This window comes from Stenotrophomonas sp. 96582_Sma, from assembly GCF_056480905.1.
On record NZ_CM151122.1, the window covers coordinates 335,001 to 391,916 of the forward strand.

General features: G+C 65.8%; 49 protein-coding genes, 3 rRNA genes and 1 pseudogene (2 of these 53 running past the window's edge). 33 read left to right on the plus strand and 20 right to left on the minus strand.

The genetic code is table 11. The features are described from left to right. From ACZK2R_RS01500 to rrf (ACZK2R_RS01510), 3 genes are all read left to right on the plus strand, one after another. A 23S ribosomal RNA gene (locus ACZK2R_RS01500) occupies window positions 1-939 on the plus strand (it extends 1,945 nt beyond the left edge of the window). A 127-nt stretch (window positions 940-1,066) separates the two neighbouring features. Beyond that, window positions 1,067-1,181: ribosomal RNA gene (gene rrf / locus ACZK2R_RS01505) — 5S ribosomal RNA — on the plus strand. 134 nt (window positions 1,182-1,315) lie between these two features. Next, window positions 1,316-1,430 (plus strand): 5S ribosomal RNA (rrf, locus tag ACZK2R_RS01510). A 502-nt stretch (window positions 1,431-1,932) separates the two neighbouring features. Here rrf (ACZK2R_RS01510) and ACZK2R_RS01515 read toward each other — a convergent pair. Then, a complete protein-coding gene (locus ACZK2R_RS01515) occupies window positions 1,933-3,648 on the minus strand; it encodes a M28 family metallopeptidase (RefSeq protein WP_049421206.1) in 1,716 nt (571 codons plus the stop codon). Between the two features lie 86 nt (window positions 3,649-3,734). After that, a complete protein-coding gene (locus tag ACZK2R_RS01520) occupies window positions 3,735-4,397 on the minus strand; it encodes a DUF4097 family beta strand repeat-containing protein (RefSeq protein WP_032129713.1) in 663 nt (220 codons plus the stop codon). Window positions 4,398-4,492: 95 nt separating this feature from the next. Between ACZK2R_RS01520 and ACZK2R_RS01525 the strand changes: the two genes are divergently transcribed. Further along, on the plus strand, window positions 4,493-5,791 hold the full coding sequence (locus tag ACZK2R_RS01525; protein ID WP_010484243.1) for a murein hydrolase activator EnvC family protein: 1,299 nt from the start codon (window positions 4,493-4,495) through the stop codon (window positions 5,789-5,791). A gap of 108 nt (window positions 5,792-5,899) precedes the next feature. Next, window positions 5,900-7,360, plus strand: coding sequence for a S41 family peptidase (locus tag ACZK2R_RS01530; RefSeq protein WP_180838774.1), 1,461 nt, complete (start codon window positions 5,900-5,902; stop codon window positions 7,358-7,360). Window positions 7,361-7,390: 30 nt separating this feature from the next. Here the strand turns inward: ACZK2R_RS01530 and ACZK2R_RS01535 are convergent, their stop codons facing one another. Further along, window positions 7,391-8,353 (minus strand): IS110 family transposase, encoded by a 963-nt coding sequence (locus ACZK2R_RS01535; RefSeq protein WP_132809226.1) that lies wholly within the window; start codon window positions 8,351-8,353, stop codon window positions 7,391-7,393. Between the two features lie 294 nt (window positions 8,354-8,647). Further along, a complete protein-coding gene (locus tag ACZK2R_RS01540) occupies window positions 8,648-9,340 on the minus strand; it encodes a rhomboid family intramembrane serine protease (protein WP_019662230.1) in 693 nt (230 codons plus the stop codon). Window positions 9,341-9,566: 226 nt separating this feature from the next. Here ACZK2R_RS01540 and ACZK2R_RS01545 point away from each other — a divergent pair, with 226 nt between their 5' ends. Both ACZK2R_RS01545 and pnuC read left to right on the plus strand, forming a co-directional pair. Continuing rightward, window positions 9,567-10,916, plus strand: a complete 1,350-nt coding sequence (locus tag ACZK2R_RS01545) for an outer membrane protein transport protein (RefSeq protein WP_180838556.1) — start codon at window positions 9,567-9,569, stop codon at window positions 10,914-10,916. A 141-nt stretch (window positions 10,917-11,057) separates the two neighbouring features. Continuing rightward, window positions 11,058-11,630, plus strand: a complete 573-nt coding sequence (gene pnuC, locus ACZK2R_RS01550) for a nicotinamide riboside transporter PnuC (RefSeq protein ID WP_032129718.1) — start codon at window positions 11,058-11,060, stop codon at window positions 11,628-11,630. A 117-nt stretch (window positions 11,631-11,747) separates the two neighbouring features. Here pnuC and putA read toward each other — a convergent pair whose 3' ends face one another. Beyond that, complete coding sequence (gene putA / locus ACZK2R_RS01555; protein ID WP_478487722.1) at window positions 11,748-14,966, minus strand: bifunctional proline dehydrogenase/L-glutamate gamma-semialdehyde dehydrogenase PutA; 3,219 nt, start codon at window positions 14,964-14,966, stop codon at window positions 11,748-11,750. Between the two features lie 274 nt (window positions 14,967-15,240). On the opposite strand from putA, the gene ACZK2R_RS01560 reads away from it, so the two are divergent. From ACZK2R_RS01560 to ACZK2R_RS01585, 6 genes are read left to right on the plus strand one after another with little or no spacing between them, the layout of a single operon-like run. Further along, complete coding sequence (locus ACZK2R_RS01560) at window positions 15,241-15,717, plus strand: DUF2244 domain-containing protein (RefSeq protein ID WP_004153894.1); 477 nt, start codon at window positions 15,241-15,243, stop codon at window positions 15,715-15,717. Between the two features lie 11 nt (window positions 15,718-15,728). Then, window positions 15,729-16,691: a cytochrome c oxidase subunit II gene (gene coxB, locus ACZK2R_RS01565; RefSeq protein WP_125895785.1), complete on the plus strand. Its 963-nt coding sequence runs from the start codon at window positions 15,729-15,731 to the stop codon at window positions 16,689-16,691. Between the two features lie 59 nt (window positions 16,692-16,750). Next, window positions 16,751-18,358 carry a cytochrome c oxidase subunit I gene (gene ctaD / locus ACZK2R_RS01570; protein WP_004153896.1) on the plus strand — a complete coding sequence of 536 codons (1,608 nt, stop codon included), beginning with the start codon at window positions 16,751-16,753 and terminating at the stop codon, window positions 18,356-18,358. An 8-nt stretch (window positions 18,359-18,366) separates the two neighbouring features. Beyond that, a complete protein-coding gene (locus tag ACZK2R_RS01575; RefSeq protein WP_032129721.1) occupies window positions 18,367-18,603 on the plus strand; it encodes a hypothetical protein in 237 nt (78 codons plus the stop codon). Next, window positions 18,600-19,190, plus strand: a complete 591-nt coding sequence (locus tag ACZK2R_RS01580; protein WP_107432934.1) for a cytochrome c oxidase assembly protein — start codon at window positions 18,600-18,602, stop codon at window positions 19,188-19,190. Before ACZK2R_RS01575 ends, ACZK2R_RS01580 begins: the two co-directional genes overlap by 4 nt. Before the next feature lie 14 nt (window positions 19,191-19,204). Next, window positions 19,205-20,080, plus strand: coding sequence for a cytochrome c oxidase subunit 3 (locus tag ACZK2R_RS01585; protein WP_005412024.1), 876 nt, complete (start codon window positions 19,205-19,207; stop codon window positions 20,078-20,080). A gap of 20 nt (window positions 20,081-20,100) precedes the next feature. On the opposite strand, the gene ACZK2R_RS01590 is transcribed toward ACZK2R_RS01585, so the two are convergent. Next, a complete protein-coding gene (locus ACZK2R_RS01590) occupies window positions 20,101-20,319 on the minus strand; it encodes a twin transmembrane helix small protein (RefSeq protein ID WP_005412025.1) in 219 nt (72 codons plus the stop codon). A 57-nt stretch (window positions 20,320-20,376) separates the two neighbouring features. Here ACZK2R_RS01590 and ACZK2R_RS01595 point away from each other — a divergent pair, with 57 nt between their 5' ends. The 6 genes from ACZK2R_RS01595 (at window position 20,377) to ACZK2R_RS01620 (ending at window position 26,217) form a co-directional block, all read left to right on the plus strand. Further along, window positions 20,377-21,093 (plus strand): SURF1 family protein, encoded by a 717-nt coding sequence (locus ACZK2R_RS01595; protein ID WP_180838557.1) that lies wholly within the window; start codon window positions 20,377-20,379, stop codon window positions 21,091-21,093. Window positions 21,094-21,202: 109 nt separating this feature from the next. Beyond that, on the plus strand, window positions 21,203-21,772 hold the full coding sequence (locus ACZK2R_RS01600) for a hypothetical protein (RefSeq protein ID WP_180838558.1): 570 nt from the start codon (window positions 21,203-21,205) through the stop codon (window positions 21,770-21,772). 10 nt (window positions 21,773-21,782) lie between these two features. After that, window positions 21,783-22,946, plus strand: a complete 1,164-nt coding sequence (locus tag ACZK2R_RS01605) for a COX15/CtaA family protein (protein WP_099551635.1) — start codon at window positions 21,783-21,785, stop codon at window positions 22,944-22,946. 4 nt (window positions 22,947-22,950) lie between these two features. Then, window positions 22,951-23,844, plus strand: coding sequence for a heme o synthase (gene cyoE / locus ACZK2R_RS01610; protein WP_010484229.1), 894 nt, complete (start codon window positions 22,951-22,953; stop codon window positions 23,842-23,844). Between the two features lie 152 nt (window positions 23,845-23,996). After that, entirely contained in the window at window positions 23,997-24,803 is an 807-nt protein-coding gene (locus ACZK2R_RS01615; protein WP_180838559.1) for a calcium-binding protein, read from the plus strand. Window positions 24,804-25,584: 781 nt separating this feature from the next. Continuing rightward, the gene (locus tag ACZK2R_RS01620; protein ID WP_253144975.1) at window positions 25,585-26,217 is read left to right on the plus strand and encodes a hypothetical protein; all 633 of its coding nucleotides are present in this window, start codon (window positions 25,585-25,587) and stop codon (window positions 26,215-26,217) included. Window positions 26,218-26,281: 64 nt separating this feature from the next. Here ACZK2R_RS01620 and ACZK2R_RS01625 read toward each other — a convergent pair whose 3' ends face one another. The 6 genes from ACZK2R_RS01625 to rpsU all read right to left on the minus strand — a co-directional run bounded on the left by ACZK2R_RS01625 (window position 26,282) and on the right by rpsU (window position 31,453). Further along, window positions 26,282-27,253 carry a bile acid:sodium symporter family protein gene (locus ACZK2R_RS01625; RefSeq protein ID WP_049421191.1) on the minus strand — a complete coding sequence of 324 codons (972 nt, stop codon included), beginning with the start codon at window positions 27,251-27,253 and terminating at the stop codon, window positions 26,282-26,284. A gap of 31 nt (window positions 27,254-27,284) precedes the next feature. Continuing rightward, on the minus strand, window positions 27,285-27,785 hold the full coding sequence (locus tag ACZK2R_RS01630) for a protein tyrosine phosphatase family protein (protein ID WP_180838561.1): 501 nt from the start codon (window positions 27,783-27,785) through the stop codon (window positions 27,285-27,287). 28 nt (window positions 27,786-27,813) lie between these two features. Beyond that, complete coding sequence (gene dnaG, locus ACZK2R_RS01635; RefSeq protein ID WP_180838562.1) at window positions 27,814-29,553, minus strand: DNA primase; 1,740 nt, start codon at window positions 29,551-29,553, stop codon at window positions 27,814-27,816. A 59-nt stretch (window positions 29,554-29,612) separates the two neighbouring features. After that, a complete protein-coding gene (locus tag ACZK2R_RS01640; RefSeq protein WP_180838563.1) occupies window positions 29,613-30,557 on the minus strand; it encodes a YihY/virulence factor BrkB family protein in 945 nt (314 codons plus the stop codon). 103 nt (window positions 30,558-30,660) lie between these two features. Then, a complete protein-coding gene (locus ACZK2R_RS01645; RefSeq protein ID WP_004153909.1) occupies window positions 30,661-31,104 on the minus strand; it encodes a GatB/YqeY domain-containing protein in 444 nt (147 codons plus the stop codon). Between the two features lie 133 nt (window positions 31,105-31,237). Then, window positions 31,238-31,453, minus strand: a complete 216-nt coding sequence (rpsU, locus tag ACZK2R_RS01650) for a 30S ribosomal protein S21 (RefSeq protein WP_002808376.1) — start codon at window positions 31,451-31,453, stop codon at window positions 31,238-31,240. A 166-nt stretch (window positions 31,454-31,619) separates the two neighbouring features. Between rpsU and tsaD the strand changes: the two genes are divergently transcribed. Continuing rightward, window positions 31,620-32,645, plus strand: coding sequence for a tRNA (adenosine(37)-N6)-threonylcarbamoyltransferase complex transferase subunit TsaD (tsaD, locus tag ACZK2R_RS01655; protein ID WP_180838564.1), 1,026 nt, complete (start codon window positions 31,620-31,622; stop codon window positions 32,643-32,645). Window positions 32,646-32,686: 41 nt separating this feature from the next. Here tsaD and ACZK2R_RS01660 read toward each other — a convergent pair whose 3' ends face one another. Next, entirely contained in the window at window positions 32,687-33,340 is a 654-nt protein-coding gene (locus ACZK2R_RS01660) for a hypothetical protein (RefSeq protein ID WP_032130383.1), read from the minus strand. Between the two features lie 514 nt (window positions 33,341-33,854). Between ACZK2R_RS01660 and folB the strand changes: the two genes are divergently transcribed. From folB to ACZK2R_RS01680, 4 genes are all read left to right on the plus strand, one after another. Then, complete coding sequence (folB, locus tag ACZK2R_RS01665) at window positions 33,855-34,208, plus strand: dihydroneopterin aldolase (RefSeq protein WP_180838565.1); 354 nt, start codon at window positions 33,855-33,857, stop codon at window positions 34,206-34,208. Window positions 34,209-34,270: 62 nt separating this feature from the next. Then, a complete protein-coding gene (locus tag ACZK2R_RS01670; protein WP_180838566.1) occupies window positions 34,271-35,542 on the plus strand; it encodes a mechanosensitive ion channel family protein in 1,272 nt (423 codons plus the stop codon). A gap of 128 nt (window positions 35,543-35,670) precedes the next feature. Then, window positions 35,671-37,845 (plus strand): glycoside hydrolase family 3 N-terminal domain-containing protein, encoded by a 2,175-nt coding sequence (locus ACZK2R_RS01675; protein ID WP_180838567.1) that lies wholly within the window; start codon window positions 35,671-35,673, stop codon window positions 37,843-37,845. Between the two features lie 129 nt (window positions 37,846-37,974). Next, window positions 37,975-38,520 carry a hypothetical protein gene (locus ACZK2R_RS01680; RefSeq protein WP_180838568.1) on the plus strand — a complete coding sequence of 182 codons (546 nt, stop codon included), beginning with the start codon at window positions 37,975-37,977 and terminating at the stop codon, window positions 38,518-38,520. Between the two features lie 70 nt (window positions 38,521-38,590). Here the strand turns inward: ACZK2R_RS01680 and ACZK2R_RS01685 are convergent, their stop codons facing one another. Further along, window positions 38,591-39,757, minus strand: coding sequence for a PQQ-dependent sugar dehydrogenase (locus tag ACZK2R_RS01685; RefSeq protein ID WP_478487725.1), 1,167 nt, complete (start codon window positions 39,755-39,757; stop codon window positions 38,591-38,593). A 168-nt stretch (window positions 39,758-39,925) separates the two neighbouring features. Between ACZK2R_RS01685 and yiaA the strand changes: the two genes are divergently transcribed. Next, the gene (yiaA, locus tag ACZK2R_RS01690; RefSeq protein ID WP_180838570.1) at window positions 39,926-40,378 is read left to right on the plus strand and encodes an inner membrane protein YiaA; all 453 of its coding nucleotides are present in this window, start codon (window positions 39,926-39,928) and stop codon (window positions 40,376-40,378) included. A 52-nt stretch (window positions 40,379-40,430) separates the two neighbouring features. Here the strand turns inward: yiaA and ACZK2R_RS01695 are convergent, their stop codons facing one another. Next, entirely contained in the window at window positions 40,431-40,760 is a 330-nt protein-coding gene (locus ACZK2R_RS01695; RefSeq protein WP_032130379.1) for a hypothetical protein, read from the minus strand. Window positions 40,761-41,120: 360 nt separating this feature from the next. Here ACZK2R_RS01695 and ACZK2R_RS01700 point away from each other — a divergent pair, with 360 nt between their 5' ends. Continuing rightward, the gene (locus ACZK2R_RS01700) at window positions 41,121-42,083 is read left to right on the plus strand and encodes an IS110 family transposase (RefSeq protein ID WP_132809226.1); all 963 of its coding nucleotides are present in this window, start codon (window positions 41,121-41,123) and stop codon (window positions 42,081-42,083) included. Window positions 42,084-42,105: 22 nt separating this feature from the next. Here the strand turns inward: ACZK2R_RS01700 and ACZK2R_RS01705 are convergent, their stop codons facing one another. From ACZK2R_RS01705 to ACZK2R_RS01725, 5 genes are all read right to left on the minus strand, one after another. After that, the gene (locus ACZK2R_RS01705; RefSeq protein WP_032130380.1) at window positions 42,106-43,401 is read right to left on the minus strand and encodes an APC family permease; all 1,296 of its coding nucleotides are present in this window, start codon (window positions 43,399-43,401) and stop codon (window positions 42,106-42,108) included. Continuing rightward, window positions 43,398-44,159, minus strand: a complete 762-nt coding sequence (locus ACZK2R_RS01710) for a L,D-transpeptidase family protein (RefSeq protein WP_180838748.1) — start codon at window positions 44,157-44,159, stop codon at window positions 43,398-43,400. The genes ACZK2R_RS01705 and ACZK2R_RS01710 overlap by 4 nt, the downstream gene beginning before the upstream one ends. Before the next feature lie 15 nt (window positions 44,160-44,174). Next, window positions 44,175-45,023: a MurR/RpiR family transcriptional regulator gene (locus ACZK2R_RS01715; protein ID WP_180838749.1), complete on the minus strand. Its 849-nt coding sequence runs from the start codon at window positions 45,021-45,023 to the stop codon at window positions 44,175-44,177. Window positions 45,024-45,417: 394 nt separating this feature from the next. After that, on the minus strand, window positions 45,418-46,512 hold the full coding sequence (locus ACZK2R_RS01720; RefSeq protein WP_180838750.1) for a dipeptide epimerase: 1,095 nt from the start codon (window positions 46,510-46,512) through the stop codon (window positions 45,418-45,420). Continuing rightward, complete coding sequence (locus ACZK2R_RS01725) at window positions 46,513-47,949, minus strand: C40 family peptidase (protein ID WP_180838751.1); 1,437 nt, start codon at window positions 47,947-47,949, stop codon at window positions 46,513-46,515. It lies immediately after the preceding gene. Window positions 47,950-48,081: 132 nt separating this feature from the next. Between ACZK2R_RS01725 and ACZK2R_RS01730 the strand changes: the two genes are divergently transcribed. The 7 genes and pseudogenes from ACZK2R_RS01730 to ACZK2R_RS01760 form a co-directional block, all read left to right on the plus strand. Continuing rightward, window positions 48,082-49,572, plus strand: coding sequence for a transglutaminase-like domain-containing protein (locus ACZK2R_RS01730; RefSeq protein WP_180838752.1), 1,491 nt, complete (start codon window positions 48,082-48,084; stop codon window positions 49,570-49,572). Window positions 49,573-49,623: 51 nt separating this feature from the next. Then, window positions 49,624-52,625 (plus strand): annotated as a pseudogene (locus ACZK2R_RS01735) (TonB-dependent receptor). Between the two features lie 65 nt (window positions 52,626-52,690). Further along, window positions 52,691-54,244, plus strand: coding sequence for a serine hydrolase domain-containing protein (locus ACZK2R_RS01740; RefSeq protein ID WP_180838754.1), 1,554 nt, complete (start codon window positions 52,691-52,693; stop codon window positions 54,242-54,244). Next, entirely contained in the window at window positions 54,177-54,890 is a 714-nt protein-coding gene (locus ACZK2R_RS01745; RefSeq protein WP_180838755.1) for a M15 family metallopeptidase, read from the plus strand. Before ACZK2R_RS01740 ends, ACZK2R_RS01745 begins: the two co-directional genes overlap by 68 nt. A gap of 232 nt (window positions 54,891-55,122) precedes the next feature. After that, window positions 55,123-55,494: a hypothetical protein gene (locus ACZK2R_RS01750; RefSeq protein ID WP_032968343.1), complete on the plus strand. Its 372-nt coding sequence runs from the start codon at window positions 55,123-55,125 to the stop codon at window positions 55,492-55,494. Window positions 55,495-55,726: 232 nt separating this feature from the next. Next, window positions 55,727-56,137 carry an EF-hand domain-containing protein gene (locus ACZK2R_RS01755; RefSeq protein WP_004139214.1) on the plus strand — a complete coding sequence of 137 codons (411 nt, stop codon included), beginning with the start codon at window positions 55,727-55,729 and terminating at the stop codon, window positions 56,135-56,137. A 95-nt stretch (window positions 56,138-56,232) separates the two neighbouring features. Then, on the plus strand, window positions 56,233-56,916 hold the 5' portion of the coding sequence (locus ACZK2R_RS01760; RefSeq protein ID WP_032130030.1) for an HAD family hydrolase. 69 nt of this gene lie beyond the right edge of the window; the window shows 684 of its 753 coding nt (coding positions 1-684); the start codon lies at window positions 56,233-56,235; its stop codon lies off the right edge, out of view.

Below are 56,916 nucleotides of genomic sequence, written 5' to 3' on the forward strand. Positions count from 1 at the left end.
CGAATGGCGTAACGACAGCGGCGCTGTCTCCACCCGAGACTCAGTGAAATTGAAATCGCTGTGAAGATGCAGCGTTCCCGTGGCAAGACGGAAAGACCCCGTGAACCTTTACTATAGCTTTACACTGAACGTTGAGTTCGTCTGTGTAGGATAGGTGGGAGGCTATGAAACTGTGGCGCTAGCTGCAGCGGAGCCATCCTTGAAATACCACCCTGTCGTGCTTGACGTTCTAACCTGGGCCCATTATCTGGGTCGGGGACCGTGTATGGTGGGTAGTTTGACTGGGGCGGTCTCCTCCTAAAGAGTAACGGAGGAGCTCGAAGGTACGCTCAGCGCGGTCGGACATCGCGCACTGTGTGCAAAGGCATAAGCGTGCTTGACTGCAAGATCGACGGATCAAGCAGGTAGGAAACTAGGACTTAGTGATCCGGTGGTTCTGTATGGAAGGGCCATCGCTCAACGGATAAAAGGTACTCCGGGGATAACAGGCTGATACCGCCCAAGAGTTCATATCGACGGCGGTGTTTGGCACCTCGATGTCGGCTCATCACATCCTGGGGCTGTAGTCGGTCCCAAGGGTATGGCTGTTCGCCATTTAAAGTGGTACGCGAGCTGGGTTCAGAACGTCGTGAGACAGTTCGGTCCCTATCTGCCATGGGCGTTGGAGATTTGAGAGGGGCTGCTCCTAGTACGAGAGGACCGGAGTGGACGAACCTCTGGTGTTCCGGTTGTCACGCCAGTGGCATTGCCGGGTAGCTATGTTCGGAAGCGATAACCGCTGAAAGCATCTAAGCGGGAAGCGCGCCTCAAGATGAGATCTCCCGGGGCACAAGCCCCCGAATGAAGGAACCATGTAGACTACGTGGTTGATAGGTCAGGTGTGTAAGTACAGCAATGTATTGAGCTAACTGATACTAATGATCCGAGAGGCTTGACCATATAACCTCAAGTTGCCTTGGCTTTACGACAGCGTCGTAAGAGCATCCAAGTGCACGCTACGTCACAAGAACTACGAGAGGCAGGCGCCTTATCCGGCTGTATCGGATGGCGACGCTCCAACCGCCTCCCTGGTGAAATTAGCGCTGTGGAACCACCCGATCCCATCCCGAACTCGGAAGTGAAACGCAGCTGCGCCGATGGTAGTGTGGCTCAAGCCATGCGAGAGTAGGTCATCGCCAGGGTTTATACCCAAAAACCCCGCTGCTCACGCAGCGGGGTTTTTCTTATTAAGTGAAGGCACTGCATTTTCCGGGTACCTTCCGCCCCAAGGGCAAGATCGCGAAGCTGGCGCTGCAAGCGCTGCTGCAACCGTCTCCCTGGTGAAATTAGCGCTGTGGAACCACCCGATCCCATCCCGAACTCGGAAGTGAAACGCAGCTGCGCCGATGGTAGTGTGGCTCAAGCCATGCGAGAGTAGGTCATCGCCAGGGTTTACACCTCAAAACCCCGCTGCTTACGCAGCGGGGTTTTTCTTTGTGCGCGCGAAATGCGGGTAGTGCCGGCCGCTGGCCGGCAACCCGACGGCGTTACATCGCCCCATAGATCCACGCCATGCGTGGAGGCCCTCCGTGAGGAACCACGGCGCCAACCAAGGTTGGCAGCTACCAACAGCTGGCCCACACAGCGATCGTTTGCCGGCCAGCGGCCGGCACTACAAGTAGATCCACGCCATGCGTGGATGCTCTCTGCATGGAACCACGGCGCCAACCAAGGTTGGCAGCTACCAACAGCAGGCCCACACAGCGATCGTTTGCCGGCCAGCGGCCGGCACTACAAGTAGATCCACGCCATGCGTGGATGCTCTCTGCATGGAACCACGGCGCCAACCAAGGTTGGCATCTACAACTGCAGGGCGCGATCACACACAAAAAAGCGGCGCCCTTGCGGGCGCCGCCTTGGCTTGCTTCAGTACTCAGTCGAGCAAGCTCGACGCTACTTCGCCGCAGCCGGGGCCTTGTCCTTCATCATCGCGTCGCGGGCTGCCTTGAACGGGTTGCCTTCGTACCAGTTCGGCCAACGATCGCCACCGGCCAGTTCCTTGCCGACGCCGTACATCAGCTGCAGGTCTTCGACGGTGCCGTCCAGCTTCCAGGTGGCCGCATCGAACTCATCCTTCGGGCCGTGGTAGCGGTTGGCGCCGTAGTCGGCTGCAGCCTTGCGGCCCGCGTCCACGCCACCCTCGCGCAGGTCTTCGCCGCCATCGGCGTATAGGGCCGGCACACCGGCCTTGGCGAAGTTGAAGTGATCGGAACGGAAGTAGAAGCCGCTCTGCACCGAGGTCTCACCGTGCAGGGTACGGTCCTGGGCCGCGGCCAGCGGCTTGAGGATGTCTTCCAGCTCCGAGCTGCCGAAGCCGGTGACGGTCACGTCCTTGGCACGGCCAGCCACCGACATCGCATCGATGTTGATCACGCCGGCGATCTTGTCCAGCGGGAAGGTCGGATGGGCAACGTAGTACTTCGAACCCAGCAGGCCGGATTCTTCCAGGGTCACCGCCAGGAACACCACCGAGCGCTCCGGCTTCGGCTCCTGGTGGGCCATGGCTTCAGCCACCTCGAGGATGCCGGCCACGCCGGTCGCGTTGTCGACCGCGCCGTTGTAGATGTTGTCGCCGGTCTCGCCCTCGTGCTTGCCTAGGTGATCCCAGTGCGCCATGTACAGCACGGCCTCGTCGGCACGCTTGCTGCCCGGCAGTACGCCCACCACGTTGCGAGATTGCTTCTGCGCGATCTGGCTCTTCAGATCGACCGCAGCGGTGGCCTTCAGCGGCACCGGCTTGAAGCCGCGCTTGCTGGCGTCCTTGTAGGCCTGCGCCAGGTCCAGGCCGGCACCGGCGAACAGCGCCTTGGCAGCGTCGGCACTCAGCCAGCCCTGCACCGGAATGCGGGCTTCCGGGTCATCCTTGGCTGGCAGGTCGTACTGCGGGCCTGCCCAGGAGTTCTTCACCACATCCCAGCCGTAGGAAGCGCCGGCGGTGTCGTGCACGATCAGCGCGGCAGCGGCGCCCTTTCGCGCAGCCTCCTCGAACTTGTAGGTCCAGCGCCCGTAATAGGTCATGCGCTTGCCGTCGAACAGCTTCGCGTCATCGACATGGAAGCCCGGGTCGTTGACGAACATGACGACCGTTTTGCCCTTCCAGTCCTGGCCGGCGTAGTCGTTCCACTTCTGCTCCGGCGCATCGACACCATAGCCGACGAACACCAGGTCGCTGGCATCGACCTTCACCTCGGCCTGGCCGGTACGGGTACCCACCACCATGTCAGTGCCGAACTTCAGCTCGGTGGTCTTGCCGCCCTGGGTGATCTTCAGCACGGTCGATTCGTCGGCCGTGGTCTCGGTCATCGGCACATCCTGGAACCAGCTGTCGCCGTTGCCGGGCTGCAGGCCGATGCGCTGCATCTGGTCGCGGATGTAGTTGACCGTCAGTTCCTCGCCCTTGCTGCCCGGGGCGCGGCCTTCGAATTCATCCGAAGCCAGCGTCTTGACCATCTCGGCGAAGTCGCCGGCGTTGATCTCCGGCGAGAACGCATGGGCCGCCGGCTTGGCAGCGGCGGTGTCGGTGGCCGGCGCGGGCGCCGGCGTGTCTTCGCCTTTGCAGGCACTGAGCGCGGCCGCAGCGGCCAGGCACAGGAGGAGTTTGCGGGGCATCGTCGATTCCTGGAAAACAAAGGGCGGCCGCACCACGTGTACGACCGGTAACAGCGAGTATCACCGAACCGATGGGCGCGGTGTGCTCAGTCCGCCGGAGCGGTTTCGGTGTCGAACGGGATCGGCTCGGCGCCGGTGACCGGGCCGATGCGGGCCGTGCGGTGCACGTACAGCACCACCTCGCGTTCGAACTGCAACGGGCCGTCCACCACGGCATTCGGACCGATGATCACGCGTGGCTTGCGGCTGGCGGTCAGCGAGACGCTGAAGTTTGGCTTGCGCACGTGCACACCGCCCTTGACCTGCGAACCGATGCCCACGGTGATGTCACCGTTGACGGTTTCCACGTCGTTGCCGACGCGGCTTTCGACCAGCCCGATGCCACCGTTCACGGTTTCAACACCGCCTTCGATCTGGCTGCCGCGATCGCTGAAGATGCTGCCGTTGACGGTGCTGACGCTGCCGTGGGCGATCACTTCGCGGCCCAGGCGTACGCCGCCGTTGACCGTTTCGATCTTGCCGGTGCGCGCGCGATCGGCGACCTTGACCCCGCCGTTGACGGTGTCGATGCTGCCGGTCTCGACGCCTTCGCCGACGCGGATGCCGCCGTTGACGGTGTCCAGCTTGCCGTAGCGCTGGCCGGGTTCGGCGCTGATGCTGCCGTTGACCTTGCTGATGTTTTCCTGCGCTGCCACTGGCCCGGTGACCAGCAGTACGCCCAACAGCAGCGGAATGGAGAGAGCTTTCATGGGGACCTCGATGGATGTGCGGCTGGCAGGCCGCGTGCGGAGATGTCACCATTCCCCGGTACCCCCTGCAACTGCCTGAAGTCACTGGAAAGCCCTTGCGCAACAACGCCTTCCCATCACGCCGACATCACATCGCCGCTGCTCGCGGCGGGCGCTGCCTGCTGTTGGGGCTGGCCTTGGCACTGGCGTTACCGCTGCCGGGGGCCGCGCAGACCACGCGCGAGACCGAGCGCAAGCTGCAGAAACTGCGCAGTGAACTGAAGGGCGTGGCGCAGGAGCGCCGGCAGATCGAGGGCCAGCGTGGCCAGGCCTCGCAGCAGCTGCGTGAGGCCGACGAGAAGGTGGCCCGCACCGGCCGTGCGCTTGCGCAGACCGAAACCGCGCTGCGCGAGCAGGGAAGGGCCCTGGCCGAGGCCGAACAGCGCCGCAGCACGTTGCAGGCCAACCTCGCCCAGCAGCACCGCGAGCTGGCCGGCCTGCTGCGCGCGGCCTACCAGCTGGGCAACCATGCACCGTTGAAACTGCTGTTGTCGCAGGACACGGTGGCCGATGCCAACCGTGCCCTGGCCTACCACCGCTACCTGCAGCGTGAGCGGGCCCAGCGCATCACCACGCTGACCGCCGACCTGAAGGAACTGGAAGCGCTGCAGGCGCAGATTGCCGAGCGCAAGCAGAAGCTGCAGGGGGCGCAGCAGGACCAGAAGCAGCAGGCAGCGGCGCTGGAAGCCGACCGCCGCGATCGTGCAAAGACCGTGGCCTCGCTGGACGAGCGCTTCAAGGACCAGCGCGAGAAGGAACAGGCGCTGGGCCAGGACGCCAAGGCGCTGGAAACACTGCTGGCCAATCTGCGTGCGGCCGCCGCCCGTGCCGAGGCCGAGCGTCGCGCGGCTGCGCGCCGTGCGGCAGCGGAGAAGGCCGCTGCCGAACGTGCCGCACGCCAGGCCGCGGCACAGGGACGGCCGCCACCGCCCACCAAGGTTCCGCCGGCGGTGGCTTCCGCACCGGCCCCGAAGGTGGGGGGCCTGGGTTGGCCGTTGTCCGGCAACCTGCTGGCCCGCTACGGCGGCAAGCTGCCTGACGGGCGTACCAGCAGCGGCGTGCTGATCGGCGCACCGGCCGGCAGCACCGTCACCGCTGTGGCCGACGGTACCGTGGTGTTCTCCGACTGGATGACCGGCTACGGCATGATCCTGATCGTCGACCACGGCAATGGCTACATGAGCCTGTACGCCCACAACGACACCCTGCTCAAGGACGCCGGTGCACGGGTCAGCCGTGGCGATGCGGTGGCCAAGGTCGGCAACTCGGGGGGCCAAGGGGTCACCGCGCTGTACTTCGAGCTGCGTCGTGGCGGGCAACCGGTGAATCCGGACAGCTGGCTGCAGCGGCGCTGAATCCCCGCTCGCCAGGTGCGGGCTGGATTCAACGGGAATTTAGCTGTGCTTCGCGCATAATCGGTGCATGTGCCTTGGGCACCATGCCACCGTCGACAGGAGTGATCCATGCGCGCAGCCCGTACCGCCACCCTCTTGCTGGCCCTGTTGCCAGCGCTGTCCTGGGCGCAGCAGACCGCGCCCGCCCCGAGCCAGGAAACCGGCGGGCAGGCAGCGAGCAGCGAGGAGGCGGTGACCTCGAAGGTGCCGCTGGAGGACATCCGCCGCTTCGTGGCCGTCTACAACGCAGTGCGGGCCGCCTACGTCGATCCGGTCGATGACAAGAAGCTGATGCAGGCAGCGGTGCGTGGCCTGCTGCTCGACCTCGACCCGCACAGCACCTACTTCAACAAGGAAGACGCGCAGGCCTTCGACGAACAGGCCAGCGGCGCCTACGAAGGCATCGGCGTTGAGCTGCAGCAGCAGCCAGACAACGCCAGCATGAAGGTGATCTCGCCGATCGACGACACGCCGGCGGCCAAGGCCGGCATCCTCGCCGGTGACCTGATCATCGCCATCGACGGCAAGCCGATCAGCGCGATCGATGCCAGCGAACCGCTGCGCGGCCCGGCCGGCAGCAAGGTGGTGCTGACCATCGTGCGCGAAGGCAAGCCCAAGCCGTTCGATGTCAGCCTCACCCGCCAGACCATCCGCGTGACCAGCGTGCGCAGCCGCCTGCTGGAACCGGGCTATGGCTACATCCGCCTGAGCACCTTCCAGGCCGACACCGGTTCGGACTTCCAGAAGCACGTGCAGCAGCTGCAGAAGCAGTCCGGTGGCCAGCTCAAGGGCCTGGTGCTGGACCTGCGCAGCAACCCGGGTGGCCTGCTGACCGCTGCCGTGCAGGTGGCCGACGACCTGCTCGACAAGGGCAACATCGTCAGTACCCGCGGCCGCATCAGCATCAGCGATGCACGTTTCGATGCAACGCCGGGCGACCTGCTGAAGGGCGCACCGGTGGTGGTGCTGGTCGACGCCGGTTCGGCCAGTGCCTCGGAAGTGCTGGCCGGCGCACTGCGCGACAACAAGCGCGCCCGCGTGGTTGGCAGCCGCACCTTCGGCAAGGGCTCGGTGCAGACCGTGCTGCCGCTGGACAACGGTGACTCGGTGAAGCTGACCACCGCGCGTTATTACACGCCCAGCGGCAAGTCGATCCAGGCCACGGGCATCGTGCCGGAGGTCGAACTGAAGCCGGCCGCTACGCCGGCCGAGGATGCACTGCCGGCCAGCCTGAGCGATTACAGCGAAGCGACCCTGCCGGGCCATCTGCGCGGTGACGACGAGGGCACTGAGGGCTATCACGCCGGTGCGGTACTGCCGGGCGATGGCCCGATCAACGACGCGCTGGCCGAGCTGAAGAACCCGGGTTCGGTGGCTGCACGCTTGAAGGCCGAAGCGGCGAAAGTGGATGCGGCCAAGGCTGCGAAGGCCGCTGCGGCGAAGCCGGAAGCGAAGGTAGAACCGAAGCCAGAAGCGAAGCCAGAAGCGAAGCCGGAAGCGAAGCCCGCACCCGTCCCGGCCAAGCCCTGATTCTGTAGAGTCGAGATCCTATGTTCGTGGTCAAGCCTGCTGGAAGCAGGCTTGACCCACCTTCAGCATGGCCGGATCGAAGTCCCGGCCGCTTTTGAAGACACCCCAGGCGATCCTGGCCAGCTTTCTGGCCAGGATGTTGAAGACGGCGGTGCTGGGGTGACCGCGTTTTGACAGCTCGTCGTAGAGCGGTTGCCCCTGGCGACACCGCTTGAGCCCCATTGCGGCCATGTAGAGCATCTGGCGCAGCACTGGCGCGCCCTGTTTGGACAGCCGACGCCGTCCCGTTCTGCCGCCAGACTCGTTGGGCCGGGGATCCAGGCCCGTGCAGGCGATCCACGCGTTGGCGTTGGCCAACGGCCAGCGCGTCATGTAGTAAATCAGGTGAGCGGCGACGGCGGGGCCGATACCAGGGATGGTCAACAGGCGCTTGTAGAGCGTGCCATGCTCTCCATCGCGACCCAAGCGCTGCAGTTCGCTTTCCAGCTCGGACAGCGTCCCAGCCAGAGCGCAGAACAGATCTGACAGCTCCCCGGGGGCACTTTTGCTTACCCCGAAGGATTGCTCCAGCCGCGCGCGTGTCTTTACCAGCGTCTGCCGCTTGCGCAGCAAATCGTGCATCTGCTGCTGCTCATCGGTACGCGGTACGTATTCACGCAGGCGATCGTTCTCCTTCTTCACGTACCGGGCGATCGCTTCGGCGTCCATGGCGTCCGTCTTGCCACGCGAGCCCGTCGCCCGGCCGTAGTGCTTGATCAGACGTGGATTGATCACATAGACAACGTGGCCTGCCTGGCCAGCCATCCGAGCCAACAACTCGTAGTACCGCCCCGTCGCCTCCATGCCAATCCGGCATCGCTGGGGCAAGGTGTTGAGCCACTGGGCTATGCCGGCCCGGGTGTTGGCGATCCTGTCGCCGGCCTTGCGGTCGGCCACTGCCGGTACGAACTCCTTGGAGTCCACGTCCACGCCAATATCGAGAGAATCAGACATTTGTACGGCTCCCAGCTATCTTTAAGGGGCTGGGGTGGTACCGCACCGACGTTAGCTTGCCTACATCGACGATCCCCTTTGGGGGCCGTACGATCCTTTATCGACGTTCGTGTGCGGGATGGGGATCGCTCGACTCGTCTGTCGGCTAGTATCCGCAGATGCATGCTTGACGGTCCCTCCACCCTGGCTCCTACATACCGCGTAGGAGCCGGGAGGAACATACAAGCCGTGCTCGACTGATCCAAGAACGAGCGGGTGCGCGTGGAGCCGGCCAGCGGCCGGCACTACCAGGGGTCAGAAGCCGTGGCGCTTGCGCAGGCGGCGGGCGATGGCCGCCCGCACGTAGACCCCGTACACCACGCCGAACACGAAGCCGCCGATGTGCGCCCACCAGGCCACCATGCCGAAGCTTGGGCCGATATGGGCGAACACCACCTGCAGGGCGGCCCAGACGCCGATCAGCAGGTAGGCCGGGGCGCGCACGAACTCCAGGAACAGGCCGAGCGGAATGACCACGCCCAGCCGTGCACCCGGGAACAGCGCCAGATAGGCGCCGATCAGTGCGGACACCGCGCCGCTGGCGCCGATGATGATCTGGTCCGGGCTGCCCATGGTGTAGATCGCCACCAGATTGGAAACGGCACCGCCGACCAGGAACAGCAGCAGCAGCCGCCACGGGCCCAGCACCCGCTCAGCAGGCAGGCCGAAGATCAGCAGGAATACCAGGTTGCCCAGCAGGTGTGACCAGTCCGCGTGCAGGAACAGGGCCGTGAACAGCCGCAGCACGCTGCCGTCCTGCAGGGTCGCCCACCAGTCCAGCGGGTGGGTCAGGCCGGTGGACAGGGCGCCCCAGTCCAGCCAGAGGCTGCCCCGGGCGTCGTCCGGACGCGAAATCGACCACAGGAACGCCAGCCACAGTGCCGCAAACAGCACGGGCGTGGCCCAGCGCAGGGCCGCCTTCTTGCGCGACGGGAGGGAGACGAACATGGGCAATAGCCTAGCGTGCGGGCGCTTACGGCGGGGATTGTCCTGTTCAGCTTCTGGGACGAAAAAAGCGCCTGCGCTGTTATTGTTTCATTAACAGCTCTGGGTAATACTCGCATACGGCGTCGTATGTCGGGAGGGGAATCCGGCGCGCTCCGAAGGGCCCCAAGGCCTGCCGGGCGCAGGCGCACTTAGAGCACCATCACCGCTTACCGGAGAGAGAACTACGATGCAAACCGCTTCCACCATTGCCCGACTGACCCTGCTGGCCGTCGGCGTTGCCGGTGCGCTGGCCGCCGCCGATGCCAACGCTGCCGCCTTCCAGCTGAAGGAAAACAGCGCCAAGGGCCTCGGCCGCGCGTTCGCCGGTTCCGGCAGCGCCGAAGGCGACGCCTCCATCATCGCCGTCAACCCGGCCGGCATGCGCCAGCTGGAAGGCACGATGGTCCAGGGCGACCTGAGCGCCATCAGCTTCAAGGCCGAGTTCAAGGGCCAGGGCCGCAATGCGGCAGGCCGCCCGCAGACCGGTGGTGACGGCGGCGACGCCGGCATGATCGCTCCGGTCCCGGCTGCGTACTTCCACATGCCGATCGGCGAGCAGGCCCACTTCGGTGTGTCGCTGACCGCACCGTTCGGCTTCAAGACCGAATACGACAACGGTTGGGTGGGTCGTTACAGCGGCCTGAAGACCGATCTGAAGGCCATCGACCTTGGCTTCGCCGCGTCGTATGACGTCAACCCGTACGTGTCGTTCGGCGCGTCGGTGTTCGTCGAGCACCTGACCATCGAGCTGAGCAACGCCGTCGACTACGGCAGCATCCTGGCCGGCGCCGGCGCTCCGGGCTTCGCCCCGGGCAGCGCGGATGGCACCCTGAAGATCGAGGGTGACAACAATGCCGTGGGCTGGACCGTCGGTGGCCTGTTCTCGATCGACGAGAACACCCACATCGGCCTGAGCTACCGTTCGAAGGTCGAGCACAAGATCACCGGTGGTGATGCGACCTTCAGCGGCGCCGACCGCGCACGTTCGCTGCTGACCAACTCGCCGCGTACCCGCGGTTGGTTCATGGACACCAGCGGCAAGGCCACGGTGACCATGCCGGCCTCGGCCACCCTGAGCGTGACCCACAAGGTCAACGACCGCTGGACCGTGATGGGCGACGTGACCCGTACCGCCTGGTCGACCGCCTTTGACAGCGTCACCGTCGACTATGCGTCGCCGCAGGCGGACTCGGTCCTGGAGTTCGGCTACCGTGACACCACCTTCGTGTCGCTGGGCGCCGACTACAAGCTGAGCGACACCGTCACCCTGCGCGGTGGTGTTGCGCTGGACCAGACCCCGACCACCGACGCCCACCGCGACGTGCGCGTGCCGGATACCAGCCGCAAGTGGCTGTCGCTGGGCGTGGGCTGGACCCCGTCGGCAAACACCGAGTACAACTTTGGCTACACCCACCTGTTCACCAGCGATCCGAACGTGAACGTGCGTGCGACCACTGCCAACCAGGGCAACTCGCTGTCGGGCAAGTACAAGGTCCGTGGCGACGTGCTGGCGGCTTCGTTCCAGTACAAGTTCTGATTCGGGCCTCGGCCTGACGCAGCACACGGAAGGCCCCGCGCAAGCGGGGCTTTCTTTTCTGTGGCCCCGGGCCATCCACGCGTGGTGTGGATCTACTGAAGAGCGCAGCCATCCACGGCGTGGATCCACGACAATAGCGCCATGAACCTGTCCGATCCGAACTTCCAGCTGGAGCTGGCTGCCAACATCGCCGTCGCCGGCTCGATCCTGCTGGCCGGCCGCAACAACGTGCACACCTGGTGGCTGGGCATCGTCGGCTGTGCGCTGTTTGCAGCGGTGTTCGAGCGCTCGCATCTTTACGCGGACATGGTGCTGCAGTTCTTCTTCATTGCCATCAGCGTGCTGGGCTGGTGGCAGTGGCTGCGTGGCGATCACGGTGCGCCGCTGCCGATCACCTCATTGCGACCGCGTGCATGGGCCTGGCTGGCGCCGCTGGCGGTGGTGGCCACGTTCGGCTACGGCTGGATGCTGACCCGCCTGACCAACGCCTACGCGCCCTACATCGATTCGGCGGTACTGGTGCTGAGCGTGATCGCGCAGATCCTGATGATGCGGCGCAAGCTGGAATCGTGGTGGGTGTGGCTGCTGGTGAACACCGTTGCGGTGCCGCTGTACTACAGCCGTGGCCTGCACCTGACCTCGATCCTGTACGTGGGCTTCTGGATCAACGCGCTGGTGGCGTTGCGTCATTGGCGCGGCCTGATGCGGGTGTAGCGCCGAGCCCACGCTCGGCTGCACCGTACAAGCCGAGCATGGGCTCGGCGCTACAGGAAAAAAGCACAAAAAACCCCGCTTTCGCGGGGTTTTTCGTTCACTGCAACTACCGGGCGATCAGTCGCCCAGGGTCAGCAGCGAGGCGTTGCCGCCGGCAGCGGTGGTGTTCACCGTCACCGTCTTTTCGGTGGCAAAGCGCAGCAGGTAGTGCGGGCCGCCGGCCTTCGGGCCGGTGCCGGACAGGCCCTGGCCGCCGAACGGCTGCACGCCGACCACCGCACCGATCTGGTTGCGGTTGACGTAGACGTTGCCGACGTGGACGCCGTTGCTGATGCGGTCGACGGTCTCGTCAATGCGCGAATGCACGCCCAGGGTCAGGCCGTAGCCGGTGGCGTTGATCTGGTCGATCACCGCGTCGAGCTGGTCGCCCTTCCAGCGGATCACGTGCAGGACCGGACCGAACACTTCCTTCTGCAGCTGGCCCAGGTCCTTCAGTTCGTACGCACGTGGCGCGAAGAAGGTGCCATTGGCCGCTTCGGCAGACAGCTCGGCGGCAGCAATCAGGCGCGCTTCGCGGTCCATGCGTTCGGCGTGGTCCTGCAGGATCTTCAGCGCGTCGGCGTCGATCACCGGGCCGACGTCGGTGGACAGCAGGCCCGGGTTGCCGACCTTCAGTTCCTTCATCGCACCGGCCAGCATGGTCATCACCTTGTCGGCGATGTCGTCCTGCACGAACAGCACGCGCGCGGCCGAGCAGCGCTGGCCGGCCGAGGTGAAGGCGGAGCCGATCGCATCCTTGACCAGCTGTTCCGGCAGTGCCGAGGAGTCGGCGATGAAGGCATTCTGGCCACCGGTCTCGGCAATCAGCACACCGATGGCGGCGTCACGTGCGGCCATCGCGCGGTTGATCGCACGGGCGGTGTCGGTGGAGCCGGTGAAGGCCACGCCGGCCACGCGCGGGTCGGCGGTCAGTGCGGCACCGACGGTGGCACCGTCGCCCGGCAGGAACTGCACCACCTCGGCCGGCACGCCGGCGTCATGCAGCAGCTTCACCGCGTAGTAGCCGATCAGGTTGGTCTGCTCGGCCGGCTTGGCGATGACGCTGTTGCCGGCGGCCAGGGCGGCAGCGACCTGGCCCAGGAAGATCGCCAGCGGGAAGTTCCACGGGCTGATGCAGACGAACACGCCGCGGCCGTGCAGCTGCAGCTCGTTGGATTCACCGGTCGGGCTGGGCAGCTTCTCGGCGTGGCTGAACTGCTCGCGCGCCTGCTTGGCGTAGTAGCGCAGGAAATCCACGGCTTCGCGCACTTCGGCGATGCTGTCGGGCAGGCTCTTGCCGGCTTCCTTCACGCACAGCGCCATGAACTCCGGCATGCGCGCTTCCAGCTGGTCGGCGGCGTGCTCGAGGATGGCGGCGCGGCTGGCGGCCGGGGTGCGGTTCCAGGCCGGCTGCGCGGCCACGGCGTTGGCCAGGGCTTTCTGCACGGTGGCGGCATCGGCGGCCAGCCACTGGCCGACCACTTCGCGGGTGTCGGCCGGATTGGTCACCGGCAGCGCGGCGCCGGCCGGGTTCGCACCCGGCACCAGCGGGGCGGCCTGCCACGGCTTCACTGCAGCGTTGATCTGCTCGGCGAGGGCGCGCAGTTCGTTGTCGTTGGCGAGGTTGGCGCCCATGGAGTTCTTCCTGTCGTGGTTCTGGCTGCGCAGCAGGTCAACCGGCAGCGGGATCTTGGGATGCGGAATCGATTCGAACGAAGCAACCATCTCGACCGGATCGCGGATCAGGTCGGCGATCGGCACGCGCTCGTCGGTGATGCGGTTGACGAAGCTGGAGTTGGCGCCGTTTTCCAGCAGGCGACGCACCAGGTACGGCAGCAGGTCTTCATGCGAACCGACCGGTGCATACACGCGGCAGGGCAGGTTCAAGCGGTCGGCCGGCACCACTTCCGCGTACAGGTCATCGCCCATGCCGTGCAGCTTCTGGTGCTCGTACACGCCACCGTTGGCGATGCTGCGCACGGCCGCGATGGTGTGTGCGTTGTGCGTGGCGAACATCGGGTAGATCGCGTCGGCATGCGTGAACAGGCGCTTGGCGCAGGCCAGGTAGGAGACATCGGTGTTCTGCTTGCGGGTGAACACCGGGTAGCCCGGGTAGCCTTCGATCTGCGCGCGCTTGATCTCGGCGTCCCAGTAGGCGCCCTTGACCAGGCGCACCTGCAGGCGGCGACCGGCGCGGCGGGCCATGTCGGCCAGGTGGTCGATCGTGTACGGCGTGCGCTTCTGGTAGGCCTGCACGACCACGCCGAAGCCGTCCCAGCCGGCCAGCGAGGCGTCGGAGAAGACCTGCTCGATGATGTCCAGCGACAGTTCCAGGCGGTCGGACTCTTCGGCGTCGACGGTGCAGCCGATGCCGTAGCTCTTGGCCAGTTGTGCCAGTTCCAGCACGCCCGGCACCAGGTCCTTCAGCACGCGCTCGCGCTTGGCGTGCTCGTAGCGCGGGTACAGCGCCGACAGTTTGATCGAGATGCCCGGCGCGTTGTTGACGTCACCGTCCGGACGGCCGCCGCGTGCCTTGTGGTCGCCGCCGATGGCGTGGATCGCACGACGGTAGTCTTCCAGGTAGCGCAGCGCGTCCTTCATGGTCAGCGCGCCTTCGCCCAGCATGTCGAACGAGTAGCGGTAATTCGCGTTGTCGCCCTTGTGCGAGCGCGACAGCGCTTCGCTGATGGTGCGGCCCACGACGAACTGGTGGCCCATGATCTTCATCGCCTGGCGCACGGCCAGGCGCACCACCGGCTCACCGACGCGGCCGACCAGGCGCTTGAACGCGCTGGGCGCATCGGCACGGGTGGCGTCGTTCATCTGCACCAGCTTGCCGGTCAGCATCAGGCCCCAGGTGGAGGCGTTGACCAGCACCGAGTCGCTGCCGCCCAGGTGCTTTTCCCAGTCGGCATCGGCCAGCTTGTCGCGGATCAGCTTGTCGGCGGTGTCCTGGTCCGGAATGCGCAGCAGCGCCTCGGCCACGCACATCAGCAGCACGCCTTCCTCGCTGCCCAGGTCGTACTGGCGCATGAAGGCTTCGATCGCGCCCTGGTCCTTGGCACGCACGCGCACGCGGCCGACCAGGTCGGCGGCCAGCGCCTGCACCTTGGCCTGCTCTTCGGCGGGCAGGCGGGCCTGCGCCAGCAGCTCGCGCACGTGGCTGGCCTCGTCCTTCAACCAGCCATCGGTGATGGCCTGGCGGAACGGGTTGGGGGGCGCCGGCAGTTCCGGCGACAGCAGCGCGCCGGGACGCGGAGCGTCGTGGGCGGCAGGGGAGGAGGAAGGTGCGTTCATGCCGGTCCGGCCAGTGGAAAACTTGGCGATTTTAATCATTTTTGCGGGTTGCGGAAGTGCCCATCAGCCACCTTCGTGAAGCGCTGATAGCCCCTAGCTGCGGTGGATTCAGCGTGTTCAGCAAGCTCGGCAGAATTTGTGCTGAATTCGTCATTCGTGCCGCCGACCTCATGCTGTGTTGCAGCATGGTAAAAAGTGTGAATGCACCCTTGCTACCGGCGAGAGGGCGGGGCTACCATCGAGACGTTTCCCGCGGCAGGAACGCGGTTGCGACATGATCGAGGTGCTTCCAGCTCCGGATGGGTCAGGTACGCAGCTGCGGCTGCGTCCCCCACGGGCGCTCGATGCCCGGCAGTTCGTCCTGTTGTTCACCGTGTTGTCGGGTGCGATGTGGCTGGTGTCCGCCCTCGGGTGGTTGGCCGGCAATGCATTCGCCCCCCTGTTCGCGCTGCTGTACAGCCTGGTGCTGGCGGCGGCACTGCGTGCCTTGTGGCGCAGTGGTGAACGGCAGGAGGAGATCCGGGTAGTGCCGGCGTACGTGGAGGTCATCCCCGTACCCGGTGGATCGCCGGTGTTCCGGGCCCACCCCCACTGGGTGCGCCTGCTCACCGACGACGAGAGGGTCCGGCTGGCATCCAGCGGCCGGCAGGTGGAGGTGGGGAGTTTCCTCGCGCCGGCCGAACGTCAGACGCTCGCAGAGACACTTGAAAGCTTGCTCGCCGCCAGCGATGGCGGCAACCGACGACGCTAAGGGTCTAGGCAATGAAGCAAAGCAGCAGGTGGGGCACGAAGTGCGTTGCAGCGGTCGCCGCCATGGTGGCCGGGGGACTGATGCCGGCGTTGGCCTGGGCCCAGGCGGCCGATCCCAAGCCGTGGCAGCTGAACATGGGCAAGGGGGTGACCCAGACCTCGCGCCTGGCCTGGGAATCGAACAATCTCTCGTTGATCATCTGCACGGTGATCGGCGTCATCGTGTTCGGGGCGATGGCCTACGCCATCTTCAAGTTCCGCAAATCCAAGGGTGCGGTCGCCGCCACCTTCAGCCACAACACCAAGGCCGAGATCATCTGGACGGTGATCCCGGTGATCATCCTGATCGTGATGGCATGGCCGGCCACGGCCAACCTGATCAAGATGTACGACACCCGCGATGCCGAGATGACGGTGAAGGTCACCGGCTACCAGTGGATGTGGAAGTACGAATATCTCGGCGAGAACGTCACCTTCACCAGCCGCCTGGACCGCGAGTCCGACCGCGTGCGGCAAAGTGGCATCGTGCCGACCCGCGAGACTCACCCGCATTACCTGCTGGATGTCGACAACCGCCTGGTGCTGCCGGTCGATACCAAGGTGCGCTTCGTCATCACCTCCGACGACGTGATCCACGCCTGGTGGGTGCCGGCGCTGGGCTGGAAGCAGGACGCCATCCCCGGTTTCATCAATGAGGCCTGGACCAGCATCGAGCAGCCCGGCGTCTACCGCGGCCAGTGCGCCGAGCTGTGCGGCAAGGACCATGGCTTCATGCCGATCGTGGTCGAGGCGGTGTCCAAGGAAGAGTTCAAGCAGTGGCTGGCGCAGCGCAAGCCGGCGCCGCCCGCCGAGCCGGCAACGCCGGCGGCACCTGCCGAACCGGCTGCACCGACTGCACCGGCGAGCGAGGCACCGGCTGCGCCTGCTGCTGCAGAAGCGGGCAGCGCGCCTGCCACCGCGGCCAACGGAGCGTGATGTAAAGCCCGCGGCCGTTCGCGGCCGTGGTGACAACCGATTCTGAGAGGTGTTTTGCAATGGCGCACTCGGCAGTTGGGCACGACGATCACCATCACCAGCAGAGTTTCTTCGAGCGTTGGTTCTTCTCGACCAACCACAAGGACATCGGCACGCTGTACCTGGGTTTCAGCTTCATCATGTTCATCATCGGTGCGGCGATGAGCGTGGTGATCCGCGCTGAGCTGGCGCAGCCGGGCCTGCAGTTCGTCAAGCCCGAGTTCTTCAACCAGATGACCACCGTGCATGCGCTGGTGATGATCTTCGGCGGCGTGATGCCGGCCTTCGTCGGCCTCGCCAACTGGATGATCCCGCTGCAGATCGGCGCGCCGGACATGGCGCTGCCGCGCATGAACAACTGGTCGTTCTGGCTGTTGCCGGTGGCCTTCAGCCTGCTGCTGCTGACCCTGTTCCTGCCCGGTGGTGCGCCGGCCGGCGGCTGGACGCTGTACCCGCCGCTGTCGCTGCAGGGCGGCTACAACGTCGCCTTCAGCGTGTTCGCCATCCACGTGGCCGGCATCAGCTCGATCATGGGCGCGATCAACATCATCGCCACCGTGCTGAACATGCGTGCGCCGGGCATCGACCTGCTGAAGATGCCGATCTTCTGCTGGGCCTGGCTGATCACTGCGTTCCTGCTGATCGCGGTGATGCCGGTGTTGGCCGGTGCGGTGACCATGCTGCTGACCGACAAGTTCTTCGGTACCAGCTTCTTCAACGCCGCCGGTGGCGGTGACCCGGTGATGTACCAGCACATCTTCTGGTTCTTCGGGCACCCCGAGGTCTACATCATGATCCTGCCCGCCTTCGGCGTGGTCAGCGAGATCATCCCGACCTTCAGCCGCAAGCCGCTGTTCGGCTACCAGGCGATGGTGTACGCCACCGCCGCCATCGCGTTCCTGTCGTTCATCGTCTGGGCCCACCACATGTTCACCGTGGGCATGCCGCTGGGTGGCGAGATCTACTTCATGTTCGCCACCATGCTGATCTCGATCCCGACCGGGGTGAAGGTGTTCAACTGGGTCAGCACCATGTGGCGTGGCTCGCTGACGTTCGAGGCACCGATGCTGTGGTCGGTGGCGTTCGTCATCCTGTTCACCATCGGTGGCTTCTCCGGCCTGATGCTGGCGATCGTGGCGGCTGACTTCCAGTACCACGACACCTACTTCGTGGTCGCGCACTTCCACTACGTGCTGGTGACCGGCGCGGTGTTCGCGCTGATCGCGGCGGTGTACTACTGGTGGCCGAAGTGGACCGGGCGGATGTACAGCGAGAAGTGGGCCAAGGTGCACTTCTGGTGGTCGATCGTATTCGTCAACCTGCTGTTCTTCCCGCAGCACTTCCTCGGCCTGGCCGGCATGCCGCGCCGCATTCCCGATTACAGCGTGGCCTTCGCCGACTGGAACCTGATCAGCTCGATCGGCGCGTTCGGCATGTTTGTCACCCCGTTCATGATGGCCGCGATCCTGCTGTCCTCGCTGCGCAATGGCGAGAAGGCCGAGGCCCGTTCCTGGGAAGGTGCGCGTGGCCTGGAGTGGACGCTGCCGTCGCCGGCACCGGCGCATACGTTCACCACGCCGCCGACCATCCGCCCGGGGGATCTGGCGCATGACGACATCACGCATTGAGGTGGGGCATGCATAACGAAAGCCCGCTCCCGATCGGTAGAGTCGAGCCATGCTCGACTGACGAAAAGCAGCCGAGCACGGCTCGGCTCTACAACAGCGAAGCGCAGCCGACCAGCGGTCGGCTCTACCAGGGTGGAAGCATCGAGCAGCAACGCCAGCGCGCCAGGCGCACGGCGATGTGGGTCGGCGCCATCGCCGTGCTGGTCTACGTCGGCTTCATCCTCAGTGGGGTGATCGGCCGATGAGCGACGCACCGGCCAGCACACCGTCACGCAGTGCGGGACTGCCGCGCCTGATCGGTGTGGCGGTGGCGGTGTTCCTGCTCACGTTCTCGCTGGTGCCGCTGTACCGCATCGCCTGCGAAAAGGTGTTCGGCGTGCGCCTGGAGCGCGGTCCCGGCAGCGAGGCCAGTACCGGCGCCGTGACCGGCAAGCGCACCGTGCGCGTGGAATTCGATGGCGGGGTCAACTCACGGCTGCCATGGTCGTTCCATCCCGAGCAGCTGACCATGGACGTGGTGCCCGGCGAACTCAACGAAGCGCTGTACTTCGCCCGCAATGACAGCCAGCAGGCAGTGGTCGGCAGCGCGGTGCCTTCGGTGGCGCCGGCGCGTGCGTCGGGCTTCTTCAGCAAGACCGAGTGCTTCTGTTTCACCGCGCAGACGCTGCAGGCCGGCGAGAAGCGCGACATGCCGGTGCGCTTCATCGTCGATCCGGACCTGCCACCGGAGATCAAGACGATCACGCTGTCCTACACCTTCTACCGCAACGACGCGCTGTCCGATCGGCTGGCTCCGGCCGCCACCTCGGAAGGCGCGCACGCCGCACCCTGACCCCGGATACCGACATGGCCCAGACACCGACCGACGCCAACGTGTACTTCGTCCCGGCCCAGAGCAAATGGCCGTTCGTGGGTTCCATCGCGATGATGGTGACCATGGTCGGTGTGGCCAGCTGGCTCAACGATGCCAGCTGGGGACGCTGGACGTTCTACATCGGCATCGCGATGCTGGTGCTGACCCTGTTCTGGTGGTTCAGCGACGTGGTGCGCGAATCGCAGGCCGGCAACTACAACCATCAGGTCGATGGCTCGTTCCGGATGGGGATGATCTGGTTCATCTTCTCCGAAGTGATGTTCTTCGGTGCGTTCTTCGGCGCGCTGTTCTACACCCGCAACCTGGGCCTGTCGTGGCTCAGCGGCGAAGGCCGCGGGGTGATGACCAACGAGCTGCTCTGGCAGGGCTATTCCGCCGGATGGCCGACCAATGGCCCGGCGGCGATCGGTGGCGCGTTCCAGACCATTCCGGCCTGGGGCCTGCCGCTGATCAATACGCTGATCCTGCTGACCTCCGGCGTGACCCTGACCATCGCCCACCACGCACTGAAGGCGGGCAACCGCCGCCAGCTGCTGATCTGGCTGGGCCTGACCGTGGTGCTCGGCCTCGGCTTCCTGACCCTGCAGGCGGAGGAGTACATCCACGCCTACAAGGAACTGAACCTGACGCTCGGTTCGGGCATCTACGGTTCAACGTTCTTCATGCTGACCGGCTTCCACGGTGCGCACGTGCTGCTGGGCACGATCATGCTGATCGTGATGTGGCTGCGTTCGGCCAAGGGGCACTTCACCCGCGACAACCATTTCGGTTTCGAAGCCGCCGCGTGGTACTGGCACTTCGTCGACGTGGTGTGGCTGATGCTCTTCATGTTCGTCTACGTGCTTTGACCGCGCACGTATCGGTGGCCTCAGCCGCCGATGCCGTGCGGTTTTATCCAGCCCATGTAGATGCTCACGATCACCAGCAGGATCAACGCCACCGACACCGCGATGCGGCGTGTCAGTGCGTTGACCGTGCGCTTGGTCTGGCCGCGGTCGACCAGCAGGTAATACAGGCCGGCGCCCAGATTCCAGACGATGACGATCAGAAACGCGATTACCAGCAGGGTCTTCAGCGAATCACTCATGCGCGGCTCGAGGGCAGGGTGGATGGGCCTATCTGACCGCGTTTGCGCGGACTTGTCATGATGCGCCAGCACACGCGCGTGATCGGCTGGCTGTTGGCGGTGCTGGCGATGGCCGGTTTCAGCGCATTGGGGCTGTGGCAGCTGCAGCGCATGCATGCCAAACAGGCAATGTTGGATGCACAAGGTCCAGCCGTGGCACAGGCGCTGCCACTGGCGCAGGCTCTGGCGGCGCCCGGCGCGTTGCATGGCGTGGCCGACCACGGCCGCTTCCTGCCCGGCGTGGTGCTGCTGGACAACCAGACCCGGCATGGTCGCGCCGGGGTGAAGATCTATCGTCCGTTCCGCAGTGACGGAGGCAGCGTGCTGCTGGTCGACCTCGGCTGGCGCGCGCTGCCGCCGGATCGCACGCTGCCGGATGTGCCGGCGCCGCCTTCGCCGGTGGCGGTGCGTGGGTTATTGGCGCCGCCGCCGTCGGCGGGACTGGCACTGGGCCCGGCGTTCTCCGCTACCGATGAGGCCGGGCGTTGGCTGGCCAGCCGTTTGCCCGCCGAAGGCCTGGCGGCGGCGCTTGGCCTACCGGTATTGCCCGACCGCGTGCTGCGGCTGGATCCGGTGCTGCCATTCGGCGACGAACGCGATCTGGACCTGCTGCCGAACACGCTGCCGCCGCAGCGTCACCTGGGCTACGCCGTGCAGTGGTTCGGCCTGGCCCTGACCGTGCTGGTGGTCGCGCTGGTGCTGGAGTGGCGCAGGAGACGTGCCGTGGCCCGGTAGTGCCGGCCGCTGGCCGGCATCCCCTTGGATTCCTGGATGCCGGCCAGCGGCGAGCACTACCGGGGCACCACACCCGCATCCCTTACCCAACCATGAGAAAATGCCCCGCATGAACACTGCTACGTCCCCGCAGGCGCGCGGCTCCGGCCGCCGGACCCTGGTGCTGCTGTTTGCCGTGTTCTTCGGGGCGATGGCACTGGCCGCCGTGCTGCGCTTCTCCGGCTGGCAACCGACCGGGCACCGCAATGCCGGCCAGCTGCTGAAGCCGCCGGTGGACCTGCGCCAGCAGGCGCCGACCCTGGCCAGCGGCCAGCCCTACGCCTGGAACCCCGAGGCCCGTACCTGGCGCCTGCTGGTGGCGCCGGCCGATGCCTGCGACGCGCAGTGCGTCACTTTGTCGCAGGGACTGGGCAAGGTGTGGCAGCTGTTCGGCCATAACGCCGATAATGTCGAAATCCTGTGGCTGGGAACGCCACCGGCGTCGATCGCCTCGCTGCCCGCGCTGCGGCCGCTGGCTCCGTCGCCAGCACTGCGCGCGGCCCTGCCCGGCGTCGACGATCCGGCTGGCCTGCCGGTCTACGTGATCGATCCGAACGGCTTCGTGATCATGCGTCATGCCCCGGGCACCGACCTGGGTGGCCTGCGCAAGGACATGGCCACGTTGCTGAAACTGAAGTGAGTCCCGTTTGATGAGCCTTTCCGCGCGTCCGGCGCTGCACCGCAATTTCCACCGCCTGGCGTGGTTCGCCATGATCATGACCGCGAGCACGATCATGTTCGGCGCATTCGTGCGCCTGTCCGATGCCGGCCTGAGCTGCCCGGACTGGCCGACCTGCTATGGCCAGGCCACCTGGCCGCAGCACGTGGAAGAGACCATCGGCCACCCGGCGGCGGAGATCCGCCCGCTGGAGACCCACAAGGCCTGGCGTGAGCAGGTGCACCGCTTCCTGGCTGGCGCGCTGGGCATCGAGATCCTGACCCTGGCCCTGTTGGCCACGCGCAAGCGGCGATTCGGAAGCACGGCGGTGGTGACCGCCTGCGTGCTGGTGGCCGCCGGCATACCGCTGTACATGATGGGCTGGCATGGCACGGCCAGCGTGCTGGCGTTGATCGGTGAGGCGATCCTGCTGATCGCCGCGCTGCGCTGGAGCAACATCGACCTGGCGCGCGCTGCATTGCTGACCCTGGCGGTGGTGATCTTCCAGGCCTTGCTGGGCATGTGGACGGTGACCCTGCTGCTCAAACCCATCGTAGTGATGGGCCATCTGCTCGGTGGCATGCTGATGTTCGGCCTGCTGGTGTGGATGGCCTGGCGCGCGACGCACATGCCGATCACCCTGGCCGAGGCGCCGAAGCTGAAGTGGCTGCTGCGCATCGGCGTAGCGGTGCTGGTCACCCAGATCGCGCTGGGGGGCTGGGTCAGCGCCAATTACGCGGCGCTGGCCTGCGGCGGTGGCAGCGCCTCGTTGGACAACTTCCCGCGCTGCGCCAACCAGTGGTGGCCGCAGCACAACTTCGTCGAAGGCTTCACCCTGTGGCGCGGCATCGGCGTGGATTACGAAGGCGGCGTGCTGGATGGCGCTTCACGTATCGCCATCCAGATGGCGCACCGCATGTTTGCGGTGGTGGTGGCCGTCTACCTGCTGTGGCTGGGCGTACGCCTGTTCCGGTTGCCGAGCATGCGTGGCTGGGCCAGCGCGTTGATCGCGCTGCTGGTGCTGCAGGTCACCCTCGGCATCCTCAATGTGAAGCTGGCGCTGCCGCTGGAAGTGGCGGTGGCCCACAACGGCGTGGCCGTTGCCCTGTTGTTCGTGCTGGTCAGCCTGCTGGCCCGCCTGCGTGCCCCGGACTGATTCCATGTTTTCCAATTACCGCCAGTACTGGGACCTGACCAAGCCCAAGGTCGTTGCCCTCATTGTCTTCACCGCCCTGGTCGGCATGGTCCTGGCCATCCCCGGCGTGCCCAGCTGGGAGCAGGTGCGCGCAGGCGTGCTCGGCTTCCTGGGCATCTGGCTGGCCGCTTCGGCGGCCGCGGCGATCAACCAGCTGCTGGATGCGCACATCGATGCGCAGATGGCCCGCACCTCGTGGCGTCCGCTGGTGGTGGGCAAGGTCAAGCCGTGGCAGGTGCTGGTGTTCGCCGGCGTGCTGATCGTGCTGTCGATGGTCATCCTGGTGCTGTGGGTGAACCTGATCACCGCAGTGCTGACCTTCGCCTCGCTGATCGGTTACGCGGTCATCTACACCGTGTACCTGAAGCGTGCGACCTCGCAGAACATCGTCATCGGTGGCCTGGCCGGCGCGATGCCGCCGATGCTGGGCTGGGCCGCGGTGACCGGCATGCAGGGTTCGTCGGACTGGGCGTACTCGTCGCTGCTGGTGCTGATCATCTTCATCTGGACGCCGCCGCACTTCTGGGCGCTGGCGATCTTCCGCCGCGAGGACTACGCAAAGGCGGAGATCCCCATGCTGCCGGTGACCCACGGCGTGGTGCACACCCGCAAGCAGATCATGGTGTATTCGGTGGTGCTGGCGCTGGTCTGCCTGCTGCCGTACCTGGTGGGCATGAGCGGTGCGTTCTACCTGGGCGGCGCGATCGTGCTCAATGCGGTGTTCCTCTGGTACGCCTGGCGCATGCTCAATCCGCCGGACGAACTGTTCTCGATGAAGATGTTCTATTACTCCATCGTCTACCTGATGGCGCTGTTCGCCTTCCTGCTGGTGGACCATTGGATCCTGCCCTGGCTGTAGAGTCGAGCCATGCTCGACTCGGGGGCGGATCCCCGTCGGGGCTCTGACCCGGTCTGATGGTGGGCGCATCCACGCATGGCGTGGATCTACTTGAACCGCGGTTGCTGTGTCGCCATTGCTGTTCCTGACCCCAAGGAAAGGAAGGCGCAGGGATGCATTCGATCTTCCGCTGGACTGCGGCGCTGCTGCTGACGCTGGGCATGGCCCTTAGTGCGCATGCCGACGACACCGCCGTGCAGATCCGCCAGCACGCCGATGAGCATCGCCTGCTGGTGCTGGGTGAATTTCACGGTACCCGCGAGACACCGCTGCTGGTACGCCAGCTGGTGGACGACTACAGCCGTAACGGCCCTGTCCTGCTGGCCCTGGAACTGCCGCGTGCAGAGAACCCTGCGCTGCACGACTATCTGGAATCCGATGGCGGGGCCGCGGCGCGCCAGCACCTGCATGGCCGCGCGTTCTGGACCGTGCGCGATGACCAGCATGACGGCCGTCGCAGCCGCGACATGCTGGCGATGATCGAAGACCTGCGTGCGCTGAAGGCACAGGGTCGTGCCATCGATGTGGTCGGCTATGACGTCGACAACAGCGATGGCGGCAACCAGGCACGCGATGACCGCATGGCGGCCGAGCTGCGGCGGCTGTACCGGCGACTGCCGGCTGGCGCACGCATGCTGGTGCTGACCGGCAACGTGCACGCGATGCTGCAGCGCCCGCAAAGTATGCCGCCGGAAATGCAGATGCACCCGATGGCGTCGCAGCTGCGGGACCTGGATATCTACAGCGTACGGTTGGGCGCGCAGCGTGGTCAGGCGTGGGGATGCGCGGGCCGCTGCGTGGCGCGGTCACTTCCAGAGCAGGTGGCCACGGCGCCGCGGGTCGATGCCGATGCGAAACGGCCGTACGACCTGTGGGTGTGGATGCCGGAGTTGAGCGTCGGTACGCTGGTGGGCCCGTAACGGCAGGCAACCCATCCACGCATGGCGTGGATCTACTGGTGGTTCACGCCATCGGTGGGAGTAGAGCCACGCCATGCGTGGATGGGCTCTCACGGAACCCGGCGCAGCCAGTGTCGGGTTTCGCCCGGGATGGCTGCAACTGCGCCCATCGACCAAGCCGTCGCGCTGTAGGGTTTTGCCGCGCTGTCAGCTTCCTGCACGCAAGGCGTCACAGATACCGACTGTTCCACCAGACCGGATCATCAACAGTAGATACACAGGTATTGCGGGATGACTCGCAATTCTGTGGAGCAATCAATGAGATGTCATGTTTCTCTGCCCATCGTTCTGTGTGCCGCGCTTACCTGCCTGGCTGGCAATGCGGCAGCAGAAGTAAAAGCACTGAGTCGGGCCAACTGCATTGGATTCATCAACGAATCCCCTATGAACGGCCCCAGTTTCGCAATTTTCAGGGGTCGGCCGTAACCAGGCACGTTCCCCTCGGGAACATTGAGCCGAAGCATGCTTTCGGTGCTAACAATGGACTGTACTCCTGGCGATTTTACGCAGGCGATGGCAGTGATCCAGAACGAATGGTTGTTCACGGATATCACACATGGGTGCTGGGCGGACGCGTATTTACGCAATCCACGAGTGCGGTCGATTGCCAACTTTCGGAGTGGTGAGCATCATGAAGAGTCTTTGCTTTATCGCATTCTCGCTGGCCACGTCGATGTCAGCTCAAGCATCCCAGAATGAACCTGCTCCCGATGCGGTAGGGAGCTGGCTACACCAACGCGCCATGCAGGCTGCAATGCAGGAGGCCTCGGCAATGGGAAGATCGTCCGCCAGCGTGGGCAGCTACCAGATGGTGAAACTGGCAGACCTTGATGCCCCCCGAGAAGTGAAGCGGCAGCTTCGCGATGACATCGAACGATCCAACGGTGTCGTGCGGGTTGCAGCAGGGAGCATCCCAACGCAGGCCGAAATGCTGGCTGCCGTGCCGCGGACTCACCGCTCAACTCCAGAACTGCGCCAGCGCCTGCCGCAGCCACCCAGCAGGCTGGAAAGCAGCCTGCTGGGCGCAGCCGAGATGATTGGCATGGAGCCCAGTGGTGCGTTGGAGGGTGGAAAGTCCTCGGGCTTGAGCCGTTTCTACCGGCTGGAGGGTGTCGGCATCGTGGAGTTCAGCGAGAACAACTTCCTCGCTGCGGGCATGCAGATCGAGGTCATCGCGGAGGCGCAGAACACCGTGGTGGACGGCAAGCCCGCTCATCTCGGGAAGGTTGTGGATAGTGTCGGCCGTACTCGGGTTGAGCTTGCCTGGACGGGAGACAGCAAGACCTACAGTCTGACCGCCACGGGCGAGCCGGGCAGCGACGTGGAGCGCAACGCCCGAGTGCTGCACGACATCGCCGCGGCCATCGTGGATTAGCGGCGGCGTATGCGTCATCCACGCCGCGCGTGGATGGGCTCTCTACAAAAACCCGCGCGCCCAATCAGGGCGCGCGCTTCGCATACCGCTGCGCGATCACACCGCAGACGATCAGCTGGATCTGGTGGTAGATCATCACCGGCAGCACGATCGCGCCGAGGCTTCCACCGGCGAACAGCACCTTGGCGATCGGCACGCCGGTGGCCAGGCTCTTCTTCGAGCCGCAGAAGACGATGGCGATCTCGTCCTCGCGGTTGAAGCGCAGGCGACGCGCGATGAAGGTGATCAGCGGCATGGCGATGCCCAGCAGCACGGCGGCGACCACCGCCACGGCCAGCAGCGACAGCAGCGGTGTCTTGCTCCACAACCCTTCGGTTACCGCTTCGCCGAACGCCGAATACACCACCAGCAGGATCGTGCCCTGGTCGGTGTAGCGCAGCAGCGCGCGCTGCTTCTCCACCCAGCCGGCAATCCACGGCCGCAGCAGGTGGCCGGCCACGAACGGCACCAGCAGCTGCAGCATGATGCCGCCGATCGCGTGCAGTGGGTCATGCACGCCGCCGGAGGTGCCGGCCAGCGCGGTCAGCAGCAGTGGGGTCAGGAACACGCCGAGGATGCTCGACAGCGAGGCGCTGCACACCGCTGCCGGCACGTTGCCGCGGGCCATGGAGGTGAACGCGATGGACGACTGCACGGTGGACGGCAGGGTGCACAGGAACAGCACGCCCAGGTACAGCTCCGGAGTCAGCAGCCAACCCGACAGTGGCTTGAACATCAGCCCCAGCAGCGGGAACAGGATGAAGGTGCAGGCCAGGATGGTCAGGTGCAGCCGCCAGTGCAGCATGCCGCCGATGATCGACTCGCGCGGCAGGCGCGCGCCATGCAGGAAGAACAGCGCGGCGATGGCGACGGTGGTGACATCGTCGAGCACGATGGCGGCGGCGCCCTTCATCGGCAGCAGCGAGGCCAGGCCGACGGTGCACAGCAGGGCGAGGGTGAAGTTGTCCGGTCGCAGGCGCGACCACCAGCGGGTCATGGTGGGCAGAGTCCTTGGTGCGGAGGGTGGTTCAGGGCGAGGTGACCGGTGTGGCCAGGCGCTGGCGGGTGGCGGCTTCCAGCGACTTCAGGCCGGCGCGCTGGCCGAGCTGAAGCGCCTGCTCCGGGCTGGCATGTTCATAGCGGGCATTGACCAGGCCGAGCACGGCACCGGCGCGGTTGCCGGAGGCGCAGTGCAGCAGCACCGGCCCCTGGCTCTGCTGCAGGGCCTGGTGCACGGCGCGCACATTGGCCGCATCCAGGCCCTCGGCGCCGGCCACCGGAATGCGCACATAGCGCAGGCCCAGCGATTCGGCCGCGTGGATTTCATCGAAGCCGCGGTCTTCGTCGGACTGGCGCAGGTCGATCACGGTGCGCACGCCCTGCGCGGCCAAGGCCTGCAGCTGCGCGGCACTGGGCTGGCCGCCGACATACAGGCCGGGGCGGACTTCGTTCAGGGGCGCGTCTTCGGCCAGGGCCGTCAGCGGCAGGCGGAGCGACAACAACAGCAGGCAGGTCAGGCGCAGCAGCATGGTCCTCTCCGTGAAAACGTTCTGCCCGCTACAGGCGCAGTCCGGCGCGCGCCTTCAGCAGCTCGCGCAGTTCGTATTTGTCAGTATCGTCCAGGCCCTGCTGGCGCTGCTTTGCCAACAACTCCTCCAGACGTTGCACCAGCAGCTGTTTCTCCAGCTGGGCCACTGCGTCGTGCAGTTCCTGGGTCCAGCTGGCTTCGGTGCCGGGCAGCGTCTGTGCGGCCAGCGTGTGCAGTGACGCCTGTTCCTCACGTCCGTCGAAGTGCTCCAGCAGTGCGCCGGTGCTGATGTCCGGACGTTGCTCGACCAGGTCCAGCAGCTCCAGCAGCAGCTCTACGCCCGGCAGGCGCAGGCCCTGGAAGTGGTGCTTGCCGCCCAGCGTCAGCGCCAGCGACGGCTGCTGCAGCAGTACGGCGATCGCGCCGCGTACCAGGCTGCGCTTGGCCACGGGTTGGATCGTCCGCTGCGGCTGGCGTTGCGGCATCGGTGCGCGCGCTGCCTGGGCATTGCCGCCAAGGCCGGTCAGCTGCGCCAGCTGCTGCTTCATCAGGTCGCCGAAGGCGCCGTCGGGAATCTGCGCCAGCATCGGCTTTGCGCGTTCGGCCAGGCGCGCCTTGCCGTCCAGCGTGCCCAGGTTGATCTCGCGGGTCAGTTCATCGAAGAAGAACTGCGACAGCGGCGTGGCCTGCTTCAGGCGCTCGTTGAAGGCCTCGGCGCCTTCCTTGCGCACGATGGTGTCCGGGTCTTCGCCATCGGGCAGGAACAGGAAGAAGGCCTGGCGGCCGTCCTTCATGCGCGGCAGCACCGACTCCAGCGCCTTCCAGCCGGCGCGGCGGCCGGCGGCGTCGCCGTCGAAGCAGAAGAACACGTCCGGCGCGTTGCGGAACAGCAGCTCGGCATGGTCCGGCGTGGTTGCGGTACCCAGCGTTGCCACCGCCTGGGTGACACCGAACTGGAACAGCGAGACCACGTCCATGTAGCCCTCGACCACGATCAGCCGCTCGATCTTCTGGTTGGCCTGACGCACCTGCCACAGGCCGTACAGTTCGCGGCCCTTGTGGAACAGCGCGGTTTCGGGCGAGTTGAGGTACTTGGGGCCGTCGTCCTTCTCGAACACGCGGCCACCGAAGGCGATCACCCGGCCACGGCGGTCGAAGATCGGGAACATCACCCGGTCGCGGAACTTGTCGTAGACGTGGCCGCGGTCATTCTTCGAGAACAGGCCGGCGCGGTCGAGCAGCTTCATGCGCCGCTCGTCCTTGCCCAGTGCATCGCGCAGCCCGCTGTACCCATCCGGGGCGTAGCCGATCTGGAAGCGCGCGCGGTTCTCTTCGTCCACGCCACGCCCATCAAGGTAACTGCGTGCCTTGTCGCTGCCTTCCAGGTTCTTCTGGAAGAACCGGGCAGCGGCATCCAGTGCCGAATACAGCTCGCGGCTGTCGTCCTGCTGCTGGGGGCTGCGCGGGTTCTCGTTGCGCGGTACTTCCATGCCCGCGCGCTTGGCCAGCTCATCCACCGCGTCGAGGAACTCGAGGCGGTCGTAGTTCATCAGGAAGCTGATCGCGGTGCCGTGCGCGCCGCAGCCGAAGCAGTGATAGAACTGCTTGGTGGGCGAGACCGTGAACGACGCCGAGCGCTCGTCATGGAACGGGCAGCGCGCGGCGTACTCCTTGCCCTGTCGCTTCAACGGCACGCGGCTGCCCACCACCTCGACGATGTCGGAGCGGGCGAGCAGATCGTCGATGAAAGCGTCGGGGATACGGGCCATGGGCAACAGAACGGGGCGCGGCCGCAGGGCGCGCAGCAGGGGCGGCAGGTTCCCCTAGTTTACTCGCTGGCGGTGCAGGGGCTGGCCTGTTCCGCATCGGCCCCGGCCCTGGCCAGTTGCGCCCGTGCATGCTGCCGTTCGTCGATCACCGCGGTCATCAACGCACCGACGAAGAACACGGCGGTGGCGTAGTAGATCCAGACCAGCGAGATCACCAGCGCGCCCATCGAACCGTAGGCGCTACCCGGGGTCACCGTGGCGATGTAGACGCCGATGCCATAGCGGCCGAGGGTGAACAGCACCGAGGTGATGGCACCGCCGATGAAGGCCTGGCGCCAGGCCACGCGGCGGTCCGGCAGGTAGTGGTAGAGGAAGGCGAAGGCCAGCGTGTACAGCAGCAGCGAGGTCAGGTAGCCGATTGCCGGCAGTACCGAGGGCAGTTGCGCGAACACCACCTGCAGTGCGGTGGTGGCGGTCATCGACAGGATCAGCAGGAAGCCCAGTGCCAACACCACGCCGAATGAGAACACGCGCTTGCGCAGCCAGGCCTTGATGCCTTCCAGACGCTGGCCGCTGGTGTGGAAGATCCGGTTCAGCGCGTTCTGCAGCTGGGCGAACACGGCGGTGGCGCCGATGAACAGCAGCAGCGTGCTCCACAGCCCGGCCAATGAACCGACGCTGGGCTGGCTGTTGGCGTTGTGCAGCACGGTGTCGGCGACGCTGGCCACGCTGCTGCCGGCCACCGAACCGATCTGGCTGATCAACGTCTGTTGTGCCGGTGGGTACAGCGAGGCGGTCAGCCACAGCAGCAGCACCAGCAGCGGTGCCATCGACAGCAGGGCGTAGAAGGAGACCGAGGCGGCCTGGGTCAGCACGTCGATTTCGACGAAGCGCTTGGTGACGGCCATCGGGAAGCTGTCCTGCAGGCGGTCAGCGTAGTGGCGAAGCCGTGCGGGAATGCCGTGGGGACGCGTGTCGGCGGGGGAGTGCGATTGCTCGACCATGGGGATGTTGTAGCAGCCGGGGGTCGAAGGTGCGGTGAAGCGGGTGCATCAATGGGGTCAGAGCCCTTCCGCGATGCGAAAGGGATCCGACCCCGGCAATGGCTTACGCCAGCTGCTGCTTGACCAGCTTGGAGACCAGACCCATGTCGGCCTGGCCAGCGAGCTTGGGCTTCAATGCGCCCATCAGCTTGCCCATGTCGGCCGGACCGGAAGCGCCGGTCTCGGCGATGGCGGCCTGGATCGCGGCGACGATCTCGGCTTCGCCCATCTTGGCCGGCAGGTAGGCTTCGATGACCACGATCTCGGCGCGCTCGATCTCCGCCAGGTCCTCGCGGTTGGCGGCTTCGAACTGGCTGACCGAGTCCTTGCGCTGCTTGACCATCTTGTCGAGCACGGCGATCACGGCGGTGTCATCCAGCTCGATGCGCTCGTCCACTTCGCGCTGCTTGATGGCGGCGTTGATCAGGCGGATCACGCCCAGCTTGTGCTTCTCGCCCGCCTTCATGGCGGCCTTCATGTCTTCGGTGAGCTGCTGCTTCATGCTCATGAGGAACCTCGTGGTGGTAGGTGGGGCGGGGCGGATGCCCGAACCCGGAAACGCAAAAAGCCGGCGACGCTCGCGCGTGCCGGCTTCGGCTCCATCGCGACAGGCAAGCCCATCGCAATGAAGATGCGTCCGATCAGTACAGGCGCTGACGCTTGGTAACGTCGCGCGACGAGCGGCGCAGCTGACGCTTCACAGCAGCGGCGGCCTTGCGCTTGCGCTCCTGGGTCGGCTTTTCGTAGAACTCGCGCTTGCGGGTTTCGGCCAGCACACCGGCCTTTTCGCAAGTGCGCTTGAAGCGGCGAAGAGCAAACTCGAAGGGCTCGTTCTCGCGGACTTTGACGCTGGGCATGGAATCTCCGGGACACAGTAGAACCGGGTCACGCCCGGCGAGCCGCACATTATAGCGGCGAATAGACAAACTGCAAGCGGCCAACCCTGAATACGGGCCAGAGGTTCGAAAGCAGTGAGACCTGCGCGTCCCCCGAGGGGGCGGCAGGGGCGTCATAATAGCAGGCATGCGAGTCCTTGGCATCGAATCTTCCTGTGATGAGACCGGCGTGGCGGTGTATGACACCGACCTGGCCGGCAGCGCGGCCCTGCGCGCCCATGCGGTCTACAGCCAGATCGCCCTGCACGCCGAATACGGTGGTGTGGTGCCCGAGCTGGCCAGCCGCGACCACGTCCGCAAGTTGCTGCCGCTGGTGCGCCAGACCCTGGCCGAAGCCGGCCTGGGTGTAGGTGATATCGACGGCGTGGCTTACACGGCGGGTCCCGGCCTGGTCGGCGCGCTGCTGGTCGGCGCGGGCGTGGCGCGGTCGCTGGCCTGGGCGCTGGAGGTGCCGGCGGTGGGCGTACACCATATGGAAGGCCACCTGCTGGCCCCGCTGATGGAGGACGACCCGCCGGAAGCGCCGTTCGTGGCGCTGCTGGTGTCCGGTGGCCATACCCAGCTGGTGGCGGTGGACGCGATCGGCCAGTACCGCCTGCTGGGCGAAACTCTGGACGACGCGGCCGGCGAGGCCTTCGACAAGACCGCCAAGATGATGGGCCTGCCCTATCCGGGCGGCCCGCAGCTGGCCAGGCTGGCCGAGCAGGGCACGCCGGGTGTCTACCGCTTCGCGCGGCCGATGACCGACCGCCCGGGGCTGGATTTCAGCTTCTCCGGCCTGAAGACCCAGGTCCTGATGGCCTGGCGCGACAGCGACCAGAGCGAGCAGACCCGCGCCGACATCGCCCGTGGCTTTGAAGATGCAGTGGTCGAGACCCTGTCGATCAAGTGCGAGCGCGCGCTGGAAGCGGCCGGCACCAATGTGATCGTGGTGGCTGGCGGCGTCGGCGCCAACAAGCGCCTGCGCGCACGCCTGCAGCAGATGGCCGAGCGCCTTGGCGGCCGTGCCTGCTTCCCGCGGCCGGCGTTGTGCACCGACAACGGCGCGATGATCGCCTTCGCCGGCGCGCTGCGGCTGCAGGCCGGCCAGCACAGCCCGCCGAAGGTCGAGGTCACCCCGCGCTGGGACATGGCGACCCTGCCTGCGGTGTAAGCCCCGGAACCGGTAGCGCCGGGCCATACCCGGCGGACGCATTACGGACGCCCTGCCAACGGCGACGCCGCCAATACCGTCGTTGCCCGCTCATGGCGTTGCAACCAGCCCAGCGTATGCGGGCAGCGCGCATGGATCAGCCGCCCGATCGCAGCCAGGTCGGCACCGATGTCGCGTTCCAGGATGGGTTCGTGGTGGGCGATCCGATTGCGCAGGAGGCGGATGCGTCCGATGTCTGCGTGGATGCTCGTGCGGACGACGCTGAGAGCATTCTGTGGCGCGTTCGGCAACGCAATCTTCAAGCCCCGCGTCCAGATGGCTCCCTCGAAGCGCCGCGTGAAAAGCTGCTGCCAGAACGCGAAGCGAAGGCTGGCGATGATCTCCTGAGTGTCCATCCGACGACCAGCCTGTCTATGGAGATCCTGCAAGGCCGACAACGCGCCATCTGCTGGCATCCGCTGCAGCAGTGCAGGATGCCAGGGCCAGCGCGGCCCAAAGGCATGCGCCAGCGCCGCGGCCACCGCGTTGCGGATTACGATTTCACAGACGTGCAGGGGGGATAGCAGCGCGCCGCACATCTGCATGTTCCATACGTAAAGCGAGGCGGCATCCAAAGAGTGCCGGTCCGCGATACGTTTGTACGTCGCCCACCGTGGGCGTGACAGCGCTGCCTGCAGGATTCGTTGCTCTCTCATCAAATGCGGGACCACATGGCGGATCATCAGCCTGCGCTGGTTGCCGCTGGCGTGATATCGGGCAATGCCGCCGCGTCAGGCAGCAGAATTCCTGTATTGCCCTTGGCTTCCTCCAGCATGTCGCGATTGACTCTGGACCGTCGAGGGAATGAACGTCATGATCTGCATCGTGTGCTTCGGGACTCGCGGCTGGATTCCAGCTCCCCCCGAGGACGTTGAGAGGTACCAAAGGGCCCCGCTAGCAGGGCCCTTTGTTTTTTGGAAATGCGGGCATAGTCGGAATCGCCTCTTGATCCGCAGACCTCACCCGCTTCAATTTCGACGCCTGCGCCACCGGGACTCGCGGCTGTTCAACAGCTCCCCCCGGGGACAAGCGGTAGTACCAGAGGGCCCTGCTAGCGGGGCTCTTTGTTTTTCCCAGTGCCGCATTCCTGCCGGCCACCCACCGCCCGTTCCGGGCAGGCTCACCGCCGTGCCGTTACCATGGCCCCCTGTACTCGGGCTGGTAAGCGCAATGGACAAGGTTTTCATCGAGGGGCTGACGATCGACGCCCTGATCGGTATCTACGATTGGGAACGACGGATCCGCCAGGACCTGGTGTTCGACCTGGAGATGGGCTTCGACAACCGTCGTCCCGCGGCCTCCGACGACATCGCCCATACCCTGAACTACAAGGCGGTGAGCAAGCGCCTGGAGCAGTTCGTGCGCGAGTCGGAATTCGGCCTAGTGGAAACCCTGGCCGAGCGCTGCGCACAGATCGTGCTGGACGAATTCGACGTGAAGTGGCTGCGCCTGAAACTGAGCAAGCTGGGCGCGGTGCGTGGCGCGCGCGCGGTGGGCGTGATCATCGAGCGCTCGCGGGACTGATCCGGTAGTGCCGGCCGCTGGCCGGCACCCCCAACAACAACGACAACGCAAGGAGACAACTGATGGTGGACGCGGTGGTGGCGGTACAGTGGCTGGAAAAGCTGCAGAACACACTGGAACCCTATCCCGGCGCCTACCTGGCGTTGATGATCACGGCGCTGCTGGTCGCAGCGGGCCTGGCCAACTGGGTGACCAAGCGCATCCTGGTGCGTGGCCTGCGGCGCCTGCTGCAGCGCCTGCCGGGCGCCGAGTCCGGGCGCGGCAGCCACTTGATGCGGGTCATTTCGCGCCTGTCCAACGTGGTGCCCAGCCAGGTGATCGCCTCGGGCATCACCTTCATCCCGGATCTGCCGGAAGGCCTGGTCAAGGTCATCATCAAGCTGTGCATCGTGTGGGCCGTACTGACGGTGTCGATGGCGTTCTCGCATGCGCTGGACGCGGCCAACAGCCTGTACGAGCGCAAGCCCGATGCGCGCAACAAGCCGATCAAGGGCTACCTGCAGGTGGTCAAGATCGTGGTGTTCGTGGCCGCCGGCCTGTCCATCATCGCCACCCTGCTGGGGGTGAAGCTGGGCCCGCTGGTCACCGGCCTGGGCGCGGCCACGGCCGTGCTGATGTTGATCTTCCAGGACACCATTCTGTCGCTGGTGGCCAGCGTGCAGATCAGTGGCGATGGCCGCGTGCGCATCGGCGACTGGATCGAGATGCCCAGCCAGAACGCCGACGGTGACGTCATCGATATCGCGCTGCACACCGTCACCGTGCAGAACTTCGACAAGACCATCACCACCATCCCGACCAAGAAGCTGGTGACCGAGTCGTTCAAGAACTGGCGCGGCATGCAGGAGGCCGGTGGCCGCCGGATCAAGCGCGCGCTGTACCTGGACCAGCACAGCGTCGGTTTCCTGGACGAGGGTGATCTGGCCTTCCTCGGCGAATTCGCGCTGCTGCGCGACTACCTGCAGGCCAAGGAGCAGGAGCTGGGCCAGTGGAACGGGCGCCTGCGCGAGCAGGGCGTGGCCGAGGTCAACAGCCGCCGGGTGACCAACCTGGGCACCTTCCGTGCGTACGTGGAGCGCTATCTGCGCAGTCACCCGGGCATCCATACCGACATGACCCTGCTGGTGCGGCAGCTGCAGCCGACCACCGAGGGCCTGCCGCTGGAGCTGTACTGCTTCACCCGCAGCACCGCCTGGGGCGAGTACGAGGCGGTGCAGTCGGACATCTTCGACCACCTGCTGGCGATCCTGCCGGCCTTCGGCCTGCGCGTGTTCCAGGCCTCCAGCGACGCCATGTTGATGGCCGGGCAGCGCCAGTTGGCCGGCTCGGAGTAAGCTGCGGTGCCCCCGGCGGGGCCATACGGACCCCGCTGGTGGCTGAAACTGAATGAAGAAACCTCTCGCCAAATCGCCCGGGATCGCTAGAATGCCGGGCTTGTAAACGTTTTCATCAAGGACTGCCGGTGGCCTCCGATCGCATCGAATCCCTCATTGCCCAGATGACCGTCGAGGAAAAGGTCGGCCAGCTGGGTGTCTTCGCGGACATGGTCCGCCCGTTCGCCCCGGACGTGAACCCGGAAGCCAACGTGCGCAATGCCGACCAGGTGCTGCAGCAGGTGCGCGAGGGCAAGGTCGGTTCCCTGTTCAACGGCGTGGGCGCCGAGCTGGGCCGCCGCATCCAGCAGGTCGCCACCGAAGAGAGCCGCCTGGGCATCCCGGTGATCCTGGCTGCCGACGTCATCCACGGCATGCGTACCGTGTTCCCGATCCCGCTGGGCGAGGCCGCCAGCTTCGAACCGGAGCTGGCCGAGCGCACCGCCCGTGCCACCGCCGTCGAGGCCACCGCTGCCGGCCTGCACTGGACCTATGCGCCGGCGGTGGACATCGCCCGCGACCAGCGCTGGGGCCGTGGTGCCGAAGGTGCCGGTGAGGACGTGGTGCTGGGCTGTGCATTCGCCGCCGCCCGCGTGCGCGGCTTCCAGGGCAGCGACCTGCGCGCTGCCGATTCGCTGCTGGCCACGCCGAAGCACTTCGCCGCCTATGGCGCGGTGATGGCGGGCATGGAATACAACATGGTGGACATCTCGCCGCAGACCCTGCGCGACGTGCACCTGCCGCCGTTCAAGGCTGCGTTCGACGCCGGCGCGATCACCGTGATGTCCTCGTTCAACGACATCAACGGCGTGCCGGCCAGTGCCAACGCCGAACTGCTGACCGACATCCTGCGCGGTGAGTGGAAGTTCCCGGGCGTGGTGATCTCCGATTACACCGCCGACATGGAACTGGTCGCGCACGGTTATGCCGCCGACGACCGCGATGCCACCGCCAAGGCGTTCACCGCCGGCCTCGACCTGAGCATGCAGAGCGGCTTCTACGCCGAGCACCTGCCGGGCCTGGTCGAGAGCGGCGAGGTGCCGATGGCGGTGCTGGATGAAGGCGTGCGCCGCATCCTGTGGCTGAAGGAAACCATCGGCCTGTTCGACGACCCGTACCGTTCGCTGGATCCGGCGCGCGAAGCCGATACTTCGCACATTGCCGCACATGACGCGCTGTCGCGCGATGCGGCGCGTCGTTCGATCGTGCTGCTGAACAACCGCGACAACGTGCTGCCGTTGCAGAAGACCGGGCAGAAGATCGCACTGATCGGCCCGTTCGTGCAGGACCGCGAGAACATCGAAGGCTGCTGGACGCTGTTTGGCGACAAGCAGCGCTACGTGGACCTGGAAACCGGCGTGCGCGCCGCCATCGGCGATGAAGCGCTGCTGGAAATCGTGCCGGGCTGCGAACTGGAAGTGGCCATTCCCGGTGGCACCGAAGCGGCCGTGGCCGCTGCGCTGCGCGCCGACGTGGTGGTGCTGGCGCTGGGCGAGCCGCAGCGTTACAGCGGCGAAGCGCAGTCGCGCGTCGAGATCACCCTGCCGCCGGCACAGCAGGCGCTGGCCGAAGCGGTGGCGATGACCGGCAAGCCGCTGGTGGTGCTGCTGCGCAATGGTCGCGCGCTGGCCCTGCAGGGCGCCGTGCGTAATGCGCAGGCGGTGGCGGTGACCTGGTACCTGGGCACGCAGACCGGCCATGCCGTGGCTGATGTGCTGTTCGGCGATTACAGCCCGTCGGGCCGCCTGCCGGTCAGCTTCCCGCAGGTGTCCGGCCAGCAGCCGTACTTCTACAATCACCCGCGCACCGGCCGCCCGGAACTGCCGACCATGTCGGAGTTCAAGGCCCGCTGGCGCGAGATTCCGAACGAGCCGCTGTACCCGTTCGGGCATGGCATCGGCTACACCACCTTCGCCTACGGTGCGCCGCAGCTGAGTGCGGCGCAGCTTGGCTGGGACGACAGCCTGACCATCACCACCACGCTGACCAACAGCGGCGACGTGGCCGGCGAGGAAGTGGTGCAGCTGTACATCCACGACCGCGTGGCCAGCCGCGTGCGTCCGGTGCGCGAACTGAAGGACTTCCGCAAGGTGGCGCTGCAGCCGGGCGAGTCGACCGAAGTGGTGTTCACCCTGACCCGCGAGCAGTTGGCGTTCACCGGCCGCGACGGCGTGCTGCGTGCTGAGCCGGGCCAGTTCGATGTGTGGGTGTGCGCGTCTTCGGCCGCCGGTGAGGCGGTGCAGTTCGAGCTGCTGAAGGCCTGATCGAGAAAAAGGGGACGGAGGGGATTAAGTCGTTTGTGCCACTAACGACTTAATCCCCTCCGTCCCCTTTTTGTTGTCCTCACCGCGGCGGCGCTACCATCGGGCTCCCTGTTTCGATGGAGTGCGCGCATGCGCCGGATGGCTTGTCTGATTCCCGCCCTGGTGCTGGCCGCCTGCTCGCAGCCGGCGGCACCGCCGGCCGAGCCTGCGGCGGATGCACCGCCGCCGATGGAGGCCAGTGTTGCGGCGACGCCTGCGGCTGAACCGGCGAAGGCTGCTGCCGAGCCGGCCGGCGCCGCACCGACGGATGCGCCCGCGGAAGACGCGCGTGCACGCATTGAGACGCTGCTCGGCGACGCCGCGCAGTACGAGAAGGTGTTCAATGCGTTCAAGACCGCGGTGGTCGGCGGTGATCGCGCTGCGGTGGTGGAGGAAGTGCGCTTCCCGCTGAATATCGCTAACGGAAGGAAGATCACCGGCCCCGGTGAGTTCCAGCGCAACTACGAGAAGATCATCACCCCGGCGGTGGTCAAGGCGGTGTCCGAACAGGACTTCGGCAAGGTCTTCGTCAACCACCAGGGCGTGATGATCGGTGATGGCCAGGTGTGGTTGAACGGGCAGTGCCTGGACCAGGCTTGCACGAAGACCGAGGTGAAGGTCATCACCATTCAATGAACGCAGACGGCCCCGCGTGCGGGGCCGTTGCGGGAAAACGTGCCGGCCAGCGGCCGGCACTACCATCCTGTCAGGTTTTCGGGGTGAGCTTCAGCAGGCGCGCCTTGTTGCCGTCTTCCAGCAGCCACAGTGCGCCATCCGGCCCCTGTTCCACTTCGCGGATGCGTTCGCCCATGTTGAAGCGTTCGGCTTCGCGCGCGCTGTCACCATCGAATGCCACGCGCACCAGCGAGGTGGAGGACAGGCCACCGATGAAGCCGCTGCCCTTCCACTGCGGGAACAGGTTCCCGCTGTAGATCACGAAGCCGGCCGGCGAGATGACTGGCGTCCAGGTCACCTTCGGGGCGGCGAACTCCGGGCGGGTATCGTGGTCGGGAATCGGGCGGCCGTCGTAGTGGTTGCCGTTGGAGACGATCGGGTAGCCGTAGTTGGCGCCGCGCACGATCAGGTTCAGCTCGTCGCCGCCGGCCGGGCCCATCTCGTGCGCCCACAGCTTGCCGTTGGCATCGAAGGCCATGCCGAGGATGTTGCGGTGGCCCAGCGACCACACCTGCGCGGCCACGCCGCCCTGCGAGGCGAACGGGTTGTCGGCCGGTAGGCTGCCATCGTCGTTGAGGCGGATGATCTTGCCGAGGTTGCTGCCCATGTCCTGCGCCGGATCGAACTTCTGGCGCTCGCTGGAACTGATCCACAGCTTGCCGTCCGGGCCGAAGACGAGGCGGTGGCCGTAGTGGCCCTCGCCACTGACCTTGGGCGTCTGTCGCCAGATCACCTTCAGGTCCTTCAGCTCACCGCCACCCTTGGCATCCAGCGCCAGCGTGGCGCGTGCGACGGCAGCGCCACGGGTGTCCAGCGTGCCTTCCTCGGCATAGCTGAGATAGATCACGTGGTTGCTTGCGAACTGCGGGTGCAGGATCACATCGCCGAAACCACCCTGGCCACCGTAGGCGACCTTCGGAACGCCGGTGATCTCGTGTTTTTGGCCGCTGGCCAGGTCCAGATGCTGCAGCTTGCCGCGCTTTTCGGTGACCAGCAGGCTGCCATCGGGCAGGAAGGTCATCGCCCAGGGCTGATCGAAGCGGCTGACTTCGGTGGCGGTGAACGGGCGTTGATCGGCGGCGGTGGATGCCGTGGCCGTGGCTTGGGAGCCGCTGGCGGCCGGGTCGGCGGCGTTGCAGGCGGAGGTGGCGAGGATCGGCACCAGGCCGAGGGTGAGCAGCAGGGGTATGCGGGTCATGGGTATCTCCAGGACGGGGATGCGGATGGCCGGGCTGTCCCTTGTATACCACTTGCACGGTCATCGTCGTGGCCCGAAGGTCCCGCGCCCCCTGTGCGGCGGCAGCGGGATCGTCTAGGGTGGGCACGCCCGGGCAAAGCGTGCCCGCCTGCCTGCCAAGGATCTGCAATGAGCACAGCCATGCCCCACAAGCCGTCCACTGCCTTCATCGCCGCCTCCTGGGTGGCCCTGCTGCTGGGTGCGGCGGCCTACCTGATCGGCCTGTTCAACGCCACGATGGCGCTCAACGAGAAGGGCTACTACCTGACCCTGCTGCTGTTTGGCCTGTTCGCGGCGGTGTCGCTGCAGAAGAGCGTGCGTGACCGCGTCGAGGGCATTCCGGTCAGTGGCCTGTACTACGCGCTGTGCTGGTTCGCGCTGCTGTCGGCGCTGATGCTGCTGCTGGTCGGCCTATGGAATGCCACCCTGGCGCCGAGCGAGAAGGGCTTCTACGGCATGGCCTTCGCGCTGTCGCTGTTCGGTGCGGTGGCGGTGCAGAAGAACACCCGCGACCTGATCGCCGCCGGTGGCGGTGAAAGCAAGCGCAGCACGGCCGTGCCGCCGCTGCCGGAACAGGAGTGATGCAGCAACGGTAGCGCCGGGCCATGCCCGGCGTTGCCGCATATCGGGTCCGTCAGGGGCCGCGTGCCAGGCGCGGTTCCACCTGCTGCGCTTCCTCCCAGCCACGGCGCACGGCACTGCGTGCCTGCGCCCAGTCCAGGCGGCTGCGGCCGCGTTCGCTGGCCCAGCGTGATTCCAGCTCGCGTTCCACTTCCTCGTAGGCGCGGATCATGTCCTGCGCACGTGCGGCGTGGCCGATGCGGTAGGCCGGCTCATAGTCCTCGAAGAACAGCTGGTCGTCGTAGTACGGCTCGGCCGTGTAGCGTTCGCGCCAGTAGTTACTGACCGCATCGCGCGGTGTGCTGTCGTCCGGTACGCGGCCGGGAATCTGGTACTCGGTCATGGAAGGGCTCCGTTGTGGACGAAACCTGATCGTGCCTGCGAGGCGGTTAACGGCCCGGTCCGGCAGCGTGAAGGGCGAGTCTGTAGAGTCGAACCATGCTCGACTCATGCACCCCAAATCCCAGTCGAGCATGGCTTGTATGTTCCTCCCGGCTCCTACGCGGTATGTAGGAGCCAGGGTGGAGGGACCGTCAAGCATGCATCTGCGGATACTAGCCGACAGACGAGTCGAGCGATCCCCATCCCGCACACGAACGTCGATAAAGGATCGTACGGCCCCCAAAGGGGATCGTCGATGTAGGCAAGCTAACGTCGGTGCGGTACCACCCCAGCCCCTTAAAGATAGCTGGGAGCCGTACAAATGTCTGATTCTCTCGATATTGGCGTGGACGTGGACTCCAAGGAGTTCGTACCGGCAGTGGCCGACCGCAAGGCCGGCGACAGGATCGCCAACACCCGGGCCGGCATAGCCCAGTGGCTCAACACCTTGCCCCAGCGATGCCGGATTGGCATGGAGGCGACGGGGCGGTACTACGAGTTGTTGGCTCGGATGGCTGGCCAGGCAGGCCACGTTGTCTATGTGATCAATCCACGTCTGATCAAGCACTACGGCCGGGCGACGGGCTCGCGTGGCAAGACGGACGCCATGGACGCCGAAGCGATCGCCCGGTACGTGAAGAAGGAGAACGATCGCCTGCGTGAATACGTACCGCGTACCGATGAGCAGCAGCAGATGCACGATTTGCTGCGCAAGCGGCAGACGCTGGTAAAGACACGCGCGCGGCTGGAGCAATCCTTCGGGGTAAGCAAAAGTGCCCCCGGGGAGCTGTCAGATCTGTTCTGCGCTCTGGCTGGGACGCTGTCCGAGCTGGAAAGCGAACTGCAGCGCTTGGGTCGCGATGGAGAGCATGGCACGCTCTACAAGCGCCTGTTGACCATCCCTGGTATCGGCCCCGCCGTCGCCGCTCACCTGATTTACTACATGACGCGCTGGCCGTTGGCCAACGCCAACGCGTGGATCGCCTGCACGGGCCTGGATCCCCGGCCCAACGAGTCTGGCGGCAGAACGGGACGGCGTCGGCTGTCCAAACAGGGCGCGCCAGTGCTGCGCCAGATGCTCTACATGGCCGCAATGGGGCTCAAGCGGTGTCGCCAGGGGCAACCGCTCTACGACGAGCTGTCAAAACGCGGTCACCCCAGCACCGCCGTCTTCAACATCCTGGCCAGAAAGCTGGCCAGGATCGCCTGGGGTGTCTTCAAAAGCGGCCGGGACTTCGATCCGGCCATGCTGAAGGTGGGTCAAGCCTGCTTCCAGCAGGCTTGACCACGAACATAGGATCTCGACTCTACAGTTCGGGCTTTCGCGGCAGCTTGTAGATCACCGCGCCGATGGCGAAGGCGACCAGCGCGGCGGCGATGTTCTGCCAGCTCGCACTGGCGAACAGGGCAACACATAGCAGCAGCGCCAATACCGGAATCAGTGGGCCGCCCGGCAGCTTCAACGCACCAGGGCGATCGGCATAGCGCTTGGCCAGTACCAGCACTGCCGCGGCGGTACCGATGTAGGCGAACAGGCGCGTGGTCATCGACAGCAGCGCCAGCTGCACGAACGAACCCGACAGCGCCAGGCCGAGTGCGATCAGGCCCTGGCACAGGATCGATGCGGCCGGCGTATGGAAGCGCGGATGCACCTGCGCCAGGATCTTCGGCCCGTAGCCATCGCGCGCCAGCGCGAACAGGAAGCGCGGGCCCATCATCATCGTGTTGCTGTTGGTGCCGAGGATGGAAATGGTCGCGCCCACGGTCAGGATCAGCGCCAGTGCCTCACCACCGAAGCCTGCGGCGGCGTCGGCCAGCGGCGTGGCCGAACTGGACAGCCCGGCCAGCGTGCCCTGCGCCACCACCTGCACCGCTCCATAGATGACGGTGACGGTGATGATCATGGTGATCAGCGCGAACGGAATATCGCGGCGCGGATTGCGGTACTCGCCCGCAGCTGCCGGGATGTTCTCGAAGCCGGCGTAGGCGTACAGCAGCAGCAAGGCGGCTTCGCCCATGCGCTGCAGGTCATGCGGGTCCGGGCGCTGGCCGGAGAAGGCCAGCTGCGGATCGATGTAGAACGCACCGATGGCCACGAACAGCAGCAGCGGCAGCATTTTGCCGATCACCAGCACCACGCCGGTGCGCGCGGCCGAGCGCACGCCAATGATGTTGACGCCAGTGAGGAAGCCCAGCGACACCACGATCACCGCGATGCGGCCCATGCCGGCGCCGGCCCACGGCCAGAAGCGCGCGACCGCATCGGCCAGTGCATTGCTCAATGCGGCCGCCGAGCTGATGCGGGTCAACCAGATCATCCAGCCGATCTCGAACCCGGCGAATCGCCCGAACGCCTCACGGGCATACAGGTAGCTGCCACCGGGTTCATCGAAGTAGCTGGCGGCCTGCGCGTAGCAGAGCACCAGCAGGGCAACGACGATGCCGGCGGCGACCACGCCCCACAGGCTGAAGGGGCCGAGCAGGGCGACGGTGGCGGCCGGCAGCAGGTAGATGCCGCTGCCGATCACATCGTTGATCGACAGGCCGACGATCTGCCAGCGGCTGACCGCGCGCTGCAGCTGCGGTTCGTCCTGCGCGCTCAACGGGCGTCTCCGCTCAGTGCGGGCAGCTGCCACTGGGCCTGCAGGCGCTTGTACTCGGCGCGCGGCAGCAGCACGAAGCGCGGCATATCCTGCGGCCGCAGCCAGTCAAGCAGGGCCTGCATGCGTGGCTGCGGCATGGCGGTGCAGCCAGCCGTGGCCTCGCCGGGCGCGCGCCACAGGTGGGCGAAGATGCAGCTGCCCTTGCCGGGCTGGTTGTCCGGGTTGTGGGCGATGACGAAGCCTTCCCGGTAGCGCACGTCGCCCTTGTTGTGCAGGTCCAGCCGCATCGGCTCGGTGGAGCCCTTGACCGCTGCACTGCCGACCTTCTTTTCATCCACGATGCGGTTGTAGAACGGAGAGCCGGGCACATCCATGCAGTAGCTGCTCTCCAGCATCGGCTGGTAGGGCATGGCCGTGCCGGGGCGTGTAACGGCGTAGCCGAAGGCGCTGACGAGCGCGAATACGCCGGCCGGGCTGCGGCCATCGCCTTCCTGCTTCTGTGGGCCATCGCCCTGCGCCGGATGCAGGCCCAGGCCCCACGCGCTGCCGGTACGGCCGAGCGCCACCGGGAACGCCTGCCCATGCGCATGCCAGCCGTTGCCATCGCGCACATAGGCCTGCAGTTGCCCCTCGGTGCTGTCCCAGCTTTCGCTGGTGACCACGATCAGCTGGCGCGCGCCATCCAGCGGCGCGGCGTGGGTGGACATCGCTGCAGCAAGCAGCACGGCAGTGGTGGCAAGGCGGACCAGCGATTTCATCAACGTGCGCTCCGGTCAGGAATCCAGCAGGTGGTCGATCCGCTCCAGGTTCACCGCCAGTTGCTGCTTGCGGTCCGGATTGGCGTGGCAGAGCAGCACGAACAGGAAATCGAGCAGCGCGTGCATGGCGCTACGGTACAGCAGCTGCGCGACCTGCGGCGTGCGGTCGTGCGCACACACCACCAGCGTTGCATCGGCATGCGCGCGCAGCGGGTTGGCGGTGTGGCGGGTGATGGAAATCACCTTGCCACCCATGTCCTGGAACTGCCGCGACAGCTGCGAGAGCTGGGGCAGGTTGCCGAACTCGGAGAACATCAACAGCGCGTCACCGGGGCGCGCGGCCGACAGGTTGGCCAGCATCAGGATCGGGTCGGTATGCGGCACCACCAGCAGGCCGAGCAGCGACAATCGCATGGCGAACTCACGCGCGTACAGGCCGTCGTCACCCAGGCCGTACACGAACAGCTTCGGCGCGCCGTCGAGCAGCTGCACGATGCGCTCGATTTCCCCGCGCGGGTTGGCCTGGCGGGTTTCCTCTTCGGCTTGTGCCTTGCTGCGGCGCAGGGCCTCGCCCAGGCGCAGGTAGTCATCGCCGCTGTCGGGTTCGCTGGGCGCCTGCTGCGGGTCGGCACCGGCGCGAGCCACATCCTGGCCGATCGAGTACTTCAGGTCCGGGTAGCCCTTGAAGCCGAGCTTCTGGCTGAACTTCACCACGCTGGACTGGCTGATGCCCAGAGCGCTGGCCAGCTGCTGGGACGAGTAGTCGCGCAGCAGGTGGGCGTTGTCGAGAATGAAGTCGGCGATGCGACGCTCGATGGCCGACATCTGCCCGCGCTCGGAACGGATCTTCAGCAGGGGCGGCATGCGGGGAGTCCGTGCATGTGTAGGCGCGTTGCGGTTGGCAGCGTAGAGCGTGTCATGGAATGGGCCGGGCGGGTGCCAGACGCGAGGGGGGTACGGGGTAGAGCAGAAGCAGGAGCATCCACGCATGGCGTGAATCTACGGGGTGCAGTTGTTGAGTCCGCCTTCAAGTGAGCCGAGCACCGCAGGTCCGGCGAGGGCGAAGAGGCGCGGGTGTCTGAGCGCAGCGAGTTCCGCGCCGTCCCTTGACGGACCGAGGAGCGCAGGGCACCGACGTGCGCAGCACGTCGGCTCGCGGCTGGCGGAGCGTTTCTTTTGGTTACTTTTCTTTCCGCAGAAGGAAAAGTAACGCGCGACCCAACGTCAGTGGCACGCAGCGTCAGCCGAAAGGCCGAAATCAATCCAGCATCTCCAGCCCACGCACTTCGGTGATGCCCAGCCCCGGTACGTCGCTGATGCTGATCTCCGATTCATTGAAATGCACGCCGCCACTGACCGGGTCGAACTGGCCCAGCGAGGGGCCGTCGAGGTCGACCTTGGTGATCACATCGCTCTTGGCCACCGCCAGGTGCACGGCCGCAGCCACGCTGATGCTGGATTCGATCATGCAGCCGATCATGCAGGGCACGCCGTAGATGCCGGCGATGTCGGCAATGCGGATCGCGTTGGACAGGCCGCCGGTCTTCATCAGCTTGATGTTGATGATGTCGGCCGCGCGCTGCTGGATCAGGTCCATCACCTGGCTCGGGCTGAACACGCTTTCGTCGGCCATCACCGGCGTGTTGACGCGGTCGGTCACGTACTTCAGGCCACTGATGTCGGCCGCCTTTACCGGCTGCTCCAGCAGCTCCAGTACCACGCCGGCTTCCTCCAGCGTGCGCATCGCATGCACGGCCTGCTTGGCGGTCCAGCCCTGGTTGGCATCCAGCCGCAGCAGTGCGCGGCCTTCCACAGCGGCGTGGATCGCCTTGACCCGTTCGATGTCCAGACCGATGTCCTTGCCGACCTTGATCTTCAGCGACTCGAAGCCGCGCTCGATCGCCGATAGCGAATCGGCCACCATCTTGTCGATGTAGTCCACGCTGATGGTGATGTCGGTGGTGATCACTGGGTCGCCGCCGCCCAGCATCTGGTACAGCGGCGCGCCATGCAGCTGTGCCCACAAGTCGTACAGCGCGATCTCCACCGCCGCCTTGGCGCTGGTGTTGCGCTCCATCGCGGTCTGCACCAGACCGCACAGGCGATTGAGGTTGGCCACGTCCTGGCCGATCAGGCGCGGCGCGATGAAGTGACGGATCGCTTCGATGATCGAGCCGTGGGTATCACCGGTGATCACCGCGGTGGCCGGCGCTTCGCCGTAGCCGGTGTGGCCGGTGTCGGTGCGGACCAGCACCACCACATCTTCCACGGTTTCCACCGTGCGCAGGGCGGTCTTGAACGGTGTTTTCAGCGGCACGCGCAGCATGCCCAGTTCGATGGCAGTGATCTTCATTCAGGGGGTCTTGGCACGCAGGCGTTGGATGTTGGTGATGCGGTCGATGTAGCGGACGCTGTCGCTGGCCATCATCGGCTCCAGCGGGGTGACCGAAACACCATTGAGATGGGCCTGCACGCGCTTGCCGTCGGCACCGAACCAGCTGCCGCCCGCCGTATCGTGGATCACCCAGGTGCGGCCGTCGACGTGGCCGATGGCCATCATCACGTGGCCGGGGATGTAGACCAGATCGCCCACCTGCAGATCGGTGACGGCGCGGTCGCGCACGTCCTTGCCGTCCTTGCCGGTGAACGGTACGCGGTCCAGCGCCGGGCTGACCGCCTGCGCGCTGGTATTGCGCGGTAGGAGCACGCCGAAGCTGCGGTAGATCTCGGAAACGAAACCGCTGCAGTCGCGGGTGTCGTAGTCGTGGCCCCAACCGTAGCGCTCGCCGAGGAACTTGAAGGCCTGCTGCAGCAGCAGGCGTGGGGTCAGCGGCAGGTAGTCGGCGGCGGTGTCCTGCGAGCGCGGCAGCAGCGCCGGTACCAGTTTCAACCGGCCATCGGCCTCGCGTACCGGCAGCTGAACCACCCACGCGGCGTGCGCCTGCTGGCCGTTCACCGGCTCTGACGCCGGCCAGTCGGCCAGCACCGGCAGGCGCACGCCCATGTCCAGCTGCAGGCGCGAGACGCGCGGTTCTTCCGGGGTGTAGGCAGTCTGCGCGGTGGCGCCGGTGATGATCCGGTACGGTCCCTTCGCGCCGTAGCCGAGCACCGTGGCCTTGTCGCCGCTGGCGATGGCATCGGCCTCGATCCACGCGCTGTAGCGCTCGCTGTGCACGAACAACCAGCGGCCGTCGGCACTGCGATGGACCACCGCGACCTTGTCGCCGGGGAACAGCGCCGATTCCTGGAAGCGATCGATGTCGGTGTCACCGACGCTGCTGAAGACGCGCTCGCGGGTGGGGAAAGTACGCAGTGCAGCGCGCTTCACCACCAGCCCGTATTGCGGTGTCGTCTGCGCGGGAATGGACTGCAGGCCCAGATTGGCTTCGGTCGCGCTGCGCAGTGCCGGCGCAACGGCCTGGCCCTTGTCGTTGTACAGAGTGCGGGTGGGCCAGCTCGACAGCGAGGTGATGCTGGCGCGCACCGCCGCCGCATCAAGCTGCGCGGGTAGTGCGGCGATGTCCTGGATGTGGCTGTCCTGTGACCGCATCCGTGCGTTCTGTGCCTCGATCTGGCTGCGGTCCAGGATCGGCACATCGGCGTTGTCCAGGCGCGCGGCCCAGTACTGGGGGGTGAGGTAGGCCTCGTGCAGGCCGATCACATAGGGCAGCGGCGCGCCGGGATCAGGCCTCGGGGAAGCGAGTGCGAAGGCCGGTGCGGCCAGCAGGCACAGGGCCAGGGTCAAGCGGCGCGGCCAATGCCGATGCCGTTCGCGGGAAGCCAGGATCATGCGCTGCACACCCTCCTCGAATGCCTGTTGGAATATTTATTCCTTTCGGCGTCGAAAGCAAGAATAAATTATTGACCGGTCTCCCGGCCCGTGTTACACAGCCGTTACCACCCGCGCTGGGGAAGTGTCGCTGTGGATCCTGCCGTTCGCAAACCACGTCTGCCTGCCACTGCCGGCCTGTGTGCCGCGCTGCTGCTGTGGGCGTGGTCGGCGGGAGCGGAGCCGCCACCCTCGGCCATCCAGTTTGCGCGGGTCGTGCAGATGATCGACGCGGGACGGTTCTTTGAAGCTCACAGCGAATTGAACACCTGGTCGGCCGCCGACGCGGCGGAGCCTGGCGTCAGTTTCGACGACATCGCGTTCCAGGAAGAACGCATGCGCCGCATCCGCCTGGATTTTTCCCTCGACGAAACCGCCGCCAAGTCTGCCGTGCGCCGCTGGATTCCGGACCTGACCGACGAGGAATTCGCGCGCTGGGATCAGCTTGGCCTGATTGAGCATCTCGACATCGATGGCACGCGCTGGTATTTCAAGCGCGCACCGTCGAACCTGTTCCTGCTCAGCGATGAGGCACGCGCACGCCGCCGCGCGGATGCACCGATGCCGGCGCCGGGCCCGAACGAGGTGCTCAACGCGCACCACGCGCGCGTGCTTGCCGCAGCGGAACAAAGTGGCCGGGCGTCGGTACTGCCGCAGCGCATTGAATTCACCCAGTCGCTCACGGTGAAAGCCGATGCGGTGCCGGCCGGCGAGACCGTACGCGCCTGGATTCCCTACCCGCGCGAAATTCCTGGCCAACAGGAACGCGTGCAGTGGCTGGGCAGCACCCCCAGTAGGGCGCGCGTGGCACCGGCCAGCACTCAGCAGCGCACCGCCTATCTGGAAGCCAAGGCGGTGGCGGGGCAGCCGACGCGCTTCGAGGTCCGCTACGCGGTCACGATCCTGGCCCGGCATACCGCGATCGATCCGGCCAAGGTGCAGCCGACACCGTCCGATCCGGCGCTGAAACCCTATCTGGCCGAGCAGCTGCCGCATGTGCGCTTCACGCCGGCGCTGAAGCTGTTTTCCGACCAGGTGCTGCAGGGGGAAACCCGCCCGTATGAAGTAGTGCGCAGGCTGTACGCCGCGGTCGACCGCATCCCGTGGGCGGGCGCCCGCGAATACTCCACTCTCAGCAACCTCAGCGATCATGCCCTGCGTGCCGGACATGCCGACTGCGGCCAGCAGACGCTGTTGCTGATCGCGCTGCTGCGCATGAACGGCATTCCCGCGCGTTGGCAGTCGGGCATGGTGTTCTCCGACGATGGCAGCGGCTACAACAACCTGCATGACTGGGGGCAGGTCTACCTGGCGCCGTATGGATGGCTGCCGATGGACGTGACCACCGGCGCACTGGCCAGCGACGTGCCGGCCCTGCGCGATTTCTATATGGGTGGCCTCGACGGCTACCGCATCGCCTTCAACGACGATTTCGGCCAGGCCCTGGTGCCGGTCAAGCAGCACTTCCGCTCGGAAACGGTCGACTCGCAGCGCGGCGAGGCCGAGTGGGCTGGCGGCAACCTGTACTTCGACCAATGGAACTACGACTTCCAGTGGCGGGTACTGCCAGCCGGGCAACGCTAGCGCGACACATCGCACTCCACACCATTCAATTCTTGCAGGAGAGAGCAGGGGATGAAGGCTTACAGCATCAAGCGGGCGGCGTTGTGCGTCGCCCTTGGGGCGTGTCTGGGCATGATCGCGCCCAGCGCATTCGCACAGGATGGTTCGGTGGTTGGCCGGTTGGTCACCGATTCGGGCCAGCGCCTGGACGCCGCCACGGTGACCGTGCGCAATCCGGCCACCGGTTTCTCGCGTTCGGTGAAGGCCGACGCCAACGGCAGCTACCGCATTCCACAGTTGCCGGTAGGCACCTACACCCTGGAGGTGGCGGTGGCTGGCGGCGCGCCTGCGCAGGTGGGCGAGGTGACGGTGTCGCTTGGCAACGCCACCACGGTCAATGTGCCCGTCTCTGGCATCAGCACGCTGGGTGCCGTGCAGGTGCGCGCGCCACAGGTCATCTCGATGGTCGACGTGACATCCACCGATTCGTCCATGAACCTCAGCCGCCAGGACATCGAGCGGCTGCCGGTCGACCAGGACCTGAAATCAGTGGCGATGCTGGCCCCGGGCGTGGTCTCGGGCAAAGGCTCGCTGGGTGCGCAGGGCATCTCCTTCGGTGGTTCGTCGGTGGCCGAGAACGCGGTCTACATCGATGGCCTGAACGTGACCGATTTCTACAACCGCGTCGGCTTCTCATCGGCACCGTTCGCGTTCTTCCAGGAATTCCAGGTGAAGACCGGTGGCTACTCGGTGGAGTTCGGCCGTACCACCGGCGGCGTGATCAACGCTGCGACGCGCTCGGGCAGCAACGATTTCCACGCAGGCGTCGAGTACACCTTCGAGCCGCGTGCCTGGCAGTCCTGCAAGAACGATCACTACACCGCTGACGGCACGCCGTACATCATCGGCAGCCAGGACAAGCACACCACCAACCGGCTCAACGTGTGGGGTTCGGGTGCACTGGTACAGGACCGCCTGTTCTTCTTCGGCATGTACGAGATCCGCGACAACCGCGCCCAGTACACCAACAACGATGGCAACGTCTTCAACCAGGGCAGCACCAACGACCCGTTCTGGGGCGGCAAGCTGGACTGGCAGATCAACGACAACCACCGCCTGTCGCTGATGGGATTCTCGGACAAGGACAACTGGGCCTACGACGTCTACGGCTTCGACCTGGCCAAGGGCGAGCCCACTGCCAAGACCAACGAGATCTACACCACCAATGGCGGCAAGAACTGGGCCGCGTCCTACAACGGCCAACTCACCGAAGGCCTGTCGGTGCGTGCGATGTACGGCAAGAACCAGCGCTATGCCTCGCAGCGCAGCATGACCGACCTGGAATGCAATCGTGTGGTGGCCGAGAGCGGACTGGCTCCGGCAGGCGTACCGCTGGGCTGCACCACCAACTCCACCGTGCAGTCGCGCGTGGATGACCGCGAGCAGGCGCGCCTGGATTTCGAGTGGCAGCTGGGCGCCCATCTGCTGCGCTTCGGTGTGGATCACGAGAAGAACGTGTCCACCTATGACCGCTATTATCCGGGCCCCGGTGCGTTCTACTACAACGTCTACAAGACCACTCCGGGTTCGATCCTGGAGAACGGCGGCGTGGTACCAGCGGGCACTACCGCCTACGTGCGCGCGCGGCGCAATGAAGTAGGGGGGAGTTCGAGAGCACCAATTCGGCGTACTACCTGGAAGACAACTGGTCGGTCACCGACAACCTGCTGCTGAACCTCGGCATCCGCATGGAGACCTTCGACAACAAGGATGCCGAAGGTCGCAGCTACATCAAGATGGACAACATGTGGGCGCCGCGTGCCGGCTTCGCCTGGGACATCAAGGGCGATGGCGCGATGAAGCTGTTCGGCAACATCGGCCGCTACTACCTGCCGGTGGCCAACGTGATCAACATCAAACAGGCCGGTGGGCTGCTTGATGAGCGCACCTATTACGCTTTCAACGGCTGGGACATCCGTGAGATCAATGGCAGCCGCTATGCCGTGCCGCGCACCGGTGCGCAGATCGGGCCGGTGGACAACTCGCAGGGGGATGGCACCGTGGGTGACCTGCGCTCGGAAGTGGACCGTGACATGGATCCGGTCTACCAGGATGAACTGATCCTGGGCTTCCAGCAGATGCTCAACGAGCGTTGGTCCTATGGGGTGCGTGGCATCTACCGCAAGCTGCACAACGCCATCGATGACATGCACATCACGGCCAGCGCGCAGTGCGGCAATGCCGAAGTGGGCTGGGTGATGGCCAACCCGGGCAGGAAGGTCACCGTGTGGGGGGATACCAACTGCGACGGGACCTCCGATGGCTGGCTGACCGTGGACACCAGCAAGGAAGGTTTTGCCCAGTACGATGACCAGGGCAACTACATCGGCCAGATCGGCTGGGACAAGCCGCGTCGCGACTACAAGGCACTGGAACTGCAGCTGGACCGTGGCTGGGACGGCACGTGGGCGATGAATGCCTCGTACACGCTGGCTTACGGGCGCGGCAACGCCGAAGGCCCGGTCAACTCCGATACCGACTTTGCCGATACCGGCCGCACCGAGAACTTCGATGATCCGTGGGTCAACCGAGGGGGCTACGGCTACCTGGCCAATGATCGTCGCCATCAGTTGAAGCTGCGCGGCAGCTACGCGATCACCGAGAACCTGCTGGTCGGCGCCACGCTTGATGCCCGTTCCGGCGGTCCGATCACGGGGTTTGGCGTGGGTAACCCCAGCGGCAACACCAAGCCCTTCCACAGCTACTACATCTGCGTGCAGAACTGCACCTCCAGTGTTCCTTCCGAGCGCGTCTACGAGCATTCCCCGCGCGGAGGCTACGGGCGCATGCCGTGGACCTACGAACTGGGTGCGAACATCACCTGGAACAAGCAGTTCGGCGAGGCCGACCTGAAGGTGAAGCTGTCCATCTACAACCTGACCAACCAGCAGAAGAAGATGTCGGTGGACCAGGAGAAGGAGAACGCCATTGGGCACATCAGCGACACCTTCCTGTGGCCGACCAGCTTCCAGTCACCGCGCTATGCACAGCTGACCGTAAGCCTGAGCTACTGAGGCACCCTCCCGCGCCATCCCGATGGGTGGCGCGGGGGCTGGGTCATACCCCGTGAGGAACGCCCATGCATTCCCTGCTGATCCTCGCAGCGGCACTGGCCGCACCCTCCGCTTCGGCGGTCGATACCGCATCCATCGATGCGGATATCGCCGCCGTGGTCCGCGTCGAGCATCTGCCCGGGCTGGCCATGGCAGTAGTCGAGGACGGGCGCGTGGTCTATCGCCATGCGGAAGGGGCGCGCGGTGATGGGGCCCGCATTGACGAGGACACGCTGTTCAAGATCGCCTCCAACAGCAAGGCGATGACCGCCGCATTGCTGGCGCGGCTGGTGCAGCAGGGCAGGCTGCGCTGGGATGACCCGGTGCGGCGGCACCTGCCCGGTTTCCGCATGCATGACGCATGGGTGGGCCAGCAGATGCAGGTGCGCGACCTGCTGATCCACAACAGCGGCCTCGGCCTGGGTGCCGGCGACCTGATGCTGTGGCCGGAACCGAACACGTTCACCCGCGCCGACATCATTGCCGGACTGGCGCACTTGAAGCCGGTCAGCAGCTTCCGCAGCCACTATGCCTACGACAACCTGATGTACGTGGTGGCCGGCGAAGTGGCCGTTGCGGCCGGTGGCAAATCGTACGACCAGTTGATGCGCGAGCAGGTGTTCGAACCACTCGGCATGACGCGCTGCCAGGTGGGGGCCTGGTCGGTGAAGCGCGTAGGCAACGTCGCGCAGCCACATGCCTGGCGTGGTGATCGCAATGAGGTGGTGAACGCTGACGGTGCCATCAGCCCGGACCTGCCATCCATGGCTGCCGGAGGCATCCGCTGTTCGCTGCGCGACATGACGCGCTGGATGCAGGTACTGCTTGATCCTGCCGTGGTGCCGGATTGGTTGGACAGTGAACAGCGCCGCACGTTGTGGACATTACACATGCCGATGCCGCTGGGTGAGCGCCAGCGGCGCTGGGACAACGCGCATTTCTACGGCTATGGCTATGGCTGGCGCGTGTCTGACATGGATGGGCAGTGGAAGGTGGCACACACCGGCACGCTGTCAGGGATGTACTCGTCGCTGGCGCTGCTGCCCGACCGCAAGGTGGGTGTGGTGATGCTGATCAATGGCGAAGGCGAGGATGCGCGTACCGCGTTGATGCAGGCCGCGCTGAAGCGCTTCACCGCAGCGGACGATGCGCGGCCTGCGATGGAGTACCTGGCCGAATTGAAGGCAGACAAGGCAACGCGGGCGGCGACCGGTCATTCGCGGCCGTCCACTGTTGCGGCGCAGGAGACGAGCCGCACGGATCTGCCGCACTGGCAGGGCCGTTACCGCGATCCGTGGCTGGGCCTGGCTTCGCTGTGCCCGGGCAAGGACGGCCTGCGCTTCAGCGTCGACAAGTCGCCCCGACTGCAGGCCACGGTGCTGCAGTTGCAGGGGCGTTGGCTGCTGCGCTGGGATACGCTGGGCGAAGACGCACAGGCTTGGCTGCAGCCCGGTGACGGTGCGCCGCCCACACTGGACCTGCGTGCCATCGACCCGGACATCGACTTCAGCTATGACTTCCAGGACCTGCATTTCACTCGTACTGGCGACTGCCCTGGCAGCGAGCGCCAGCGCCGCTGAGCCGCCGCGTGTTTCGCCGGCCACTGATGCCGCCAGCGCCGGATTAGTGGAGATCCGCACGTTGTCGCCAGGCATCGAGATGGACATCCGCTACGCCGGCGCCAACAACTTCACCGGCGCGCGCGTGCCGGGCTACGAGGCGCCCTCGTGCTACCTGCTGGCGCCGGTGGCGAAGGCACTGGCACAGGTGGAACAGGACCTGCGCGCGGATGGCTTTGGCCTGCGCCTCTACGACTGCTACCGGCCGGTGCGTTCGGTGCGGGCCTTCATGGCCTGGGTGAACGATCCGCGCGAGCGCTCGCGGAAGGCTTTGCAGTACCCGAATCTGGACAAGCCACGGCTGCTGGCCGACGGCTACATCGCCGAGCGCTCCGGCCATAGCCGCGGTGCCACGGTGGATCTGGGGCTGCTGGATTGCGGCAGTGGTGCATGTAGGCCGATGGACATGGGGACGGATTTCGATTTCTTCGGCCCTCGTGCGCACACGCAGACAAGCGGATTGAGCGATGCACAACAGGCCAATCGCAAGCAGCTGGTGCAGGCGATGGCACGCCGTGGTTTCGTCAACTATCCGCAGGAGTGGTGGCACTACACCCTGCAGCCCGAACCGGACCCGGGCACCGCATACGACGTCCCCGTGCGGTAGGGACATCGGCAGAGGGGCGCCGCTGTTGGTAGGTGTCGACCTTGGTCGACACGGTAGATCCACGCCATGCGTGGACGCCTTTCGTTCAATCATCGGAGTACTCGATTTCGATGGAGATTTCGTCCACGCATGGCGTGGATCTACCAGAAACCGGATTGGCGCGATGGCGCGCAGCAGGGCGCCACCCTGCCGATACCCTTACACTGGCCGCCATCCCACCGTTGCCCACCCGATGAACCTTCCCCTGCACTTCGGCCTGCTCGGTACCCTCGAAGCGGGCGCCATCGCCCTGTTGGTCGGGCTGCTGGTGTACTTCCTGTGGTCGCAGCTGTGCCGGCTCCTGCACTGGACGGTCGGCCACGCGATCGGCTGGTCCTGCGTCATCGCCGTGATCATCTCCGCCGGCATCGATGCCTGGAAGCTGTTCTACATGGGCATCGTGCGTCTGGAGTCGCCGCTGTATGCGCGTCTTTTCCTCGCCACCATCCACGATCCGAACGAACTCGGCAGCCGCGTGGTGCTGGAAATCGCCGGCGCGCTCGCTGGTGTTGCCCTCGGCTGGGTGGTGTTCAGTTCGCGGTCATCGGCTCAGAACGTCGACTGACGCAGGTTTTTCGTTCGCTGCCGGTTAAATCAGGCAGCGCTGAATGCGCAGCTTATGAGCCACTCACTTCATGCTAACCACCGCGCTAAAGCATGCGCGTAGGCGAGTGGTTAATCGTGCGTGTTGACGCCGGTCGCGAGGCAAAATCGATTCAGAAACGCGGTGGCAGGGTAGGTGCCGTGCGGAGACAACACGCCGCGCAACACCACCCAATTGGTAGGAGACACCCCTGATGACTATTCGCAATCGCAAGCCCCTGATCGCCCTGATCGTCGCCGCCGGCAGCGTGCTGGCCATTCCGGCGATGGCCCAGTCGGCCAAGCAGCAGGCCGCGCAGGCACAGAACGAGGCCGCGCAGGCGCAGCAGTCGGCGGCACAGGCAGGGCAGGCGGCTGACCAGGCGACCAACGCGGCCGCAGCGGCTTCGGCACAGGCCAATGGCGGTGGCCAGACCTGGGCCAGCATCGATACCGATGGCAACGGCACCATCAGCAAGACCGAGGCGCAGGTGAACGCAGGCCTGGCCCAGGTGTTCGACCAGGCCGATACCAACAAGGACGGCGAGCTGAGCGCCGACGAGTACAAGGCCTACGTGGCCGCCCAGCAGGCCGGTGCAGGTGCCGGCGCGGCGCAGGGCCGCTGATCCACGCCTGATTCGGGAAGACCGGTGCATGGGGACCCGGGCGGCTGCGGCCGCCCGGGTTTTTATCGTCACCAGCACCCCTGTATCCTTGTGCGATGAACACCCCCACGCCTGCGCCGTCGCGCGCCATCGGCCTGGTCGGTTTTGACGGTGACGATACGCTGTGGAAGAGCGAGGACTACTACCGCAAGGCCGAGCAGGATTATCTTGACCTGCTGTCGCGCTACGTCGACGTGCATGACACGCAGACCGCGCGCCACCTGCTGGAAGTGCAGCAGCGCCACTTGGGCACCTTCGGTTACGGCGTGAAGAGCATGACGCTGTCGATGATCGAAGCGGCCATCGACATCACCGGCCAGCGCATCGAGGCCAAGGACATCCAGCGCATCCTGGACATCGGCCACGACACCCTGCGCCACCCGGTCGAACTGATCGACGGGGTGCGTGAAGCAGTGGCTGCGATCGCCGAGCACTACCCGGTGGTGCTGATCACCAAGGGCGACCTGTTCCACCAGGAAGCGAAGATCAAGGTCGCCAACCTGGCCGAGCTGTTCCCGCGCATCGAGATCGTCTCCGAGAAGGACCCGGAAACCTACGCCCGCGTGCTGGCCGAATTCGACCTGCCGATGCAGCGCTTCGTGATGGTCGGCAACTCGCTGCGCTCGGACATCGAGCCGGTGGTGACCCTGGGCGGCTGGGGCGTGCATACGCCGTACGCAGTGACCTGGGCCCACGAGACCCAGCACGGCGTGGCCGACGACGAACCGCGCATGGTCACT

Coding starts and splice junctions, on each gene's coding strand:
- ACZK2R_RS01515 (WP_049421206.1), bottom strand. CDS start 3,648: ATGCCCCGCAAACTCCTCCTGTGCCTGGCCGCTGCGGCCGCGCTCAGT.
- ACZK2R_RS01520 (WP_032129713.1), bottom strand. CDS start 4,397: ATGAAAGCTCTCTCCATTCCGCTGCTGTTGGGCGTACTGCTGGTCACC.
- ACZK2R_RS01530 (WP_180838774.1), top strand. CDS start 5,900: ATGCGCGCAGCCCGTACCGCCACCCTCTTGCTGGCCCTGTTGCCAGCG.
- ACZK2R_RS01535 (WP_132809226.1), bottom strand. CDS start 8,353: ATGTCTGATTCTCTCGATATTGGCGTGGACGTGGACTCCAAGGAGTTC.
- ACZK2R_RS01540 (WP_019662230.1), bottom strand. CDS start 9,340: ATGTTCGTCTCCCTCCCGTCGCGCAAGAAGGCGGCCCTGCGCTGGGCC.
- ACZK2R_RS01545 (WP_180838556.1), top strand. CDS start 9,567: ATGCAAACCGCTTCCACCATTGCCCGACTGACCCTGCTGGCCGTCGGC.
- pnuC (WP_032129718.1), top strand. CDS start 11,058: ATGAACCTGTCCGATCCGAACTTCCAGCTGGAGCTGGCTGCCAACATC.
- putA (WP_478487722.1), bottom strand. CDS start 14,966: ATGAACGCACCTTCCTCCTCCCCTGCCGCCCACGACGCTCCGCGTCCC.
- ACZK2R_RS01560 (WP_004153894.1), top strand. CDS start 15,241: ATGATCGAGGTGCTTCCAGCTCCGGATGGGTCAGGTACGCAGCTGCGG.
- coxB (WP_125895785.1), top strand. CDS start 15,729: ATGAAGCAAAGCAGCAGGTGGGGCACGAAGTGCGTTGCAGCGGTCGCC.
- ctaD (WP_004153896.1), top strand. CDS start 16,751: ATGGCGCACTCGGCAGTTGGGCACGACGATCACCATCACCAGCAGAGT.
- ACZK2R_RS01575 (WP_032129721.1), top strand. CDS start 18,367: ATGCATAACGAAAGCCCGCTCCCGATCGGTAGAGTCGAGCCATGCTCG.
- ACZK2R_RS01580 (WP_107432934.1), top strand. CDS start 18,600: ATGAGCGACGCACCGGCCAGCACACCGTCACGCAGTGCGGGACTGCCG.
- ACZK2R_RS01585 (WP_005412024.1), top strand. CDS start 19,205: ATGGCCCAGACACCGACCGACGCCAACGTGTACTTCGTCCCGGCCCAG.
- ACZK2R_RS01590 (WP_005412025.1), bottom strand. CDS start 20,319: ATGAGTGATTCGCTGAAGACCCTGCTGGTAATCGCGTTTCTGATCGTC.
- ACZK2R_RS01595 (WP_180838557.1), top strand. CDS start 20,377: ATGATGCGCCAGCACACGCGCGTGATCGGCTGGCTGTTGGCGGTGCTG.
- ACZK2R_RS01600 (WP_180838558.1), top strand. CDS start 21,203: ATGAACACTGCTACGTCCCCGCAGGCGCGCGGCTCCGGCCGCCGGACC.
- ACZK2R_RS01605 (WP_099551635.1), top strand. CDS start 21,783: ATGAGCCTTTCCGCGCGTCCGGCGCTGCACCGCAATTTCCACCGCCTG.
- cyoE (WP_010484229.1), top strand. CDS start 22,951: ATGTTTTCCAATTACCGCCAGTACTGGGACCTGACCAAGCCCAAGGTC.
- ACZK2R_RS01615 (WP_180838559.1), top strand. CDS start 23,997: ATGCATTCGATCTTCCGCTGGACTGCGGCGCTGCTGCTGACGCTGGGC.
- ACZK2R_RS01620 (WP_253144975.1), top strand. CDS start 25,585: ATGCAGGCTGCAATGCAGGAGGCCTCGGCAATGGGAAGATCGTCCGCC.
- ACZK2R_RS01625 (WP_049421191.1), bottom strand. CDS start 27,253: ATGACCCGCTGGTGGTCGCGCCTGCGACCGGACAACTTCACCCTCGCC.
- ACZK2R_RS01630 (WP_180838561.1), bottom strand. CDS start 27,785: ATGCTGCTGCGCCTGACCTGCCTGCTGTTGTTGTCGCTCCGCCTGCCG.
- dnaG (WP_180838562.1), bottom strand. CDS start 29,553: ATGGCCCGTATCCCCGACGCTTTCATCGACGATCTGCTCGCCCGCTCC.
- ACZK2R_RS01640 (WP_180838563.1), bottom strand. CDS start 30,557: ATGGTCGAGCAATCGCACTCCCCCGCCGACACGCGTCCCCACGGCATT.
- ACZK2R_RS01645 (WP_004153909.1), bottom strand. CDS start 31,104: ATGAGCATGAAGCAGCAGCTCACCGAAGACATGAAGGCCGCCATGAAG.
- rpsU (WP_002808376.1), bottom strand. CDS start 31,453: ATGCCCAGCGTCAAAGTCCGCGAGAACGAGCCCTTCGAGTTTGCTCTT.
- tsaD (WP_180838564.1), top strand. CDS start 31,620: ATGCGAGTCCTTGGCATCGAATCTTCCTGTGATGAGACCGGCGTGGCG.
- ACZK2R_RS01660 (WP_032130383.1), bottom strand. CDS start 33,340: ATGAGAGAGCAACGAATCCTGCAGGCAGCGCTGTCACGCCCACGGTGG.
- folB (WP_180838565.1), top strand. CDS start 33,855: ATGGACAAGGTTTTCATCGAGGGGCTGACGATCGACGCCCTGATCGGT.
- ACZK2R_RS01670 (WP_180838566.1), top strand. CDS start 34,271: ATGGTGGACGCGGTGGTGGCGGTACAGTGGCTGGAAAAGCTGCAGAAC.
- ACZK2R_RS01680 (WP_180838568.1), top strand. CDS start 37,975: ATGCGCCGGATGGCTTGTCTGATTCCCGCCCTGGTGCTGGCCGCCTGC.
- ACZK2R_RS01685 (WP_478487725.1), bottom strand. CDS start 39,757: ATGACCCGCATACCCCTGCTGCTCACCCTCGGCCTGGTGCCGATCCTC.
- yiaA (WP_180838570.1), top strand. CDS start 39,926: ATGAGCACAGCCATGCCCCACAAGCCGTCCACTGCCTTCATCGCCGCC.
- ACZK2R_RS01695 (WP_032130379.1), bottom strand. CDS start 40,760: ATGACCGAGTACCAGATTCCCGGCCGCGTACCGGACGACAGCACACCG.
- ACZK2R_RS01700 (WP_132809226.1), top strand. CDS start 41,121: ATGTCTGATTCTCTCGATATTGGCGTGGACGTGGACTCCAAGGAGTTC.
- ACZK2R_RS01710 (WP_180838748.1), bottom strand. CDS start 44,159: ATGAAATCGCTGGTCCGCCTTGCCACCACTGCCGTGCTGCTTGCTGCA.
- ACZK2R_RS01715 (WP_180838749.1), bottom strand. CDS start 45,023: ATGCCGCCCCTGCTGAAGATCCGTTCCGAGCGCGGGCAGATGTCGGCC.
- ACZK2R_RS01720 (WP_180838750.1), bottom strand. CDS start 46,512: ATGAAGATCACTGCCATCGAACTGGGCATGCTGCGCGTGCCGCTGAAA.
- ACZK2R_RS01725 (WP_180838751.1), bottom strand. CDS start 47,949: ATGATCCTGGCTTCCCGCGAACGGCATCGGCATTGGCCGCGCCGCTTG.
- ACZK2R_RS01740 (WP_180838754.1), top strand. CDS start 52,691: ATGCATTCCCTGCTGATCCTCGCAGCGGCACTGGCCGCACCCTCCGCT.
- ACZK2R_RS01745 (WP_180838755.1), top strand. CDS start 54,177: ATGACTTCCAGGACCTGCATTTCACTCGTACTGGCGACTGCCCTGGCA.
- ACZK2R_RS01750 (WP_032968343.1), top strand. CDS start 55,123: ATGAACCTTCCCCTGCACTTCGGCCTGCTCGGTACCCTCGAAGCGGGC.
- ACZK2R_RS01755 (WP_004139214.1), top strand. CDS start 55,727: ATGACTATTCGCAATCGCAAGCCCCTGATCGCCCTGATCGTCGCCGCC.